Source organism: Myroides odoratimimus (assembly GCF_001485415.1).
Classification (GTDB): Bacteria; Bacteroidota; Bacteroidia; order Flavobacteriales; family Flavobacteriaceae; genus Flavobacterium; species Flavobacterium odoratimimum.
Genome location: NZ_BCMQ01000002.1, coordinates 173,015 through 230,685 on the forward strand (window position 1 = coordinate 173,015; position 57,671 = coordinate 230,685).

56 protein-coding genes (2 of these 56 running past the window's edge) are annotated in these 57,671 nt (G+C 35.0%); 41 read left to right on the forward strand and 15 right to left on the reverse strand.

Annotated elements, in window-relative coordinates; translation table 11 throughout:
- A protein-coding gene (locus MODO_RS02955; RefSeq protein WP_006257873.1) for a hypothetical protein crosses the window boundary here: on the forward strand, positions 1 to 1,271 show its 3' portion. 97 nt of this gene lie to the left of the window's left edge; the window shows 1,271 of its 1,368 coding nt (coding positions 98–1,368); its start codon lies beyond the left edge, outside the window; the stop codon is at positions 1,269 to 1,271.
- Between the two features lie 88 nt (positions 1,272 to 1,359).
- Here MODO_RS02955 and MODO_RS02960 read toward each other — a convergent pair whose 3' ends face one another.
- The 3 genes from MODO_RS02960 to MODO_RS02970 form a co-directional block, all read right to left on the reverse strand.
- Positions 1,360 to 2,148 (reverse strand): S1/P1 nuclease, encoded by a 789-nt coding sequence (locus tag MODO_RS02960; protein ID WP_006257872.1) that lies wholly within the window; start codon positions 2,146 to 2,148, stop codon positions 1,360 to 1,362.
- Positions 2,149 to 2,152: 4 nt separating this feature from the next.
- On the reverse strand, positions 2,153 to 2,665 hold the full coding sequence (locus tag MODO_RS02965; protein ID WP_006257871.1) for an acyl-CoA thioesterase: 513 nt from the start codon (positions 2,663 to 2,665) through the stop codon (positions 2,153 to 2,155).
- Between the two features lie 80 nt (positions 2,666 to 2,745).
- On the reverse strand, positions 2,746 to 3,687 hold the full coding sequence (locus tag MODO_RS02970) for an HU domain-containing protein (protein WP_006257870.1): 942 nt from the start codon (positions 3,685 to 3,687) through the stop codon (positions 2,746 to 2,748).
- Between the two features lie 197 nt (positions 3,688 to 3,884).
- Here MODO_RS02970 and dprA point away from each other — a divergent pair, with 197 nt between their 5' ends.
- Complete coding sequence (dprA, locus tag MODO_RS02975; RefSeq protein WP_455620523.1) at positions 3,885 to 4,994, forward strand: DNA-processing protein DprA; 1,110 nt, start codon at positions 3,885 to 3,887, stop codon at positions 4,992 to 4,994.
- Between the two features lie 69 nt (positions 4,995 to 5,063).
- Here the strand turns inward: dprA and trpS are convergent, their stop codons facing one another.
- Positions 5,064 to 6,044, reverse strand: a complete 981-nt coding sequence (gene trpS / locus MODO_RS02980; RefSeq protein WP_006257868.1) for a tryptophan--tRNA ligase — start codon at positions 6,042 to 6,044, stop codon at positions 5,064 to 5,066.
- Between the two features lie 137 nt (positions 6,045 to 6,181).
- Between trpS and MODO_RS02985 the strand changes: the two genes are divergently transcribed.
- Complete coding sequence (locus MODO_RS02985) at positions 6,182 to 6,943, forward strand: lysophospholipid acyltransferase family protein (protein ID WP_006257867.1); 762 nt, start codon at positions 6,182 to 6,184, stop codon at positions 6,941 to 6,943.
- A 63-nt stretch (positions 6,944 to 7,006) separates the two neighbouring features.
- On the opposite strand, the gene MODO_RS02990 is transcribed toward MODO_RS02985, so the two are convergent.
- The gene (locus MODO_RS02990; protein ID WP_006257866.1) at positions 7,007 to 7,888 is read right to left on the reverse strand and encodes a hypothetical protein; all 882 of its coding nucleotides are present in this window, start codon (positions 7,886 to 7,888) and stop codon (positions 7,007 to 7,009) included.
- A 414-nt stretch (positions 7,889 to 8,302) separates the two neighbouring features.
- Complete coding sequence (gene recA / locus MODO_RS03000; RefSeq protein ID WP_006257865.1) at positions 8,303 to 9,307, reverse strand: recombinase RecA; 1,005 nt, start codon at positions 9,305 to 9,307, stop codon at positions 8,303 to 8,305.
- A gap of 574 nt (positions 9,308 to 9,881) precedes the next feature.
- On the opposite strand from recA, the gene MODO_RS03005 reads away from it, so the two are divergent.
- The 6 genes from MODO_RS03005 (at position 9,882) to MODO_RS03030 (ending at position 13,729) form a co-directional block, all read left to right on the forward strand.
- Complete coding sequence (locus MODO_RS03005; protein WP_006257864.1) at positions 9,882 to 10,946, forward strand: WG repeat-containing protein; 1,065 nt, start codon at positions 9,882 to 9,884, stop codon at positions 10,944 to 10,946.
- A gap of 67 nt (positions 10,947 to 11,013) precedes the next feature.
- Positions 11,014 to 11,592, forward strand: a complete 579-nt coding sequence (gene def, locus MODO_RS03010) for a peptide deformylase (protein WP_006257863.1) — start codon at positions 11,014 to 11,016, stop codon at positions 11,590 to 11,592.
- A 281-nt stretch (positions 11,593 to 11,873) separates the two neighbouring features.
- Positions 11,874 to 12,299 (forward strand): lipocalin-like domain-containing protein, encoded by a 426-nt coding sequence (locus MODO_RS03015; RefSeq protein ID WP_006257862.1) that lies wholly within the window; start codon positions 11,874 to 11,876, stop codon positions 12,297 to 12,299.
- 25 nt (positions 12,300 to 12,324) lie between these two features.
- Positions 12,325 to 12,741, forward strand: coding sequence for a lipocalin family protein (locus tag MODO_RS03020; RefSeq protein ID WP_006257861.1), 417 nt, complete (start codon positions 12,325 to 12,327; stop codon positions 12,739 to 12,741).
- A gap of 82 nt (positions 12,742 to 12,823) precedes the next feature.
- Positions 12,824 to 13,201, forward strand: a complete 378-nt coding sequence (locus MODO_RS03025; RefSeq protein WP_006257860.1) for a VOC family protein — start codon at positions 12,824 to 12,826, stop codon at positions 13,199 to 13,201.
- 81 nt (positions 13,202 to 13,282) lie between these two features.
- The gene (locus MODO_RS03030; protein WP_006257859.1) at positions 13,283 to 13,729 is read left to right on the forward strand and encodes a DinB family protein; all 447 of its coding nucleotides are present in this window, start codon (positions 13,283 to 13,285) and stop codon (positions 13,727 to 13,729) included.
- A 63-nt stretch (positions 13,730 to 13,792) separates the two neighbouring features.
- Here MODO_RS03030 and MODO_RS03035 read toward each other — a convergent pair whose 3' ends face one another.
- On the reverse strand, positions 13,793 to 14,122 hold the full coding sequence (locus MODO_RS03035; protein WP_006257858.1) for a magnetosome magnetite crystal formation protein family: 330 nt from the start codon (positions 14,120 to 14,122) through the stop codon (positions 13,793 to 13,795).
- 360 nt (positions 14,123 to 14,482) lie between these two features.
- Between MODO_RS03035 and trhO the strand changes: the two genes are divergently transcribed.
- The 11 genes from trhO (at position 14,483) to MODO_RS03090 (ending at position 24,957) form a co-directional block, all read left to right on the forward strand.
- Positions 14,483 to 15,841, forward strand: coding sequence for an oxygen-dependent tRNA uridine(34) hydroxylase TrhO (gene trhO / locus MODO_RS03040; protein WP_006257857.1), 1,359 nt, complete (start codon positions 14,483 to 14,485; stop codon positions 15,839 to 15,841).
- A gap of 11 nt (positions 15,842 to 15,852) precedes the next feature.
- Entirely contained in the window at positions 15,853 to 17,094 is a 1,242-nt protein-coding gene (locus tag MODO_RS03045; protein ID WP_006257856.1) for a U32 family peptidase, read from the forward strand.
- Positions 17,094 to 17,324 carry a ferredoxin gene (locus tag MODO_RS03050; protein ID WP_006257855.1) on the forward strand — a complete coding sequence of 77 codons (231 nt, stop codon included), beginning with the start codon at positions 17,094 to 17,096 and terminating at the stop codon, positions 17,322 to 17,324. The genes MODO_RS03045 and MODO_RS03050 overlap by 1 nt, the downstream gene beginning before the upstream one ends.
- 1 nt (position 17,325) lies before the next feature.
- On the forward strand, positions 17,326 to 17,682 hold the full coding sequence (locus MODO_RS03055; RefSeq protein ID WP_006257854.1) for an arsenate reductase family protein: 357 nt from the start codon (positions 17,326 to 17,328) through the stop codon (positions 17,680 to 17,682).
- A 164-nt stretch (positions 17,683 to 17,846) separates the two neighbouring features.
- Positions 17,847 to 18,374 carry a dihydrofolate reductase family protein gene (locus tag MODO_RS03060; protein WP_006257853.1) on the forward strand — a complete coding sequence of 176 codons (528 nt, stop codon included), beginning with the start codon at positions 17,847 to 17,849 and terminating at the stop codon, positions 18,372 to 18,374.
- 797 nt (positions 18,375 to 19,171) lie between these two features.
- Complete coding sequence (locus MODO_RS03065) at positions 19,172 to 20,020, forward strand: YicC/YloC family endoribonuclease (RefSeq protein WP_006257852.1); 849 nt, start codon at positions 19,172 to 19,174, stop codon at positions 20,018 to 20,020.
- A 30-nt stretch (positions 20,021 to 20,050) separates the two neighbouring features.
- The gene (gene gmk / locus MODO_RS03070) at positions 20,051 to 20,620 is read left to right on the forward strand and encodes a guanylate kinase (RefSeq protein ID WP_006257851.1); all 570 of its coding nucleotides are present in this window, start codon (positions 20,051 to 20,053) and stop codon (positions 20,618 to 20,620) included.
- Between the two features lie 10 nt (positions 20,621 to 20,630).
- Positions 20,631 to 21,218: a nicotinate (nicotinamide) nucleotide adenylyltransferase gene (gene nadD, locus MODO_RS03075; RefSeq protein ID WP_006257850.1), complete on the forward strand. Its 588-nt coding sequence runs from the start codon at positions 20,631 to 20,633 to the stop codon at positions 21,216 to 21,218.
- Between the two features lie 77 nt (positions 21,219 to 21,295).
- Positions 21,296 to 22,453, forward strand: a complete 1,158-nt coding sequence (locus MODO_RS03080; protein ID WP_006257849.1) for an iron-containing alcohol dehydrogenase — start codon at positions 21,296 to 21,298, stop codon at positions 22,451 to 22,453.
- A 329-nt stretch (positions 22,454 to 22,782) separates the two neighbouring features.
- Positions 22,783 to 23,778, forward strand: coding sequence for an NAD(P)H-dependent glycerol-3-phosphate dehydrogenase (locus tag MODO_RS03085; protein WP_006257848.1), 996 nt, complete (start codon positions 22,783 to 22,785; stop codon positions 23,776 to 23,778).
- 198 nt (positions 23,779 to 23,976) lie between these two features.
- Positions 23,977 to 24,957 carry a TerC family protein gene (locus MODO_RS03090; protein WP_006257847.1) on the forward strand — a complete coding sequence of 327 codons (981 nt, stop codon included), beginning with the start codon at positions 23,977 to 23,979 and terminating at the stop codon, positions 24,955 to 24,957.
- A gap of 75 nt (positions 24,958 to 25,032) precedes the next feature.
- On the opposite strand, the gene MODO_RS03095 is transcribed toward MODO_RS03090, so the two are convergent.
- Both MODO_RS03095 and MODO_RS03100 read right to left on the reverse strand, forming a co-directional pair.
- Positions 25,033 to 25,458: a c-type cytochrome gene (locus MODO_RS03095; RefSeq protein ID WP_006257846.1), complete on the reverse strand. Its 426-nt coding sequence runs from the start codon at positions 25,456 to 25,458 to the stop codon at positions 25,033 to 25,035.
- A 92-nt stretch (positions 25,459 to 25,550) separates the two neighbouring features.
- Complete coding sequence (locus MODO_RS03100; protein WP_006257845.1) at positions 25,551 to 25,958, reverse strand: hypothetical protein; 408 nt, start codon at positions 25,956 to 25,958, stop codon at positions 25,551 to 25,553.
- A 252-nt stretch (positions 25,959 to 26,210) separates the two neighbouring features.
- Between MODO_RS03100 and MODO_RS03105 the strand changes: the two genes are divergently transcribed.
- The 12 genes from MODO_RS03105 (at position 26,211) to atpG (ending at position 38,022) form a co-directional block, all read left to right on the forward strand.
- Entirely contained in the window at positions 26,211 to 27,686 is a 1,476-nt protein-coding gene (locus MODO_RS03105; protein WP_006257844.1) for a DUF5687 family protein, read from the forward strand.
- 1 nt (position 27,687) lies between these two features.
- Positions 27,688 to 28,383, forward strand: a complete 696-nt coding sequence (locus MODO_RS03110) for an ABC transporter ATP-binding protein (protein ID WP_006257843.1) — start codon at positions 27,688 to 27,690, stop codon at positions 28,381 to 28,383.
- Between the two features lie 720 nt (positions 28,384 to 29,103).
- Positions 29,104 to 31,761, forward strand: a complete 2,658-nt coding sequence (gene porW / locus MODO_RS03115) for a type IX secretion system periplasmic lipoprotein PorW/SprE (protein WP_059050634.1) — start codon at positions 29,104 to 29,106, stop codon at positions 31,759 to 31,761.
- 24 nt (positions 31,762 to 31,785) lie between these two features.
- On the forward strand, positions 31,786 to 32,181 hold the full coding sequence (locus MODO_RS03120; RefSeq protein WP_006257841.1) for a bactofilin family protein: 396 nt from the start codon (positions 31,786 to 31,788) through the stop codon (positions 32,179 to 32,181).
- A gap of 6 nt (positions 32,182 to 32,187) precedes the next feature.
- Positions 32,188 to 32,403, forward strand: a complete 216-nt coding sequence (locus MODO_RS03125; protein ID WP_006257840.1) for an AtpZ/AtpI family protein — start codon at positions 32,188 to 32,190, stop codon at positions 32,401 to 32,403.
- The gene (locus MODO_RS03130) at positions 32,403 to 32,801 is read left to right on the forward strand and encodes a hypothetical protein (protein ID WP_006257839.1); all 399 of its coding nucleotides are present in this window, start codon (positions 32,403 to 32,405) and stop codon (positions 32,799 to 32,801) included. The genes MODO_RS03125 and MODO_RS03130 overlap by 1 nt, the downstream gene beginning before the upstream one ends.
- Before the next feature lie 105 nt (positions 32,802 to 32,906).
- Complete coding sequence (atpB, locus tag MODO_RS03135; protein WP_006257838.1) at positions 32,907 to 34,085, forward strand: F0F1 ATP synthase subunit A; 1,179 nt, start codon at positions 32,907 to 32,909, stop codon at positions 34,083 to 34,085.
- Positions 34,086 to 34,140: 55 nt separating this feature from the next.
- Complete coding sequence (gene atpE / locus MODO_RS03140; RefSeq protein ID WP_006257837.1) at positions 34,141 to 34,335, forward strand: ATP synthase F0 subunit C; 195 nt, start codon at positions 34,141 to 34,143, stop codon at positions 34,333 to 34,335.
- Between the two features lie 94 nt (positions 34,336 to 34,429).
- The gene (locus tag MODO_RS03145; RefSeq protein WP_006257836.1) at positions 34,430 to 34,930 is read left to right on the forward strand and encodes a F0F1 ATP synthase subunit B; all 501 of its coding nucleotides are present in this window, start codon (positions 34,430 to 34,432) and stop codon (positions 34,928 to 34,930) included.
- Positions 34,931 to 34,943: 13 nt separating this feature from the next.
- Positions 34,944 to 35,480 carry an ATP synthase F1 subunit delta gene (atpH, locus tag MODO_RS03150; protein ID WP_006257835.1) on the forward strand — a complete coding sequence of 179 codons (537 nt, stop codon included), beginning with the start codon at positions 34,944 to 34,946 and terminating at the stop codon, positions 35,478 to 35,480.
- Between the two features lie 41 nt (positions 35,481 to 35,521).
- Positions 35,522 to 37,096, forward strand: a complete 1,575-nt coding sequence (gene atpA / locus MODO_RS03155; protein WP_006257834.1) for a F0F1 ATP synthase subunit alpha — start codon at positions 35,522 to 35,524, stop codon at positions 37,094 to 37,096.
- 65 nt (positions 37,097 to 37,161) lie between these two features.
- A complete protein-coding gene (atpG, locus tag MODO_RS03160) occupies positions 37,162 to 38,022 on the forward strand; it encodes an ATP synthase F1 subunit gamma (RefSeq protein WP_006257833.1) in 861 nt (286 codons plus the stop codon).
- Between the two features lie 295 nt (positions 38,023 to 38,317).
- Here atpG and MODO_RS03165 read toward each other — a convergent pair whose 3' ends face one another.
- Positions 38,318 to 39,382 carry an endonuclease/exonuclease/phosphatase family protein gene (locus MODO_RS03165; protein WP_006257831.1) on the reverse strand — a complete coding sequence of 355 codons (1,065 nt, stop codon included), beginning with the start codon at positions 39,380 to 39,382 and terminating at the stop codon, positions 38,318 to 38,320.
- Positions 39,383 to 39,516: 134 nt separating this feature from the next.
- Between MODO_RS03165 and MODO_RS03170 the strand changes: the two genes are divergently transcribed.
- Complete coding sequence (locus tag MODO_RS03170; protein ID WP_006257830.1) at positions 39,517 to 42,327, forward strand: TonB-dependent receptor; 2,811 nt, start codon at positions 39,517 to 39,519, stop codon at positions 42,325 to 42,327.
- An 11-nt stretch (positions 42,328 to 42,338) separates the two neighbouring features.
- On the forward strand, positions 42,339 to 44,360 hold the full coding sequence (locus MODO_RS03175; protein WP_006257829.1) for a DUF5689 domain-containing protein: 2,022 nt from the start codon (positions 42,339 to 42,341) through the stop codon (positions 44,358 to 44,360).
- 98 nt (positions 44,361 to 44,458) lie between these two features.
- On the opposite strand, the gene MODO_RS03180 is transcribed toward MODO_RS03175, so the two are convergent.
- Positions 44,459 to 45,217 carry a 5'-methylthioadenosine/adenosylhomocysteine nucleosidase gene (locus MODO_RS03180; RefSeq protein ID WP_006257828.1) on the reverse strand — a complete coding sequence of 253 codons (759 nt, stop codon included), beginning with the start codon at positions 45,215 to 45,217 and terminating at the stop codon, positions 44,459 to 44,461.
- Between the two features lie 502 nt (positions 45,218 to 45,719).
- Between MODO_RS03180 and MODO_RS03185 the strand changes: the two genes are divergently transcribed.
- From MODO_RS03185 to MODO_RS03210, 6 genes are all read left to right on the forward strand, one after another.
- Positions 45,720 to 47,321, forward strand: coding sequence for a PSP1 domain-containing protein (locus MODO_RS03185; protein ID WP_006257827.1), 1,602 nt, complete (start codon positions 45,720 to 45,722; stop codon positions 47,319 to 47,321).
- Complete coding sequence (locus tag MODO_RS03190) at positions 47,308 to 47,802, forward strand: gliding motility lipoprotein GldH (protein ID WP_006257826.1); 495 nt, start codon at positions 47,308 to 47,310, stop codon at positions 47,800 to 47,802. The genes MODO_RS03185 and MODO_RS03190 overlap by 14 nt, the downstream gene beginning before the upstream one ends.
- A gap of 33 nt (positions 47,803 to 47,835) precedes the next feature.
- Positions 47,836 to 50,151, forward strand: coding sequence for a transglycosylase domain-containing protein (locus MODO_RS03195; RefSeq protein WP_006257825.1), 2,316 nt, complete (start codon positions 47,836 to 47,838; stop codon positions 50,149 to 50,151).
- Between the two features lie 69 nt (positions 50,152 to 50,220).
- Positions 50,221 to 50,922 carry a CoA transferase subunit A gene (locus MODO_RS03200; RefSeq protein ID WP_006257824.1) on the forward strand — a complete coding sequence of 234 codons (702 nt, stop codon included), beginning with the start codon at positions 50,221 to 50,223 and terminating at the stop codon, positions 50,920 to 50,922.
- Between the two features lie 20 nt (positions 50,923 to 50,942).
- Positions 50,943 to 51,596: a CoA transferase subunit B gene (locus MODO_RS03205; RefSeq protein WP_006257823.1), complete on the forward strand. Its 654-nt coding sequence runs from the start codon at positions 50,943 to 50,945 to the stop codon at positions 51,594 to 51,596.
- Between the two features lie 111 nt (positions 51,597 to 51,707).
- Complete coding sequence (locus MODO_RS03210; protein ID WP_006257822.1) at positions 51,708 to 52,799, forward strand: AI-2E family transporter; 1,092 nt, start codon at positions 51,708 to 51,710, stop codon at positions 52,797 to 52,799.
- Between the two features lie 53 nt (positions 52,800 to 52,852).
- Here MODO_RS03210 and MODO_RS03215 read toward each other — a convergent pair whose 3' ends face one another.
- Together MODO_RS03215 and MODO_RS03220 are read right to left on the reverse strand one after the other, a co-directional pair.
- Complete coding sequence (locus tag MODO_RS03215; RefSeq protein ID WP_006257821.1) at positions 52,853 to 53,692, reverse strand: universal stress protein; 840 nt, start codon at positions 53,690 to 53,692, stop codon at positions 52,853 to 52,855.
- Positions 53,693 to 53,834: 142 nt separating this feature from the next.
- The gene (locus MODO_RS03220; RefSeq protein WP_006257820.1) at positions 53,835 to 54,626 is read right to left on the reverse strand and encodes an NAD-dependent epimerase/dehydratase family protein; all 792 of its coding nucleotides are present in this window, start codon (positions 54,624 to 54,626) and stop codon (positions 53,835 to 53,837) included.
- Positions 54,627 to 54,724: 98 nt separating this feature from the next.
- Between MODO_RS03220 and MODO_RS03225 the strand changes: the two genes are divergently transcribed.
- A complete protein-coding gene (locus MODO_RS03225; protein WP_006257819.1) occupies positions 54,725 to 55,996 on the forward strand; it encodes an alkaline phosphatase family protein in 1,272 nt (423 codons plus the stop codon).
- An 84-nt stretch (positions 55,997 to 56,080) separates the two neighbouring features.
- On the opposite strand, the gene MODO_RS03230 is transcribed toward MODO_RS03225, so the two are convergent.
- Positions 56,081 to 56,875 carry a porin family protein gene (locus MODO_RS03230; RefSeq protein ID WP_006257818.1) on the reverse strand — a complete coding sequence of 265 codons (795 nt, stop codon included), beginning with the start codon at positions 56,873 to 56,875 and terminating at the stop codon, positions 56,081 to 56,083.
- 28 nt (positions 56,876 to 56,903) lie between these two features.
- Positions 56,904 to 57,671, reverse strand: the 3' portion of a protein-coding gene (locus MODO_RS03235) for a PCMD domain-containing protein (RefSeq protein ID WP_006257817.1). Its footprint extends 372 nt past the window's final position; the window shows 768 of its 1,140 coding nt (coding positions 373–1,140); its start codon lies beyond the right edge, outside the window; the stop codon is at positions 56,904 to 56,906.

Here is a 57,671-nt window from a genome sequence, read left to right on the forward strand (position 1 = left end):
TTAGCGATAATCTAGACCTTCAGGCTGTAGCTTCTATATTTGGAGAGTCTAAGGATTTAGCTGACTTTGAATTTAGATTGAATGACCCTAACTTGAGAATCAATAACCTCGATTTGAATAGAGATGGTTATGTAGATTATCTACGAGTTGTGGAATTAGTGGAAGGAAGAACACACCTTATTGTCATTCAGGCAGTATTAGGCAAGGATCTTTTCCAAGATGTTGCAACTATTGAAGTAGAAAAAGATACTAGAGAAAATGTAGTATTAATGCAAGTAGTAGGGAACTCTTATCTGTATGGACCTAACTATATTTATGAGCCTGTTTATTTAAGTAGACCTCCCATGTTTACTTTATTCTGGACGAATAATTATAGAGCTTATCACTCATCGTGGGGTTGGGGATATTATCCTGACTATTACTACCATTATTCTCCTTATAGTACAGACAGATATATGAGTCATGTACACATTCAGATTAATCATTATAATAATTATTATTATTCTAGTAATAGATATAGTACACGTGCACAAAGAATGTATTATGATGTAGCTCAGAACTCTTATGAAAGCCAGAATCCAAATCAATCCTTTAGAACTAGATATGGAGAAGATAGTTTCTACAATAGAAAAGATCTAACAGATACAAGAGGTAGTTCTAACTCACGTAGTGAATACTCAGTGGACAGTAACCAAAATCCAAATTATAGAAGATCTGCTTATACGGATAATAGTAGCACATCTAGTAATGGAAGTGGTAACTCTCGTTCTAGTTACAGCAGAGGAGGTAGTTCTACAGATACTAATGGTTCTGGTTCATATAGCAGAGGAGAGGCGATAGCGAATAGTGGAAGCAGCAACTCTCGTTCTAGCTACAGCAGAGGTAGTAGTTCTACAGATAATACTAGTTCAGGTTCTTATAATAGAGGAGAGGCGATATCGAATACAGGAAGTAGCAATTCTCGTTCTAGCTACAGTAGAGGTAACTCTTCTAATAATACGAACTCATCGTCTAATAATTCATCTTATTCTAGATCTAGCTATAGTAGAGGAAGTTCATCTTATCCAAGTAACTCATCTTCAAGATCTAGTTATAGTAGAGGCAGCTCTTCTTATCCGAGTAGTTCTAGTAACAGTAGCTACAGTCGCTCGTCTAGTAGCTCTTACCCTAGTAGTAGCTATAGCCGTTCATCTTCTGGAAGTAGCTCATCAGGCTACAGTAGAGGAGGAAGCAGTAGTTCATCATCGTCTAGATCTAGTTATAGTCGATAATTAAAAGAGTAAATAAGCTAATTTTAGCAATAAATAAGAAAAGGCGAAGTATCATTACTTCGCCTTTTTTATATGCTTTAGAATTGTCTTATTTAAAGATGTCATTTAAGATTTTAGCTAATCTTAATCCCCCTTTTAGTAATTGACTTTCTACGTTGTCTTTGTGATCAAAGTGGTATCTGTAGCTTAGAGATTCTTCAGGCTCTACACTAGCGTATAGTTTATTAGCCATCGTATACGAATCATAAATCCAATCTTCTAATGTACCAGAAGTGATTTTTTGATTGTAGTTAGCACCGTGTACATCTAGTACGGTAGCATACTCTGTGTAGCTGTATTTATCGAAGTCAACTAGAGCAGAGTCCCATAGACTGTGTAAGTTAGTTGCTTTTCTAAACCATTCTATTTTTACTCTATTTCCTCCTAGATCCTCTGGTCTACCGATGTGTAGTGGTTGATGAGCATCACCGATGATATGGATTAAAAAGTACAGATTCTCTTGTTTTTTAGCTAACGGAAGATTCTTGTCTTTTAACTCTTCGATAAGGATAAGAGCTCTTTTGTATAAGTTCTCATCTGTAGAGTTAGCTAGTTCTTTATCGAATGCTTGTCTATCTAGATCACCTGGCATATTGATATAGTGCCAGCTATCTGCGAACTTCCAAGAAGGATCCGACTTTAAGAAGTCTGGCCAGTTAGCCCAATACGCTAATTGTTGGTTACCAATGATTTCTTTTAATTGTTTTTTAGCTTTTTTGCTTAAGTTTCTTTCTGCTAATTCAGCTACTACTCTGTGACCAGTAGTACCCCAAGCAAATACATTAGCTGTCTGTAATGCAAAGAATGCAACTACAAATAGGGATAATAATTTCTTCATAATATTATTCGTTAAATAGAGCTATAAGTTCTGTAGCGTCACTCGGTTTCATCTTTCCTGCGATAACTAGACTTAACTGCTTACGTCTTAAGGCTCCGATGTATCTTTCTTTCTCTAAATCTGTTTCAGGGATTAGCTCAGGGATAGCTACAGGATGACCTGTATCATCTACAGCTACGAATGTATAGATAGCTTCATTTGCTTTTTTCTTTATTCCTGATTCTCTGTCTTCGATCCATACATCTAAGTATACTTCCATAGACGAGTTAAATGAGCGTGATATTTTAGCCTCCACAGTTACTACACTTCCTAGAGGAATAGGTCTGTTAAAAGCGACGTGGTTCACTGATGCAGTAACGCATACTCTGCGCGAGTGTCTTCTAGCAGCGATACCAGCAGCTCTATCCATACGAGCTAATAATTCTCCACCGAACATATTATTAAGTGGGTTAGTCTCTCCTGGTAGAACTAAGTCTGTCATTAAAGTAGCTGATTCAGATACTAATTTTGCTTCCATTGTTATTATTTTCGACAAATATAGGCACATTAAATAAAAATCCCGAACCTTTTCAGATTCGGGATATATGTTTTAACTATTTATTGTACTAAAATCCAAGCATCAATATTGATAGTATTATGTATTTTTCTCATTTCTCGTTGAGCCTCTTGTTGGGTCGTATAGCTACCATAAGAGACAGGATACACTCCATACTTCGTACGAGATAGTGCTTTTGCGCCTTCATACCCTTTTTTCTGTAGTTTCTTAGCCTCGGATAGCGAAGTTTGTTCTGATCTAAAAGCACATGCGATAACGTGATAAGGGGTACTTACAGTCTCTTCTAAGACTACCTCTTCTTCTTTTACAGGAATAGAGATAGTAGTAGCAGTAGGCTCTATGATGAATGTAGCTTGTTGAATTTTATTCTCCACTCTACTTTGAACATTTTTACTTACAGTGTACGCTTCGTCATTTAAATACGCTTCATATCCTTTGTTTACAAAAACTCCAGCTGTACTTATAAATAAAGCTACTACAGCCGCATATTTAAAGAATGTGTACTTCTTATTCGTTTTAACAGTAGGCACAGTTACAGTTTCTGCAAGTGGGATGATAGGAGATCGCTCTATCGTCTTTGCTATTACTGTAGATAGACCAAAAGAGGTCATTAAGTAATTACTATTAGAAGCAGGTTCGAATACTAGATTGCCTTCAGAATTAGTTTGGAACATACCCACATTCAGTAATTCTAAACTACCGATATTGCGCAACTCTACTTCCCATCCTTTAATACTCTGATTGATTAAAAGAACAGCTTCATCATAAGAGATATTCTCTTCTACAGCGATATGATTAGCTAATAACCCATCGTTATGCTTAATATTCGCATTAAAAGAAAGACTCTTCTGAGGAGGGAAGAAACATTGTTTCTCCTCACTGTAGTATGATGACTTGATTTCTGTCAATAGAGCTCCAAAACCAGGAATGATTACACACTGGTATCGATAAAGCAAAGCTGATATGTATTTTTCGATCTTCATAAAGACAAAATTACATTAAACAATAACTAATCAAAAAAATATTCACTATTATTTTTAACCACTGATAACTTTTTTATATCTAGTAAGTTATATTACTAAAACAAATGAAAGAATATCGCGGGTTGACATGATGTTGGATAGGTTTTTGAGGCTGTGATGTGAAGATACAAATACTATAATTGATTACCAATTTATCTATGGAAGAAGAAAGGTTATTTTATATGTTGGCATTACAATCTACTGTGGGCGTAGGGCCGATAACAGCTAAGCGATTATTAGATTACTTTGGTTCTCCTAAAGAAGTCTTTTTAGCAAAAGAGAAGGATGTAATTGCTGTACATCGCATTGGTAATATGCTATGGCGCAATCTTCAAGATAGCAATGTCTTAAAAAGAGCAGAACAAGAGTTAAGAAATATCCAAAGGTATCACCTGTCTTGTTTTGATTATACAGATAGTTGTTACCCTTCCTTGTTGAAAGAGTGTGAGGATAGTCCCTTACTGTTGTTTAGTACAAGACCCAGTATCAGTTTAGACAATAGAAAGGTCATTAGCTTCATAGGTACTCGTAATCCAAGCAAAAGAGGTGTGGATATCTGTATGGAATTAATAAGTGATCTGAAGCCGTATAATCCTATTATTGTGAGTGGTCTAGCCTACGGAGTAGATATTACTGCACATGTTGCTGCTTTAGACAATGGTTTAGATACTTATGCTGTTCTTGGACATGGGTTGAATAGAGTTTATCCAGATGCTCATACAGCTGTAGCTAGGCGTATTGAAGAACAGGGTGGAGCTTGTCTATCTGAGTTTTGGGTAAGTAGTAAGGTAGATAGAGAGAACTTTATTCAGCGCAACCGCATTGTAGCTGGGATGTCTCAAGCGACTATCGTTGTAGAAAGTGCTATTAAGGGGGGCTCTATGTCTACGGTGAATTTTGCTAATGATTATAACAGAGACGTATTTGCAGTTCCTGGGAGAGTTGGTGATATTATGAGTGCAGGTTGCAATCATCTGATTCAAAAGAATAAAGCTCAATTATTAACTTCTGCTAAGGAGATTGTAGAAACTTTAAACTGGGATGCTCAAGCTAAAGCGCCTAAAGTTATTCAACCCCAATTGTTTCTTGATCTCAATCCTGAAGAACAATTGATTGTAGATTTTTTGAGTAAACACGAACGTGAGTTACTAGATATTATAGCACTCAGTTGTTCCCTTCCGATTTATAAGGTAAGTAGTATCCTGCTTAATTTAGAAATGCTTGGTGTAGTAAGACCATTGCCAGGTAAGTATTTTGAACTCCTATAGTGATGATAAATAAATAAGCCTTACACTGAGGTAAGGCTTATAAGATATCTAAAGAAAGGTTATAGAAGACTATTTAGCACTTCCGTAACCTAGTTTCTCTCTTACTTTATTTAAAGTTCCTGTAGCGATTACAGACGCTTTTTCTGCACCAATACCTAGTAGACGATCTACTTCTTCTAAGTTATTGATATAGTACTCGTATTTCTCACGAATATCTTTAAACTTCTCAACGATAAGTTCGAAAAGCTCTTGTTTTGCATGTCCATAACCATAGTTACCTCCTAAGTATTTAGCTCTCATCGCTTCTACTTGTTCTGGAGTAGCTAATAGTTTATAGATCGTGAATACATTACAAGTATCAGGATTCTTAGGATCTTCTAGAGGAGTACTATCTGTCTCGATGCCCATTACTTCTTTTCTCAATACCTTATCTGTTTGGAATATATTGATGGTATTGTGTCTAGACTTAGACATTTTGTTTCCATCTGTACCAGGCACTACCATTACTTCCTCTTGTATTTTCACCTCTGGTAATACAAAAGTTTCTCCCATCTGATGATTGAAACGAGATGCTACATCACGTGTGATCTCTAAGTGTTGCATTTGGTCTTTTCCTACAGGTACGAATTCTGCATCGTATAGTAAGATATCCGCAGCCATCAGCATTGGGTAAGTAAATAACCCTGCATTAACATCAGATAAAACATCTGCCTTATCTTTAAACGAATGAGCTAATGTTAGACGTTGGTATGGAAAGAAGCAACTTAAGTACCAAGTAAGCTCAGTTGTTTGCGGTACATCTGACTGGCGGTAAAAAGTTACATGATTAACGTCTACACCACAAGCAAGCCAAGTAGCCGCAACACTATAGGTATTTTCTTGTAAAGTTTTAGCGTCTTTAATTTGCGTTGCAGAGTGCAAGTTCGCAATAAAAATAAAAGACTCATTCTCTTTTTTGTTTGCCATTTCTACTGCTGGTAGAATAGCTCCTAAAAGATTCCCTAAGTGTGGAGTTCCTGTACTTTGAACTCCTGTTAGAATTTTAGCCATTGCGTGATATTAATTATTTAAAAAGCAAAGATAAGTGAATTGAAGTTTATTTGCCTTGTTTTTACTAGCTAATGTGGTTATATGGCGATAGAATTGTTTATTTTTGAAGTTAGTAAAAGATAGAATTTGTAATACAAATGATGAAAAGTATAGGTGCGTTTTTCAGTTCACTTTGGCGACTGTGGTTTTATATCTGGATGGTAATTGTTATTTTACTATTATCTCCTTTTTTATTGATAACGATTGGATCAGAGAAGACATATCCTCAGTTTTTTAAAGTAGCTCGTATCTGGGCTATTCTCGTATTCTACGGAATAGGGATGAGGTATAAGATAGAAGAGGAGACTCCGTTAGAGAAAGGGAAGAGCTATATGTTTATTGCTAATCATACTTCGATGTTAGACATTATGATGATGCTTATCCTTGTAAAGGACAATCCTTTTGTCTTTGTAGGTAAGAAAGAATTATCGAGTATTCCAGTGTTTGGGTTCTTTTATAAACGTGCTTGTATTCTAGTAGATAGAAAGGATGCAAGAAGTAAGAAGCAGGTATTCGACAGCGCACAAGAGCGTTTAAGTAGAGGGCTGAGCATCTGCATTTTTCCAGAAGGAGGCGTGACAGATGATAGAACGATCATACTAGACAGCTTTAAGGATGGGGCTTTTCGGCTTGCTATAGATCATCAGATACCGATAGCTCCTTTAGCGTTTGGTAGGTTGAGACATTATTTCCCTTTTGTATGGGGGATAGGGCACCCAGGAGTGGTACCAGTCAAGATATTCCCTTGTATAGAAACGAAAGGGCTGACCTTAGAGAATAAAAAAGAAGTAAGAGATATGGCTTTTAATCTATTATATGATCCTGTGCTAGAATGGGAGAAGGAATATAAAGCGAAATAATGCAAAAAGCGGTGAGACAACGAAGATCTCACCGCTTTTTTAGTTATAGTGTGGTTTATGGATTCACAGTTGTATAATACCTGCTCCTGAAATTCTACCACTAGCATGAACGAAGTCATTCATAGATTGGTTTTGTTCAGTAGACAGTTTACTGTAATTAATATCAAGTTTAGAACGGCTCATTGATAAATCAAATAGTTCTTTTTGAATCTCTTTTTGACGGCCTGCATCAGTTGAAGTTTTAAACTCTTCTACTAGTGCCATCTCTTGTTTATAAGAAGCAATCACATCTTCTTGCGGCACGTCTGGTAGCTTTAGTTCTAATGCATTAGGCTCTGTAATCGTACACGCTCCTCCCGCAACCATGTTCTGTTGGTGAAAACCTTTGCTCTCTGCAGGTAAATCTTCATCGTAGAAAGCTATGAACTCTGCTTTAGTAAAGAATTTATTGTAGAAGTTACCTACAGCATTCTTATTATGCGTAATCTGTTCTTCAGGATATTCTTCACCTAAGAAGTAAGTACACCTATATAAGTTATTATCTATAAATAGAGCGTTAGTCGATTTGATATTATCTTCATAAAGTACATCATCAATAACAACTTCTCTCGCAGTAGAACCAAATTTGTCAAAGTTTCCTTCTGTAGCATATACCATAGAGAAGATATAGTGTGGTTCTAAAGTTGGGTTGATGATACCACCAGAGTTTTGTTTGAATACATTGAACTTGTTTTTTTGTCCATTGTAGTCTAATTCGTGCACACCATTATCTAGTTTTAATACCTCAAAGGTATTTGGGGCTAGGGTATATTTTTGATTATCTAGTGATACTGTAATCTCTTTATCAGTTGGGTTAGATAGATAAAAATCATGTCTTTTAAACGGATCGTCGCAGCTAATAAAGGTCATAATTGTTAGCAATAGTGCTAATAATCGTAATTTCATATTATTGATTTGTGTTTTATTGAACTACAAAATTAAGTGATTCTCCTTTTAGTGCCTAGTGTTAATGGATTATTATATAAAAGGCGTTGGTATTGTTGAGATACTTTTTTTGTACTATTTAACGTTATTATGTATTGATTAATAGATGTATGGCTTTAGATAGACAGCATAAGAAAATTGTGTTGAGAGGAATATTTAGTAGTTTACCTATGCTATTAGGCCTTTCTGTTTTGTTTATCATTGCAGAAGGTAAAGGAGTTTTTCTAATTCCTTGTAAAACTCTATGTTATTGGTTTTATGTATATAGCAGTATTGACGTTATGATATGCTGCACTAGCAGGATTTATAGGTTGATATATAAAAAAATCCCTCACAATACTATTGTAAGGGATTCATATTTAAGGATAGAAACAATTAAGCTTCTTTATTTTTGATTTCGTCCTTGATTAATTGTTCAAGTTCTTCCATTAGTTCAGGGTTGTCTTTAATCACTGATTTCACAGCATCACGACCTTGTCCTAATTTAGTATCACCGTAGCTAAACCAAGATCCGCTTTTCTTCACGATTTCATAGTCTACAGCCATATCCAGTACTTCACCTACTTTAGAGATACCTTCACCATACATGATATCAAACTCAGCTGTACGGAAAGGAGGTGCTACTTTATTCTTCACGATTTTTACTTTCGTTCTGTTACCGATCACATTCTCACCATCTTTAATCTGAGTAGACTTACGAATATCTAGACGTACAGAAGCGTAGAACTTCAATGCGTTACCTCCTGTAGTAGTCTCAGGGTTACCGAACATTACACCGATTTTATCACGCAACTGGTTAATGAAGAATACAGTACAGTTAGTCTTGCTAATAGTAGAAGTTAACTTTCTCAATGCTTGAGACATTAAACGAGCGTGTAATCCCATTTTAGAATCTCCCATCTCTCCTTCGATTTCACTCTTAGGAGTTAAGGCAGCAACAGAGTCAATTACTACTAAGTCAATAGCTCCAGAACGAATTAAGTTCTCAGCGATCTCTAATGCTTGCTCACCATTGTCTGGTTGAGATATAATTAAGTTGTCGATGTCTACACCTAGTTTTTGTGCATAGAAACGGTCAAAAGCATGCTCCGCATCAATGAATGCTGCGATACCACCTGCTTTTTGTGCTTCTGCGATAGCGTGTAAAGTTAAAGTCGTCTTACCTGATGATTCTGGACCGTATATCTCTATAATTCTTCCTCTAGGGAACCCTCCTACACCTAATGCAAGGTCAATACCTAGTGATCCTGAAGAAATAACTTCTACCTCTTCTACAGCAGTATCTCCCAACTTCATTACTGTTCCTTTACCATAAGTTTTGTCTAACTTATCAAGTGTAAGTTGTAACGCTTTTAATTTTGCTTCTTTATCTGCACTCATTTTTTATAAAAATTAGATTCTTACTGATGTAAAAGTAATATAAATTAATTACAGTCCAAGAGAGTAGTATCATTATGCTATGAATTATAGCAGGTGAGCACGATCTCTTTGCTATGATATAATTTATAGCAATGTGTTGTTTTTAACCTCGTCCTTGTGATAGTATGATGTAGGAGAAATAATCCTAAAAATAAGGGTTTGAATTTTAGGAGAATGTACCCTAAGATAAGGTTTAGACAATGGGTGATGAGATTTAGACGTTGTTTTAAGTGATAAGGGAATGATCAGTATTTGATAGGCTAGTGATAGGCTATTTTATGCACTTTTAAGCCGACCAAATGCCCATCACTAGCCGACCATAAGCCGACCACCTCAATTGTGATTGGAAAAATAAGACATGATGGCTTCGTTCTTTTAGGAGATAGTATGTGAGTTTAAGTGTGTGGTGTTGCATTTGTAGTAGGGCTTATTTATAGAACGGTTTTGATTTTAGCGTATGGAGAAGTGATGGGGTCTATACTATTTTAGAATTATGTATTTTTAGCACTTAATTTTAGCGTTATTAGGATAATATATGTATCAGGTAAAAAAGTGTTTTAAAGTATTGCTGTTCAATCTGGTAGTGTTGTTTTCATGCTCTAGTTGTGATGGTTTATTCGGAGATAGATTAGTAATAAGTAATGTAATAGAAGGTACAGAAGACGTTATATTGATTCCTTCTCAAGATAAGGATGGAAAGTGGGGATATGTAGATGAGGATAAGAATTGGGTGATAGAACCTCAGTATGCCGACGCTTGGATGTTTAGTAGAGGTATGGCTGTAGCGAGTGTAAGTGATGGTGAGTATGGTATTATAAACACAGTAGGAGAGTGGATGGTAGAACCAAAGTATCTAATCATCACCACTCATGTAGATAGACGGGGGGCGAAATATTTTATGACACAAAAAGACCATAAGACTACGATATATGATGAGGGAGGCCATAAGATTACTTCTACTCTGGAGATGATTATCGAGTCTGATACTATTTTTGAGAATGACCGTTATCGATTAGTTGGTAGTAATAATCACTATGGGTTTATTAACCCAAAAGGAGAGTGGGTTATAGAGCCTCAGTATTCTTTTGGGACACAATTTTCTGAGGGATTAGCTAGTATGAGTCTAGACGATAACAGACGTGTTATTATCAATGATAAAGGAGATGTTCTCAAGCATTTCTCTGAAGAAATTGGTTATGTCGGAATCTTTAGAAATGGTTTAGCCCCTATACGTAATAGAGATGCTTATGGTTATGTAAATAAGACAGGAGAGGTAGTTATCGACTATAAATATGTAGATGCAAGTGATTTTAAAGATGGAATTGCTTTCGTACGAGAGGATGATTCTAATACTTTTCATTGTATTAATACTTCGGGAGAGACGTTGTTCAGTAAGGAGTGTGACTTTATACTATCAGTAGGTCATGTACTAGTGTATACCACTGTGATGGCAAAGACGGGAATCCTGAATAAAAAAGGTGATATCGTATTACCAATAGCCTACGATGTAATCTTCGAGATAGAACAAGAGCATTATGTAAAGGTGCGTCAAGATGATAAATACTTCTATATAGACTTACGTAATGGTAAGTGTTATTAAATTATTTAAGGTTAGTTTTTTGTGTAGGAAGTAACTTATCCCGACTTTTGTAACAAATAGAAACACAATGAAATTACCAATATTAGCATACGGAAATAAAACATTAAAGGTAGACTGTGATGCGATAGATAGCAGTTCTGAAGACCTAAATAAGCTGATCGATAATATGTGGGAGACTATGGAGAACGCTTATGGATGCGGGCTAGCAGCTCCTCAGATAGGAGAGACTAAACAGCTATTCGTAGTAGATAGTATCGTGATGTATGAGAATGCAGAAGAGGATGAGCGCAAAGCTAATTTCGCAGAGGGAGATACAGGGATGCGCGAGACATTTATCAATGCACGTATTATCGGTAAATCTGACGAGACATGGGATGAGGTAGAAGGATGTCTAAGTATTCCTGATATTTTTAAGCGAGTTACGCGTCCATGGTCTATCACGATAGAGTACCTAGATAGAGATTTTAAACCTCATACTAAGACGTTCCACGGTACTACAGCGCGTATTATACAACATGAGTATGATCATACGAGAGGGGTGTTATTTACAGATCGATTAAGCTCATTGACTAAAAAGTTGATAGGTACAAAGCTTAATAAAATTATGAATGGTAAGGTATTTACTGATTATAAAATGAAACCATAAGGAATACAAAAGTCGCTATAAAAGCGACTTTTTTGTTTTCGGTATATGGGGTTGGGATAGCGTGATTTAGAAGAAGTATATATCATGATGAATCTTTCTGAGTATGTGGACAGAATAGGTCTGTTCCATTTTTAACTAAAAAACGATTTTTATAAGAAAAGTTTATTTGTAATTAATTGTTTTACTTGTTGTTATGAGCTTGGTTAAATTATTCTTAATTTTATTTTTTCACACTTCTCTATCCTACTTTTGATCCAACAAAAACAAAGATTTATATCGCTATGAAATTAACAAAAATGACTTTAGCTATTGCATTAGTAGCTATTACTTTCGCTTCTTGTAAACAACAAACTGAAGCTCCTGTAACTGAAGAAACAACAACTACTGAAGTAGTAGAAGAGACTACAGCGCCTGAGGCTGTGGACACTACAGTATTAGTTGCGTCTTGGACTCAACCAAACCCTATTAATGATAAAGAAGTACAAGGATTCGAATTAAAAGAGGACGGAACAGCTACTTCTATTAATATGGCTACACTTAAAACAAATAAGTGGTGGGTAGAAGGAGATAAATTGTTCTTAGAACAAGAGAGTATCGGTAATGGTACATCTAGTGTAGATACTGTGTCATACCAATTTGAGGTGGTTGATGGTAAAACATTAAACCTAGTGAATGGTGAGTCAAAAGAATCATTCACTAAAAAGTAATCTAATTTAGATTTTTTAAGTACAAATGAAACAAACAGTTCTTGCTTTAGCTTTTGTAGCTATCGCTTTCGCTTCTTGTAAACAACAGACAGAAGCTCCAGTAGTGGAAGAAACTACACCAACAGAAACAGTAGCTGAGTCTACTCCTGTCATTCTTGATATGAAACACTTGGTAGGTGCATGGACACAGCCAAATGGAGCAGATGCAAGTCTACTACAAGGATTCGAACTAAAAGAGGACGGGACAATGTCTTCTATCAAGGACAAGGCTAACGAATTCACTAAATGGAAGATGGTAGATAATACTGTTATCTTCGAAACAGCGATGGTAGGTACTGATTCTACTTCTGTGAAGTCTGCTACCTTTACGTATGAGATGACAGATCAGAATACATTAAAGCTTACTGCTAATGGTGTGACGGAAGTGTTCACTAAACAATAAGAACTACTATTATTTATATAAACAGAAGCTACCTCAAAAGGGTAGCTTTCGTTATTTTTGTAAGTATAATATAAAGGTAATGATGGAACATAAAGAACTTAATTTGTCAGTAGTAGAGCTAAAGTCGTTTATCCCGTGTAAGGACTTTGAGGTGTCTAAAGCGTTCTATACTGCTATTGGATTTAAGATAGTATGGCAGAGTGAAGAACTGTGCTTGCTTGATTGTGGAACGGAGAAGTTCTTTTTACAGAATTTTTATAATCAAGAGGCTGCAGAGAATCTAATGTTTCATTTGCAAGTAGAGAATGCAGATGATTGGTACACACATCTGCAAAACCTAGATCTTCAGTCAAAATATGCTATCCGACTGACGGCTGTAGAAGACAGAGCGTGGATGATGAGAGACTTTTTATTAATAGATCCATCTGGAGTGCTGTGGCGTATAGCACATAATATCTAATGCTGTCCAATGGACTTAGTATAATTATTAGCTACCTGTTGGGTGGCTTTTTCTATTTTTACTAGTCAGAAAAAGATAGATATGACGACAACAGACTTGAGTAAGCTACAATATTATATAGATGTGTTACCTGCTAGATTAGAGCAGTTTACAGAAGAAGAATTTTCTTATAAAGAAACAGAGGGTAAGTGGAGTAAAAAAGAGATACTAGGACATCTTATCGATAGTGCGACTAATAATCATCACCGTTTTGTTAGAGGTCAGTTTGAGGACAATCCTGTTGTTTCTTATGCACAGAATGAATGGGTAGAAGTGAGTGCTTATCAGCAAATGCAACAAGACACTGTGATTAGAACATGGAAGATGTATAATGCATTTCTCTTAGAGATAGTTTGTAATATTTCTGTTGAGGTTTTGAATACTAAAATGGCTAATGGTCATACGCTTGCCTTTTTAGTAGAAGATTATGTAAGTCATTTAGAACACCATTTAGGTCAGATATTCGATGATTTTGATTTTAAGGCATAGGGATAAACAAGAAGAGGTTGACCTATACAGTCAACCTCTTCTTGTTTAGATAATACATGTGTATTACTTAATAAAGCTAAGTGTCTTATCTGACCATTCACCGATAAGAGGTAATGGTTTTTTCTTTTCTCCTGCTGCATTAAGTATTCCCATAATCATATATAAAAGAATAATTAAGTATAACACTAGTGCTATCATGCCTGCAATGATTGGGAATATACCTGCTATTACTCGTATAACAAGTGATAAAACGAAGCTTAAGATTAATACACCAAATGATTGTCTTAGGTGGTATTTTAGTAAATCATTTGCTTTTTCTTTTCCTACAAAGAATGCTACTAACCATCCAATTAATGTGATGTATGATACGATTGATAAAGTTTTATTGTCCATTTTATGAGTTTTATTGGAAACAAATATCTGTATAATTGTCTCATATATTATTGTTTAGACTTGTCTATTTCGCAAAAATGGCTGTTTATGGGGATATTTAAGTAGTGTATTATCGCGTTCAATTCATAACAAAAGATAAATCTATAAGGTCAAGTATTCTTACAGAATACCTTTTGTAGAGGAGATGCTTAAAATAGAAGCTGAGGTTCTAAAAAAAGGATTGAATAATTTGATAGTTAACTATTTATGTAAATTTTATAAGGTTCAATTCTCATTTTTAAATCTAAATACTATCTTTGCACCGAAATTCTTCCATTTAGGATTTCAAACATATATAATCTACACTTAAAAGTATATAGCATGCAACTGTATAACACATTAAGCGCAGAGGAAAGAGCTGAACTTATCGAGCAAGCGGGAGAGAACCGTTTGACTTTATCTTTCTATGCGTACGCCAAAATAGAAAACCCACAACAATTTAGAGACGATTTATTCCTAGCTTGGGATGCATTAGACGCTTTAGGACGTATTTATGTAGCTCATGAGGGGATCAATGCTCAGATGTCTGTACCTGCATCTAAGTTTGATGCATTCAGAGAGACGTTAGAGCAGTATGACTTCATGAAAGGAATTCGTCTGAATGTAGCTGTAGAGCAAGATGACTTATCATTCTTAAAATTAACAGTAAAGGTTAGACACAAGATCGTAGCTGATGGTCTAAACGATGATACATTTGATGTTACGAATAAGGGAATTCACTTAAAGGCAAAAGAATTCAACGAATTATTAGAAGACCCTAACACGGTCGTAGTGGACTTTAGAAACCACTATGAGAGTGAAGTAGGGCACTTCGTAGGAGCGATCACTCCAGACGTGGACACATTCCGTGAATCACTGCCAATCATTAAAGACCAATTAGAAGACATCAAAGAGGAGAAAAACTTATTGATGTACTGTACAGGAGGTATCCGCTGTGAGAAAGCATCAGCTTACTTTAAACACAACGGGTTTAAGAATGTATACCAATTAGAAGGAGGTATTATTGAATACACTCGTCAGGTAAAGGCAGAAGGATTAGAGAGTAAGTTCATCGGAAAGAACTTCGTGTTTGACCACCGTCTAGGAGAGCGTATTACAGACGATATTATCTCTAACTGCCACCAGTGTGGTAAACCATGTGATACTCACGTAAACTGTGCTAACGAGGCATGTCACTTACTGTTCATTCAGTGTGATGAGTGTGCTGAGAAGATGCATGGATGCTGTTCTGATGAGTGTTTAGATATCATTCAGTTACCAGAAGATGAACAAAAACGCTTACGTCAAGGAGTACAAAAAGGAAACTTAGTATTCAAGAAAGGACGCTCAGAAGCATTAAAGTTCCAAGGAGAACGCAGTGCTACTGATGAGATCAAAGCAGTGAAGGTAAGTGCAGTAACACAAATCCGCAAGAAACAAGCAGAGCGAAAAGTTCTAATCGGGACAGCTCAACACTACTTTACTAAAGCTAGTGTAGGGCAGTTTATTGTTGACAAGGAGTTAAATGTTGGAGATAAAGTAGCTATTGTAGGACCTACTACAGGTGATGAGAGACTAACTATAGAGAAGATGATGGTAAATGGAGTGGAAGTTAGTACAGCTAATAATGGAGATAAGATGACTATGGAATTAGGTTTTCGTATTCGTAAAAACGACCAATTGTATAAAATAATAGATTAAGCATAAAGAATATGACAGTTTCAGGAAGAGTAGAGCTTATGGCTCCTGCAGGTAACTTCGAGTCTTTACAGGCCGCATTAGATAACGGTGCAGACTCAGTATATTTCGGAGTAGACCAGTTAAATATGCGTGCGCGTTCTACGGTGAACTTTTCTATTGATGATTTAGAAGAGATTGCGAGAAGATGTAAAGAGAAGAATGTACGTACTTATTTGACGTTAAACACTATCGTTTATGACCACGACTTATCAGTGGTGAAAACTTTATTGAATAAGGCAAAAGAGGCAGGGCTTACAGCAGTAATCGCATCTGATCAGGCAGTTATTGCATCTGCAAGAGCGATCGGGTTAGAAGTACATATCTCTACTCAACTAAATGTAACGAACATTGAGACTGTTAAGTTCTATAGCTTATTCGCTGATACTATCGTATTATCTCGTGAGCTAAGCTTGCGACAAGTAAAAAAGATCACAGAAGCTATCGAAAGAGAACAGGTGAAAGGGCCTTCTGGTAATTTGGTAGAGATAGAGATCTTCGGTCATGGAGCATTGTGTATGGCAGTATCAGGGAAGTGCTACTTAAGCCTTCACTCACATAACTCTTCTGCAAACAGAGGAGCATGCAAACAAAACTGTCGTAAAAAATACACGGTAATAGATCAAGAGAGTGGTTTTGAGATCGAGATAGACAATGAGTATATGATGTCTCCTAAGGACTTATGTACCTTAGATTTCTTAGATCAAGTGATCGATGCTGGTACTAAGGTACTGAAGATAGAGGGTAGAGGTAGAGCTCCTGAGTATGTAGCAACTGTGATTCGTACTTACCGTGAGGCTATTGATGCTATCGCTGATGGTACTTACTCTCAAGAGAAAGTAGCAGAATGGATGAAAGCTTTAGAAACGGTGTATAACCGTGGATTCTGGAGTGGATATTACTTAGGACAGAAATTGGGAGAGTGGAGTGATAACCCTGGTAGTAATGCAACTCAGAAAAAAGTGTATGTAGGTAAAGCTGCTCACTACTTCCAGAAAGCATCTATCGGAGAGTTTAAAATAGAAGCTTATGATATCAAGGTAGGAGATAAGATTCTTATCACAGGACCTAGTACGGGAGCACAAGAGTTAATCGTAGAAGAATTATTCGTCAATGAGCAGAAGGTAGAGAAAGCGACTAAAGGAGATGACTGTACTATCAAGATTCCGTTTAGAATTCGCTTATCTGATAAGCTGTATAAAATAGTAGAGGCATAATGGTCATAGTCACGCTACAACGAGATAAGTGTATCGGATGTAATTATTGTGTTGAGGTTGCTCCTCAGCAGTTTCAGATGTCTAAGAAAGATGGAAAGACTGTTTTGTTGAAATCTGTGAATAATAAAGGATTTCATACGCTTAAGTCACCAGATTATACTATTTTAGAGGCATGTGAACAAGCAGAGAAAGTTTGTCCAGTACATATCATTACCGTAAAAGATGTATAATATGAGAAAGATATATTATTTAAGTACTTGTACAACATGTAAGCGTATCATGGCTGAGATGCCAGAATTAGATACGTTTGAACTACAAGAGATTAAGAAGAACCCTGTAACAGAGTCACAGTTAGAAGAGATGTATAAGCAAGTGGGTAGTTATGAAAAGCTATTTAATAAGCGAGCTCAACTGTACAAAAGTGAAGGGTTAAAAGACAAGAATCTTCAAGAAGATGATTTTAAAAAACTTATTCTAGAGCAATATACTTTTCTAAATCGCCCAGTAATGTTTATCGACGGTAACATTTATGTTGGGAATAGTAAGAAAGTAGTAGAGGCTGCTATCGAACAAGTAAAGAATAAATAGTAAGGAAAAAGAGTCAGCATGTGCTGGCTCTTTTTTGTTATAAGGAAAACATTAATGCAATGAATTATATAAACGGTTCAGATAAGTTTTTTACTTGCTGAGGTGATTTTTTGTTTATAGGAGGATAAAAGTTTGCAATTTTGTGTTTTTAAAATCAAAGAGATATGAGACAGGTAGTATTATATATTTCGAGTAGTTTGGATGGTTATATCGCTAAACCTGGGGATGACTTGAGTTTCTTGGATGCTGTACAGCGAGAAGGAGAAGATTATGGTTATACCGCTTTTGTAGAGACGATCGATACGGTTTTGATTGGTAAACGTACATATTACTGGGTAGTAAGTCAAGGACATGGGTTTCATCATGCAGATAAAGAAACGTATGTAATGACTAGACAAAGTCTACCTACAGAAGGTAATGTGACTTTCTATAATGGTGATCTAAAGGAATTAGTATCTAGACTGAAATCACAGGAGGGTAAAGATATATTCTGCGATGGTGGAGCACAGTTAGTCAACAGATTATTGAAGGATAGACTCATAGATAAGATCGTATTATCTGTTATCCCTGTATTATTAGGTGATGGTACTAGACTATTTGATATCGGGATACCAGAGTCTAAGTTAAAGTTAGAGAATACAAAGTCTTTTGAATCAGGATTAGTACAATTATGTTATAGCCTAATTAAGTAGTTTATAAACTGTTCTTTTGCTGATTGACTTCCATTAAAATAAGTTTGTTAGTATTTTTAAGTATGTTTTTTACACACGCAAACGTCTGTATATCTGTTTTTTAAATACTTTTTTAAAAAATATTCTTTTTTTGATGTGACCAAATGCGATGCTTGTTGTCTTAATATCGAAGACGAAAGGGAAGAATTGCTATTAATTCCTTTATAAAAAGAAAAGAAAAAGTTTTAAGTGTTTGGGGGTTAAATTAAAACAGAAGAGTTAAGGTTAGGTTGTTTTAGTAAAAAATTTAATTCACATAGTTTCATCGCGACTTTTACTATTGCTGACTTTGTAGATTGTGGTGGTCTAAATAAGGACTTAGAAGGCGTAGTTCATAGTTATGGTTGTTTTGGTTATCTCCTATTCTAGGCGATGGAACGAACAAATAATAGGAGTATAAAACACAAAAGAGAGCTATATAGCTCTCTTTTTTTATGTGTATCTGTTATTTCTTATTAGCCTGTTTAAGAGCTTTACATCACTTAAGTATAGGAATCAGAAGCATAGAAGCTATTACTAGTGTTTTATAGGTTCTATTTATTTATAATTTGTGTTTTATTCCTTTGGGTATGAATGTATTTACTAATAAAAGAGCTTTTATTTGAAGTTATAGAAGATAAACAGGTGTATTATCACAGATATATTGACTTAGAGTTAATCTGTAATCTTATTAAGCAGTATTTTGTGCTATTTATAAGTCAGTTAGTAATGATTTTGTTACCTTTGTAGCTATTATTTTTTAATATATGATACAATCGATGACAGGATTTGGTAAGTCATGTTTGCAATTACCAACAAAGAAAATCACAGTAGAAGTAAAATCGCTTAATAGCAAAAGCTTAGATCTAAATGTTAGATTGCCTTTGATGTATAGAGAGAAAGAACTACCTCTTCGTAACCTTGTTGCACAAGAATTAGAGCGTGGTAAAGTAGACTTCTCATTATATAGTGAGATTACAGCAGAAGAAACTTCTAATAAGATTAATGGCCCTATCGTGATGGCATATATTGATCAAATGAAGGAGATTATCCCTGATGCAGATGCTACAGAGCTTATGAAGATGGCTGTGCGTATGCCTGATGCATTAAAAGTAGAGCGTGCTGAGCTAGATGAGAATGAGTGGAAAGAGATAGAAAAGGTTATCACTGAGGCTATCGCTAATATGAAGGAATTCCGAGCTAGTGAAGGAGCTTCATTAGAACAAGACTTCAGACTGCGTATCGGTAACATCCGCAAGTATATGGATGAGGTATCGGTATTAGACAAAGAGCGTATCGTGACTGTAAAAGAAAGATTGCGTGCGAACTTAGTAGAACTTCAGTTAAATATCGATGAGAATAGATATGAGCAAGAGGTGATCTACTATCTAGAGAAGATGGACATCACAGAAGAAAAAGTACGTCTGAGCAAACACTTAGATTACTTTATCGAAACACTTGAAGGAGCTGAGGCTAATGGTCGTAAACTTGGGTTTATCGGTCAAGAGATGGGACGTGAGATTAATACTATGGGATCTAAATCTAACCACGCTGAGATGCAGAAGATAGTGGTAAAGATGAAAGATGAATTAGAGAAAATAAAAGAGCAAGTACTAAACGTACTTTAGGTTATATATACAACACGACAGAATATTATTATGCAAAGAGGTAAGTTAATCGTTTTCTCTGCTCCATCTGGTTCAGGTAAAACTACAATAGTAAGACATTTATTAGAGCAAGAAGATCTGAACCTAGCGTTCTCTATCTCTTGTACATCTCGTGAACCAAGAGGGGAAGAGGTGAATGGTAAAGATTACTATTTTATTTCTCTTGAAGAGTTTAAACAAAACATAAAAGGAGAGAAGTTCTTAGAATGGGAAGAGGTATATAGAGATAACTTCTATGGTACACTTAGTAGTGAAGTAGAGCGTCTGTGGGCAGAAGGTAAGAATGTAATATTCGATATCGATGTAGCAGGAGGTCTTCGTATTAAGCGTAAATTCCCAGATGAGACTTTAGCTGTATTTGTGAAACCACCTAGTATAGATGAATTGAAGATTCGTCTTAAAAAGCGTTCTACAGAGAGTGAAGATAAGATCAATATGCGTATTGCTAAAGCTTCAGTAGAGTTGGCTACGGCTCCTCAGTTTGATATGATTATTAAGAATTACGACTTAGATACAGCTAAGAATGAGGCTGTAGAGTTAGTAAAGAACTTTATAAAGTAAGAAGATAAGTATGAAGGTAGGGTTGTATTTTGGAACATTTAATCCTATTCATATCGGTCATATAGTTATTGCTAACCATATGGTGCAGTACACTGACCTAGATGAAGTATGGATGGTGGTAACTCCTCATAGTCCTTTAAAGAAAAAGAAGGGGTTGCTAGAGGATTTTCATAGGATACATATGGTTAATTTGGCTACGGCTGATTATGATTATATCAAGCCTTCTGACGTAGAGTTTAATTTGCCACAGCCTAATTATACCGTGAATACGATGGCACATTTACATGAGCGTTATCCTAAACACGAATTTAGTTTATTAATGGGACAAGACAATTTAGATAGTCTGCCTAAGTGGAAGAACTACGAGGTGCTATTAGAGCGTTATCCTATTTATGTATATCCTCGTATATTCAGTGGCAAAGAGGAGGCTAATCCTCTTCTAGCTCACCCTAATATACACCTAGTAGAGAATGCACCAATCATGGAGATATCTGCTACGTTTATTAGAGACTCCATTAAAGAGGGTAAGAATATTATGCCTCTACTTGATAAAGAAGTGTGGAAGTATATAGACCACAACTTGTTTTATAAGAAATAATTAAATAGAATTTAATACTATAAAAGGAATGCATATGCATTCCTTTTTTTAATTTTATAAGATAAAAGAAAGTAGTTATGTTGAATTTTGAATTATATAACCCTACTCGTTTATTGTACGGGAAAGGACAGATAGGTGAGATAGCTAATCTAATCGATAAAAAAAGTAAAGTACTAGTCGTATACGGTGGAGGTAGTATTAAGAAGAATGGTGTTTATGATCAAGTGATAAAGGCTTTAGAAGGGTATGAAGTAGTTGAGTTTTCGGGAGTAGAACCTAATCCTCGATATGAGACATTAGTGAAAGCTGTTGATTTGATTAAGAATGAAAAGGTTGACTTTATCTTAGGTGTAGGAGGAGGAAGTGTGATAGATGGGGTTAAGTTTATATCTGCAGCTGTGTACTATGAAGGAGATACTATAGATATTATTCAGAAAAAACTAAATGTAAACTGGAAGGCTATGCCTTATGGTGCGATACTGACATTACCTGCTACAGGTAGTGAGATGAACTGTGGTGCTGTGGTAACAATAGAGGCTACACAAGAGAAACTATCATTCTCAGGAGAGGTATTATATCCTGTGTTCTCTGTATGTGATCCTACTGTGATTGCTTCTTTGCCTGTGAAGCAGATTGCTAATGGTATAACAGATGCATTCGTCCATGTGTTAGAACAGTATATTACCTTTCCTCAAGGTGCACCTTTACAAGATAGGTTTGCGGAGAGTATCCTACAGACCTTAATAGAAATAGCCCCTAAGATACTAAAGGATCCTACTGATTATGATGCGGCGATGAACTATATGTGGTGCTGTACGATGGCTCTAAATGGGTTAATATCAAAAGGAGTAAAAGAAGATTGGGTGACACATGCTATTGGTCATGAATTAACTGTGTTATATGGTATAGATCACGGACGTACATTAGCTATTATTGGCCCTAATCTATATAGTGTGATGTTCGATACGAAGAAAGAGAAATTAGCGCAGTTCGGTAGACGAGTATTTACTCTAGAAGGGAGTGATGATGAGGTAGCTAGACTGGCTATAGAGCGTATGATAGCGTTCTTTCATTCTCTAGGAGTTGCTACTAAACTGAGTGATTATACTGAAGATGGTGAGAAGGCTGTAGAGTGGATTGCAGAACGATTTAATGAAAGAGGATGGCTAGCAATGGGAGAAAATAAAAATATAACAATTGACAAAGTAAGAGAAATAGTCAAACTAAGTTTATAATTCTATAGAGAAGCACATTTACTGTAATGGTGAATGTGCTTTTGTTTTTTTATGTTTAAAGGAGTTGATAATTAGCAGTATATCTTATATACTGTTAATTTAATCTAAAATCGGTCACGGAATGTGAAGGTATATGCTTTGTTTTTAATTAAACTAAAATGCGAATATGTAAATAAAAGTGTTTTTTATCGGCTTGTTTCTGAGTTAAACTTAGATTTATTTCAATATTTGTTGAATAAATGATGTGTTTTTTCAGCTTAAGCTATTGTTGTTCTAATTGTTTGCAATGTGTTTTTTACTTACTTTTGACCAACTAATAAATTTAGTGTATGAATGAATATCCGAAAATTGCAGTTATAGGTGGTGGGAGCTGGGCTACTGCTATAGTAAAAATGTTGAGCGAAAACCTAACTGAGATTGCTTGGTATATGCGTAACGAATCTGCATTAGAAGAGATAAAAGTTAATTATCACAATCCTAATTACCTAAGTTCTGTAGAATTTGATGTAGAACAATTAAGGTTGACGAATGATATTAACAAGGCAATCTCTTATGCGGATTATGTAATCTTCGCTATTCCGTCTGCGTTCTTGTCACAGGAGATGAGTAGACTACATGTTAGCCTAGAAGGGAAAGTTATTGTATCTGCGATTAAAGGGATTATCCCTGAGACGAGTCTTATCGTAGGAGAGCACTTCCATCAAACTTATAATGTACCATACGAGAACATTGCAGTAATCACTGGGCCATGTCATGCTGAAGAGGTGGCACTAGAACGTCTATCTTATTTAACGATTGCTTGTCAAACAGAAGAGTATGCTAAGACAATATCTAACTGTGTAAGCAGTCATTATATCAAAGCGAAAACAACGGATGATATTATCGGTACAGAGTATGCAGCAGTATTAAAGAATATCTATGCTGTAGCATGTGGTATCGCTCATGGTCTTGGCTATGGAGATAACTTCCAAGCTCTACTGATGAGTAATGCTATCCGTGAGATGAAGAAGTTCATTAAGAAAGTGCATAGAATGAAACGTAATATTAATAACTCTGCCTATTTAGGAGATTTATTAGTAACAGGATATTCTCTGTTCTCTCGTAACCGTATGTTTGGTAATATGATAGGTAAGGGATATACTGTAAAGTCAGCTCAAATGGAAATGAATATGATCGCAGAAGGGTACTATGCTTCTAAGAGTGCTTATGAACTAAATAAGCAATATGGTGCTAAGACTCCGATAATCAATGCAGTATATGATATTTTATACAATGGAAAGGATCCTAAAAAGGTATTCAGAAAACTTACTGAGAAATTAGATTAAAAAAAATATAGATTTAGCCGTGTTTAGGTTTTATTCTAAAAATGTAAAATAACTTATTGTTTTTCAATAAGTTATTTTTTTTAGCTGTAATTTTGAGATACAAAAGTTTGTTTGTAATTTGTTGATTTAATGTTAGTTAAGGAGTGTTCTCTTGGGGGAGATTATTCCATTTAGTTTTGTCAAGTAAAAAATTAAAAGATGGATCATTTAATCAATCACCCTGCTTTATTAGGGGTATTTGGAGTAGTCGTTGTTATTATGCTACTTTTAGACTTAGGAGTGTTTAATAAACACAGTCACACTGTATCAACAAAAGAAGCACTGATCTGGACAGCTGTGTGGATAGGCTTAGCAATGTGTTTTAGTGGAGTTATTTATTATTACCTCGACTTCGAAAACTTTGCAAGGTTTCAATCAGCTTATTGGATAGAGAAAGCATTATCAGTAGATAATCTATTTGTATTTATATTGGTGTTCACCTTTTTTAAGGTTCCAAAAGAGTTACACCACAGAGTGTTATTCTGGGGGATTTTAGGAGCTTTAGTCTTTAGAGCTATCTTCATTTTTGCGGGTGTAGAGATTATTAATCATACATATCTACCTGCGATGGAAGTATTTGGTAGAACAGTAGAGATTAATGTGGTATTGACCATATTTGGTATCTTCTTGTTGATTTCGGGTATTAAGTCTTGGTTTGCAAAAGAGGAACACGATGAGAATGAAGACTTATCTAAGAATTTTGCTGTACGTATGGTGCATAAGTTCTTTAAGGTAAGTGATGAGTATGATGGAGAGAAGTTCTTTACAGTTAAGAATGGAGTGCGTATGGTGACGCCATTATTCGTAGCATTAATGGTGATAGAGTTCACAGACGTGATCTTTGCAGTAGATAGTATACCTGCTATTTTTGCTATCGCACCAGATGATCCATTTATCTTATATACATCTAATATCTTTGCGATCTTAGGATTGAGATCATTATACTTCTTATTAGCTAACTTTATGGATAGATTCTCTAAGTTAAAATATGGTTTAGCTATTATCTTATCTTTTATTGGAATCAAGATGATAGTATCGCCATTCTACCATGTAGAATCATTAGTGTCATTAAGTATTATAGGAGGTGTATTAGTACTATCAGTGGTAGCATCATTTATGTTTCCTCCTAAAAAGGATTAATAAAAGTATATCAAATATATAATAAGAAAGCCCTTCTAACAGAAGGGCTTTCTTATATCTTATCAATAGTGACATCTATAGTTTTAAAGACTGTGAAGGTTTAGTAGTACCTCTATGACACATAGCACATGATACTACATCAATAGTCTCTGGTTTCGGGTGATTCTGCCAATTAAAGTTCTCAGCATTGATCTTTTGAGTCATTGTGATCATGTGTCGAGCGAACTCTTTTTCTTTTTTTGTATCTGCAGCGAAGTCTAGTTTATCTGTTCCTTCTACTGTAGTGTGACAGTATCCACATTTCACTCCTAATGCATCATTATAGCCTCTCATTAGTCCTTTAAGGCTGTCATTAGAAATATCTTTTGGCAATACCTTTAAGTTTTTCCATTCTGTGTCTCCTGCTTTACTTTCTGTTACAAGTGTTGACGAACTAAAAGCAAATAATGTTACTAATACACCTAAACTGCATAAAATGCTCAATACGTTTTTAATTTTCATAATCATCTATTTTTTAAGTTGTGCTTACCAAATTAAGCAAACTAACATTTGGATTGATTATAAATTAAGGTATTGATAGATAGGAGAATAAATTATTTTGCTAATATCCCTTTTTTAGTAGTAAATGGCAATGTCTGTAAATGTGCATCTCCTAGAGAGTCCTGAATGAAGGTATATGTCTTATCATATAATTTACCTCCTTGGAAGAAAGTAAGCATAAATGAATTACTCAGTTTAAAAACAGATTCATCTAACAATTCTATTTTTACACTTTCTTTTGGAGCAAGAGATTTGAATGCATGTCTAAATACTCCTGTACCTCTTACTTCACCATCTATCTCACCTATCGCTTGTGATACTACTAGGATAGCTTCCATTTCTTGATCTGAGTTATTGAATAGATATGCGTACCAAGAGTCTGCTAAGAATTCTTCGTTATATTCTTTTATGATTGCAATCTCTATATCTTTTACTACTGGAATCTCTATGTCTTTTTTCATTGTATTAATATTTTGGGCAAAGATAAATGATTTTGTCCTAAATATCGTAGTCATTGAAGTGAGGTAGAGTTGGTTTACTATTGTAGTATAAATAAGTGGTTAAGTGTTAATTTTTAGGATAATTATATGTTTTTTGCTTATGTGTTTCTGTGTTGATTTTAATAATAAAGTGGTTAATTTAAAATAATGCTGTTTTAGTTGTAACGAAATACCTAAATAGAGTACTAATTGTTATAATAAATATTTATAGCAATGCGTAAGTTGTTTGTTTTTTTAGAAAAGAAAAGATTGTCTCGAAGCAATGATAAGACCATGAATACGATATTGGTTGTCTTTAAGTGGATAGCGATAGTGTATTTTGGTTTACTGTTTTTGGTAATGGGGATGAGTGGCTTCTTTATTATCGAAGATATGAATCTAGGTATGGGATCACCTATACAGGTGATTAGTAGGTTTTGGATGTATTATATGGTGATGGAGATGTTTATGAGATTTACACTTCAGAAGTTGCCGACTGCTACTATAAAACCGTTGCTCGTACTGCCTTTCCCAAAGATTAAGATCGTGAACTTCTACATAGGAAGTTCATTCATCAGTGCGTTTAACTTTATTCAGTTACTATTTATTCTTCCATTTGCGATAGTTAGTATGGTACAGGGATATTCAGTTCTAGGAGTTATTGCTTGGATGATAGCTGTCTATTTATGTGTGTGTACGATGCACTTTGTCAATATACTGATAGAATCTTATAAATCTGTTTTTATAGCTGTTATAGTCGTATTCGGATTATTAGCCGCGATTCAGTATTACCAATTATTTGACAGTACTTTATACACACAGCACTTACTGTATAGTGTGTATGAATATCCTGCATTAGTATTAGTCTATGGTGGAGTGTTGTGGTTAGCTATTAAGATGACCGTGCGTTACTACGTTAAGAATATGTATATGGATGATCTATTAAAGGTTAAAGTAGAAGTAGCTACTACACGTGAGATGAAATGGTTAGATGGATTTGGGACGTATGCTTCTTTTCTTAAGAATGATTTGCGACTGATCACTCGAAATAAAAGAGCACGTACTACGGTGCTTATGAGCGTATTATTTATGTTCTACGGTTTCCTTATACTTCGTCCAACAGAAATGGGAGGGTATCCGACCTTTATGTTAATCTTCGTTGCCTTCTTTGTATCAGGTGGTTTCCTAATGATGTTTGGACAGTATGTGCCTAGTTGGGATTCTTCTTATTACTCTTTTATGATGACTCAGAATATCACGTATAAGAATTATTTAAAGTCTAAATGGTTAATTATTGCGTTGGGAACTGGCGTGTCTATGTTGGCGGCGGTATTGTATATCTGGACGAGTATGGATCTAGTGTATTTAATCATTGCGAATGGAGTGTTTAATATTGGTATCAATGGTTATATCGTATTATGGGGAGGTGCTTATCTAAAAAGCCCTGTCGACTTAACAGCGAATAAGAATGTATTTGCAGATAAGAATGCATTTAACCTTAGGGTGATGCTGATCTCGCTACCTAAGCTCTTTTTGCCTATTCTAATCTATTATATCGGGTTTTGGGTATATGGTTTTTGGGGAGGATTTACCTTGTTAACTGGAATAGGGATCATAGGAATGTTCTTCCAAAATCAAGTGTTTAAGTACATAGAGAAAATTTATAAACAAGAAAAATATAGCACAATAGAGGCTTTTAAATCTAAGTAATATGATAGTAGTAAATAATTTAGTAAAGTCTTATGGTCAACAGACTGTTTTAAATATACCTAGTTTAGAAATAACAAAAGGACAAAGTGTTGGATTGGTTGGGAATAATGGAGCTGGTAAAACGACCTTTTTTAGCCTTCTATTAGATCTAATCAAACCTACTCAAGGGAGCATTTCTAATAAAGGGAATGTAGTTAATGAAAATGAGGAATGGAAAAAGTATACAGGATCATTCTTCGATGATTCTTTCTTAATCGGGTACCTGACACCTGAGGAGTACTTTTATTTCGTAGGAGAACTAAGAGGGATGTCACGTACAGAGATAGAGAGTTTTCTAAATGAATATGTAAGTTTCTTCAATGGAGAAGTACTGAATCAACGTAAATATTTGCGTGATTTCTCTAAGGGTAATCAAAAGAAGGTAGGTATTATAGCTGCCTTTATGGGAAAACCAGAGTTAGTTATCTTAGACGAACCTTTTGCTAATCTGGATCCGACTACACAGCTGAGATTAAAAGAATTGGTAAAGCAAAAGATGAAAGATAGAGAGATCACGATTATTATATCGAGTCATGATCTTCAACATACTTATGAGGTGTCTGATCGAGTGATCGCCTTAGAAAAAGGACAAATCATGAAAGATGTCTTGACGCAGGATATCACATTTGATGCATTAGAAGAGTTCTTTCAGGTATGATAGAATGCATTTCTTTTTCATTTCAGTTTGATTACAATGGCTTTATGCATGATGGTATAATGAGATTGTTTTAGATTGAGGGGATTAGGTTAAAATAAAGATAGAAATATTAATAGATGAGCTTCGATTTCGTTATGGATGAATAAGAGGAGAGCGTTTCGCTTGCACTTCTTAGGGGATTGCTAGGAGTTTTCTAGGGGTTTTCTTGCCTAGAAGGTGCTTTTCTCGAAGAAAGGTGCAAGAAACCCTCAAGGAATCCCCTAGTAAATCAGTATCAAAATACCTTTGGTTTATAAATAGACAGTGATAAAGACTAGATTTAGTTTGAGTTTTTTTTGCTTATTGTGTGAATTCAAAAAACTCATTATTAATCGAACGAAAAAGGAGAATATTACTTAATTGGTTAGTTAGCGGGACTCTAGTGAATCTATTTTGCTAGAGTTTTGTGTTTATAGTTATTGCCTAAGATTCCCAAGAAGTAGAATAATAGAAAATATAGGATATTGTGAATGTTTTAGTGATATGTGGTTAGATTTCTATAGGATGCTATAAATTGACTGAGATATTGCGATAAGTAGTGTAAATTACTTTTATAGGTTTTGTTTCTGTAGAACTTTAAAAACTTTTAAAATACTGTAGAAGTATTACTAAAAGTAATGTATTTTTACGTTTTGTTATATACTAAAATAGTGAATTTGTAGTTTTTAAGTAAAGCTCATTGTGTTGAATACTCGTTTTAAATATCTGATTTTTTTAGTTTTACTTCTTTTGGGAGCGGCTTGTTCTGTAAAGAAAGATAAGTTATTGAATAGAGGGTATCATGCGATGACTACTCGGTATAATATTCTATATAACGGAGAGTTGGCTTATGATGAGGCTTTAATTTCTTTAAAAAAGGATTATTATGATGACTTTTGGGAGATACTTCCTGTAGAGCGTATCGACATTAAGATAGACTCTACACGTGAGTTCGAGAGAGGTAGGTCACTAGAGTCTAAAAAAGGATCTATTCTAGACAATGTGCAAGTAGATGGAGCCAATGTTACAGGTGAAGAAGAACAGGGAGAGGTAGGATTTAGACGAGCTGAAGATAAAGCAGCTAAGGCCATTCAGAAACACTCTATGTACATAAAAGGGCGTGAGCGCAACTTCCAGATTGATGATGCTTATCTGATGTTAGGACAGGCTAGGTACTATGACGGACGTTTTGTACCAGCACTAGAGGCTTTTAATTATATTCTGTATAAGTACCCAGACGGGAGCTTAATAAATGATGCAATCATCTGGCGTGAGAAATCTAATGTGCGCCTTACTTATGATGATATTGCAATTAAAAATTTAAATGAATTTCTTCGAGATAAAAAAGATAAACTAAGGAAGCAACAGGTGGCAGATGCGAATGCTACGCTTACTCAGGCATATATCAATATAGAGGAATATGCTTCTGCTATACCGCCTCTAAAGATAGCTATAGAACACACTAAGGATAAGGAGGAGTATGCACGTTATACTTTTATCCTTGGGCAGCTATATGCTAAGTTAGGCAAGGAGACGGAAGCGAATGAGGCATTCGGTATCGTAATCGATATGAATCGAAAGAGCCCTCGATCTTATGTGATACAGTCTCATGCGCAGCAGTTTGGTCTGAAGCCTACTCAAGCTAAAGATTCGGTAGCGTTCTTAAAGAAGTATAAAAGATTAATTAGAGATAGAGAGAACAGAGATTACTTAGACGTTCTACACCGTCAGGTGGGGTTGTTCTACGAGGGTAGTGGCAATACAAAAGAGGCATTAAAATCGCTAAAAAGAGCTGTTAAACTAAGTAAAGGGGATAAGCAACTAAAGTCTAAAAACTACTTGAGTATAGCCGAGATTTACTTTAATGAAGCTGGTTATGCGTTGGCTGGTCAGTATTATGACAGTGTATTATCTATCATGCCTGCTAAGGCTAAAGAGCGCTTTAGAATCACGAAGAGACGTGATGCATTAAGAGATGTGGTAAAATATGAGAGAGTTGCTCATGTGAATGATAGCGTACTTCGATTAGTAGCGATGAGTGAAGATCAGCGTATTGCTTATTTTCAGAAGTATGTAGATGACCTTAGAAAAGAAGACTTTAGAAAGCTACAGGCAACACTTAAAAAACAAAGAGGAGGCAATCAGAATTATTTTAATATGGCTACTTTCGGTGACGCTATAGATGTGGCTTTTGGTACAAATAATCAGCAGACAGGAGGTAGTTCTACATTCTACTTCTACTTCTACTCAACTCAAGCAGCTGCCTTTGGAAAGACAGAGTTTAGAAGAAAATGGGGGAATAGGCCTTCTGTAGATAACTGGAGATGGGCGGCTGATATACAAGAAGCGCAGAATAATGCTGTGGCAGAAGAACAAGCCACACAGAATGCAAATCAAAACAATAGTACTGAGCAGTTTAACGATACTAGATATGATATCAATAGTTATATTTCGAAAATCCCAAGTGATGAAAAAGAAATAGCGTCTATCAAGAAGGATAGAGACTTTGCTTATTTCCAACTGGGATCTATGTATGCAGATCGATTTAAGAAATATGATTTGGCTAGTCAGAGATTAGAGTCGTTATTGACCTTTGACCCTGCAGAGAGATTAGTCTTACCAAGTATGTATAAGCTTTACAAGATTTATCAAGAAATAGATATGGCAAAAGCAATAGCCATGAAGGATAGAATAATTAATCTATATCCTAATTCTAGATATGCCAAGTTATTACAGAATATGTCTATGGATAAGATTGATGACTTATCACCAGAGCAGATTTATGCACAGGCGTATAAGGTGTATGCTGATGGTACAGATTATAATAATGCATTGCGAACTATAGATAGTGCTTTAGAACGATTCGATGACGAAGGCTATGTAAGTAAACTAGAATTGTTAAAAGCACATGTGATTGGTCGATTAAAAGGTCTAGAAGCCTATAAAGAAGCATTGAATTTTGTAGCTCTGACATACAGTTCTTCTCGTGAAGGAAGAGAAGCAGAGGAGTTGTTAAAGACAACAATCCCAATGTTAGAAGCTAGGGAGTTCTCAAGTGGAGATTCAAAGAATTGGAAAGTAGTGTTGCTAGTACAAGACAAGGACTCAGGCGCTAATCAAATGGTTAGTCGTAGTTTTATACAGTTTGCAACAGCTAATAGCAGTAAAGGGATTAAGTACTCAGAGGATCCTTATATCGGTGTAGGAGAGTTCTTTGTATTACACGGATTTAAGAATAAAGAGGAAGCAGAGCAAGCTGCTAGAAGTGTAAACAGCAATGCTGTTACCATAACTGCAGATAATTATATTATCGTTCAGATTAAGAAGAATTGGGAGAAGTATATAGCTCCATCAGAATAAGGTTGAAAAAAAAGTAAAGAAATTATGTTCCAAAAAACGAAAAATGACGGGTCTATAGATCATTTAGGCAAGACAAATAGAATTATTGAGGCTACAATAATTAAAGGAGATATTGAAGCAGTGACGGATTTGCGTTTAGATGGTGTCTTGCACGGTAATTTAAAAGTAAAAGGTAGAGTGGTTGTAGGGCCTCAGGCTCAAATCATAGGAAATGTGGAGTGTGAAAATGCGGATATAGAAGGCTTAGTAGAAGGTGTCTTGAAGGTAAAAGATTTACTACATATTAAAGAGACTGCAGAGGTAAAAGGAGACCTATTAGTAGGCAGACTTTCGGTAGTACCAGGGGCTAAAATTCAAGTGAAATGCGATATGGCTATAGCAGGAAACGGAGAACAAGGTTCAGGTAAGAAAGGAAAATAAGTAGGAGTGAAAAAAAATTCAGGGCCAAACCGTTGGTTAAGTTTAATTAATATCCCTATTCAGATGGGGGTAACTATTTACTTGTTTCACTTGTTAGGTACTTGGTTAGATGATAAATATAATTTAGTTGACGGATTAGCAAATAAAATTTGTACGTTAATTGGAGTAGGATTAGCTTTGTACCAAGTTATAAAACAAGTAAATCAATTAAATAAAGATTAATGGATAAGGAAACAGTAAGTTTAAGTTTAAAACTTTTTGGGGTTTTAGCAGTTATATTTGCAATTCATTTTGCACTTTTCACATATACTGATTTTGGTCAGTCATTTGTAGAATTAGGTTATTCATTAGCGGGTTTTTATGGCTTTGAATTTATTTTTTCTATAGGAATGTTATTTGCTATGCAAGGAATAAAAACAAGTATGCCTAACAGTTTAGGATATGTGTTTTTAGGCTTTATTACAGTTCGATTATTGGCTAGTTACCTATTCGTAAGAGAAGGATTAGATAGCGAGAATGTAGATGAACTATTTAAGTATAATTTTCTGTTAGTTGTCTTGATTTATCTAGGCGGGGATGCATTTATTGCATATCGTATTTTAAATAAGAAGGTTAGTTAACAAAAAGATAATAAAAAAAAGTTTCGCAAGAAAGTATGAAAGTCTAAGATTTATTGTACTTTTGCACAAAATTTTAAGAACCATAAATATTCAAGAAGTTAAGGTATGGTGACTCTGAAGAAATCACTGAATTTATTAGCAGCTGTAATTTTTACAGCATCGTCGGTATTTTCGTACGCACAAAGTAATGCTCAGAAGCTTGAAGAATCTATTCAAGAAACAGGGCAGTCAATTGAAGAAACAATCGCTGCTGTAGAAGGTACAGAGCATGTAGAAGGAGAAAAAACACAAGCTGAAAAAGTGCAAGATCACATCACGCACCACTTAGCAGATGATTACTCTTTCATATTCTTCTCAGACGAGGCTACTGGTAAACACTACGGGTTTCCACTGCCAGTTATTTTAATAGACAATGGTCTTAAAGTATTTATGTCATCAGAATTTGACTACGGTAACAAAGTAGTTGAAAAAGATGGACAACACTACAAGTTATATCACAGTAAGATATACAAAACTGATGCAGCTGGTACTATCGAGTACGATGCTGAGCATCATCCTACAAATGAGAAGCCATTAGATTTTTCTATCACTAAAAATGTGGCATCATTATTATTTACTACAGTATTAATCTTCCTTATGTTCTTAAGCTTAGCTAAGACATACAAAAAAGGACCGAACAACTTGCCTAAAGGTTTTGCAAGAGCTTTAGAACCAATGGTGCTTTATGTTCGTGATGAGATGGCTATTCCAAATATCGGAAAGGACAAATACAAAAAGTTCATGCCATACTTACTGTCAGTATTCTTTTTAATTTTCTTATTGAACTTATTAGGATTGACTCCACTAGGATTCAACGTTACAGGAAGTATTTCGGTAACTGCGTGTTTGGCAATCTTTACATTCATAATTACACAGTTCTCTGCTAACAAAGATTATTGGAAGCACATGTTCTGGATGCCAGGTGTACCAGCACCAATGAAATTAATGTTAGCACCTATCGAAGTATTAGGAGCATTAATTAAGCCATTCTCATTGATGGTTCGTTTATTCGCTAACATTACAGCAGGTCACTCAGTAGTATTTGGACTTATCGCTATTATCTTCGTGATGAAAGAAGCTTTAGGTACTGCTGGAGCAGTAGGGATAGGATTCTTCTTATCAACGTTCTTAGTAGTATTAGAGATCTTAGTAGCTTTCTTACAAGCGTTCATCTTTACAATGTTATCTTCATTGTTTATCGGAATGGCTGTTGCAGAGCACGAACATGATGAGGCTCATCATTAATAGAATTAAATTAGAATAAAAATAAAATTTGTTTAATTAATATAAATCAATCACTATGACATTACCAAACATTATTGGTGCAGGTTTAATCGTAATCGGAGCTGGTTACGGATTAGGAAAAATCGGATCTTCTGCAATGGACGCTATTGCTCGTCAACCAGAAGCTGCTGGAAAAATCCAAACTGCAATGATCATTATTGGAGCTTTATTGGAAGGTTTAGCATTCGGTGCTTTAATCTTAGGTAAATAATCCAAGACAAGTAAAAGAGTTTATCTGTAACGGTTGGTTGCAGATAAACTTCTTAATTAAACAACATAGGTATTAAAAAGTATAATTTTAGATAATGGATAAATTAATTAACGATTTCGGTTTTGGATTATTTTTCTGGCAGTTCATCATTTTATTGGTGATTGTATTCATCCTAGGAAAATTTGCATGGAAACCAATTGTAAATGCTTTAGAGGCTCGTGAAGAGGGTATCGCTGATGCATTAGCAGCTGCTGAAAATGCTAAAAGAGAAATGGCTAATTTAAAAGCTGATAACGAGAAATTATTAGCAGAAGCTCGTGCTGAGCGTGATGCTTTAATTAAAGAAGCTCGTGAGATTAAAGAAAAAATGTTAGCTGACGCTAAAACTGAAGGTGAAGCTGTAGGAGCAAAAATGATTGCTCAAGCAAAAGCTGCTATCGAAAGTGAAAGAGCTACTGCTATCGTTGAGTTAAAAACTCAAGTTTCTTCTATTTCTATTGAAATTGCTGAGAAATTATTAAAAGAACAATTAGCTAACACTGAAGCTCAATCTAAATTGGTTGAGAAGATGTTAGACGAAGTTAAATTAAACTAATAAAAGGATCATTATGGTAAGCACTAGAGCAGCTGCAAGATATGCAAAAGCAATGCTAGAAGTTTCTGGTCAAAAAGGAAATGCTGAGGCTATTAATAGCGATATGATCTTGATCTCTGAATCAGTATCTCAAAGTGAAGACTTAAAAGTGTTTTTAACTAATCCTATCGTGAGTGGTGAGATTAAATTAAATGCTTTGTTAGAAGTATTCGCTAATGTTGATCAAAGTACTAAAGAATTGTTTAAAGTGCTTAAAGCGAACAATAGATTTGAAATCTTAGGTACAGTCGCTTTACAGTTTCAAGAGCAATACGAAGCTTTGAAAGGTATAGAGAGAGTTGTAGTTACTACGGCTGTTCCGATGGATGCCGCTTTAGAGAGTAAAGTTTTATCTAAAGTTCAAAGTTTAGCTCCTGGAAAACAAATTGTTGTTTCAAATATAGTAGATGCTTCTATCTTAGGAGGATTTATCTTGAAAATGGGAGATAAACAGTACAATGCTTCAATAGCGAATCAATTACAAGTTTTAAAAAGAGAATTAACTAATTAAAAAATCACCGCACGAATGTTCGTGTATAAACATAGATAAAAATGGCGGAAATTAAACCAGCTGAAATATCAGCGATTTTAAAGAAACAATTATCTGGATTTAGCTCAGAGGCTTCTTTAGAAGAAGTAGGAACAGTACTTGAAGTAGGAGATGGTGTTGCTCGTGTATACGGGTTAACAAACGCTGAATACGGAGAGCTAGTTGTATTCGAGAATGGACTAGAAGCAATGGTACAGAACCTTGAAGAGGATAATGTAGGTATTGTATTGTTAGGAGCTCCTACTGGTGTTAAAGAAGGATCTACAGTAAAAAGAACAGGTCGTATCGCTTCACTTAAAGTAGGTGAGAAAATGGTAGGACGTGTTGTTAATACATTAGGTCTTCCAATCGATGGTAAAGGTGCTATCGAAGGTGATTTATATGAGATGCCATTAGAGCGTAAAGCTCCTGGGGTAATCTACCGTCAACCAGTAACTGAGCCGTTACAAACAGGTATTAAATCTGTTGATGCCATGATTCCAATCGGACGTGGACAACGTGAGTTAGTAATTGGTGACCGTCAAACAGGAAAAACAACTGTTTGTATCGATACTATCTTAAATCAAAAAGAATTTTACGATGCTGGACAACCAGTATATTGTATATATGTAGCTATTGGACAAAAAGCTTCTACTGTAGCAGGAATTGCTAAAACTTTAGAAGATAAAGGTGCAATGGACTATACTATTATCGTAGCTGCAAATGCTTCGGATCCAGCTCCAATGCAAGTTTATGCTGCAATGGCTGGAGCTGCTATCGGAGAGTACTTCCGTGATACAGGACGTCCTGCATTAATTATCTATGATGATTTATCTAAACAAGCGGTAGCTTACCGTGAGATGTCATTAATCTTACGTCGTCCACCAGGTCGTGAGGCTTACCCTGGAGACGTTTTCTACCTTCACTCAAGATTATTAGAGCGTGCTGCTCGTATTATCGGTGATGATGAAATCGCTAAGAACATGAATGATTTACCAGAGTCTATCAGACCATTCGTTAAAGGTGGTGGTTCATTAACTGCTTTACCTATTATCGAAACTCAAGCTGGTGACGTTTCTGCTTATATCCCAACTAACGTAATTTCGATTACTGATGGACAGATATTCTTAGAGTCTGATTTATTTAACTCAGGTGTTCGTCCAGCTATTAACGTAGGTATTTCTGTATCTCGTGTTGGAGGTTCTGCGCAGATTAAATCAATGAAGAAAGTAGCTGGTACTTTAAAACTTGACCAAGCTCAATACCGTGAGTTAGAAGCTTTCGCTAAGTTTGGTTCTGATTTAGATGCTGCTACAATGAACGTTATCTCTAAAGGACAACGTAACGTTGAGATCTTAAAACAAGCTGTTAACGATCCATATACTGTAGAGGATCAGGTAGCTATTATCTATGCAGGTTCTAAAAACCTTCTTAGAAGCGTACCAGTATCTAAAGTAAAAGAGTTTGAAAAAGACTATTTAGATGCTTTAAACTCTCGTCATAGAGATGTATTAGATCAGTTAAAAGCTGGTAAATTCACAGACGAAATTACTGCTGTGCTTGAGAAAGTAGCTAAAGAAATTTCTGCAAAATATTAAGAAATAATGTTTGTCTACAAGTGTTGATTATCTTCATTTGTAGATAAATTTATATACAATTTACAATGGCAAACCTTAAAGAAATACGTAATAGGATTTCATCAATTGGATCAACAATGCAGATTACATCTGCTATGAAGATGGTATCTGCAGCTAAGCTTAAAAAAGCTACTGATACTATTATGGCTATGCGTCCATATTCAGAAAAGTTGACTGAATTGATTCAAAATGTTAGCGCAACTTTAGAGGGTGATAATTCAGGAGTATATTCTCAAACTAGAGAGGTTAAGAATGTTCTTCTTGTGGTTATTACTTCAAACAGAGGTTTGTGTGGTGGTTTTAATGCGAATATTATTAAACAAATTAATACACTTAAAGCTACTCAATATAAAGACGTTAATGTTGATTTATTGACAATTGGTAAAAAAGGTCACGATATATTACGTAAATCTTTTACTGTAATTGAGAATAGAAGTGATTTGTTTGATCATGTAGATTTTGCAAATTGTGCTGTTATAGCTGAACAAATGATGGAAGCTTTCGTTGAAGAGAAATATGATTCAATTCAGATCGTTTACAATCAGTTCAAAAATGCTGCTACACAAGATGTAGTAACAGAGCAGTTTTTACCATTGTTACCAGTGGAATCTAGTGAAAATGCTAGTTCTGACTATATTTATGAGCCTTCTAAAGAAGAGATTATTAATACATTAATTCCTCTTTCTTTAAAAACTCAATTATTAAAAGCTGTTGCAGACTCTGTAGCTTCTGAACATGGAGCTCGTATGACTGCAATGCACAAAGCAACTGATAACGCTAAAGACTTACGTGATGAATTAACGTTAAGTTACAACAAAGCTCGTCAAGCTGCTATTACAAATGAAATTCTAGAAATTGTTGGTGGTGCTGAGGCATTAAACAACTAATCTGAATATTATACTTTTAGAAAAGGGATACTCGTCTGAGTATCCCTTTTTTTGTGTTATTAATAGATTTAAGACGTTTTTTGACATGTGCTGTCTGTTTGTTTGTCGATTGACGGAAAAGAGCTTAGAAAGTTTTTAATGTAGTTAGTTAGTTAGTTAGTTAGTTAGTTAGTTAGTTAGTTAGTTAGTTAGTTAGTTAGTTAGTTAGTTAGTTAGTTAGTTAGTTAGTTAGTTAGAGTCAATAAAAAAGCCGTTTAAGATGTCTTAAACGGCTTTATACTTATATTAAGTAATGTTATTTTAATTCTCTAATTAGATAGATATAAACAGGGAAGTGGTCACTGTAACCTGGTTCTCCATTAGTATTTCTAAGAGGATAACCTTTATATTGTCCTGTTGGTTGAACCATAAATGGTTTTTTATAGATTTTCGCTTTCCAGTATGCCCATGATGAGTAATCATCTCTAACATAAGGCTCGCTAATTACCATTTGGTCAAAAACATCCCATGCATCACGGTAAGCTAATGTCCCTAATCCATCTTTTGACATTTTTTCCATTGGATTAAAAAGACCTTGTGGAGTAAGTTCAGATTTTTTACCAGCTGTTTTCAGTACTTTTTTCATACTGTTATTGTATGGACCGTCATTCATATCTCCCATAGTGATTACTTTCGCATTTGGGTTGATAGTGTATAATGAATCGATGATTTTTTTGTTTAATGCAGCAGCAGCTTCACGTAATGGGCTACTTCTTTTCTCTCCACCCACTCTAGAAGGCCAGTGATTTACGATGAAGTGTACTTCCTCTCCATCTAAAAGACCTGTTACTAACAGCTGATCACGTGTGTAGATACGAGTACCTTTTTCTCCTGTATGTTTGTCTACTTTATTCATATCGTAGATATAAAGAGGATGCGGAGTCGCATTAGTTACAGAGAAGTGTTTTTTCTGATATAACAATCCTACATCAATACCACGCTTGTCAGGAGAGTCAAAGTGCGCTATACCATAATCTCCAGGTGCAAGTTGTGGGTCGCGTACTAAGTCTTCTAGAACTGCTCTATTTTCAACTTCAGCAACGCCTATTACTGCAGGCATTTTAGTGTTTTCGTCCGTACCAATCTGAGACATAACTTTCGCAAGATTGTGGATTTTCTTTTGGTACTTTTTAGATGTCCAAGCTTGTGCTCCTGTAGGAGTCCACTCTTCATCATAAATTTTAGGGTCTCTAATTGTATCAAACAAGTTCTCGCAGTTGTAGAACGCAATTGTTTGAATCTCATACTTTTTCTCTTGTGCTTGTGCTCCCATTGTGATAAGAGCAAACAACAAAATGATTCTTTGAAGTTTGATGTGCATGACTAGGTTAATTTAAGTAAAGAATTGTCTTATTTCTTTGACAAAAATAGCTAATATTATTATAATAACATACCTTTGTATTAGAAATAACCTTACGGTGTTTCTTAACATAGCACTTTAATCATTTTTAATTTATGAAGAAACTTTTATTTAGTTTGTTCTTTGTGTTGCAGGTAGTTATATCTTATGCACAAGGAGTTCAGGAAATTAAAGGGAAAGTTGTGGATGGTACCACTCAGATGCCGATGAATGCGGTATCTGTAAGAGTACAAGCTACTACCACTTCCTCTTTAACAGACAATGAAGGAAGATTCACTTTAGAAAATGTTAAAACGGGTAACCATGATGTTGTAATCTCTTATGTGGGATATGTAACAAAGCGTTTACCTGTAGAGGTAGGTGATGGCATCATCGACCTTGGTACAATTTCTTTAGACGAGGATTTCGCTTCTATTGCAAATTTAGGGCTTATTACACTTACGGAGAATGACCTAAGTGATGATGACTCTAGTAACGACACTTCATCAGGTTTGTTACAAGCTACAAAAGACCCTTTCCAACAAGCAGCAGCTTATAACTGGGGGTCTGCATTCTACAGATTGCGTGGACTTGATAACGAATATGGTAAGACAATGATCAATGGGGTGGTGATGAACAAAGTTCATGATGGTCGCCCACAATGGGGGAACTGGGGAGGTCTAAATGACGCTACTCGTAACCAAGTTTTCTCTTCAGGATCTACTCCTTCAGATTTCTCTTTTGGTGGAATCTTAGGAACACAAAACATCACTACAAGAGCATCTCAAATCAGAAAAGGTGCTAAAGCTGGTTTCTCTGGTTCTAATACGAACTATACTTGGAGACCTTACGTTATTTACTCTTCTGGTTTAGATAAGAATGGATGGGCATTTGCTTTATCTGCATCTTATAGAGGAGCTAAAGAAGGTTATTTTGATGGAACGAATTATGATGCACTATCTTTATTCGCTGCCGTTGAAAAGAAATTTAATGATAATCACAGTTTAAACTTTACAGCTATTTATGCTCAAAATAAAAGAGGGAAAAACTCTCCTATTACAGATGAGCAAGCTGATTTAAAAGATTTTAAATACAATTCATACTGGGGATATCAAAATGGAGATAAAAGAAATTCTCGTTATAAAGATGTTTCTGAACCAATCTTCCAATTGACACACTATTGGAAAATAGATGAGTTAAATAACTTAACGACAACTGCTTCTTATCAATTTGGACATATTGCTAACAGTCGTTTAGGATACCAAGATAATTTAAATCCAGATCCTACATATTATCAAAGAATGCCAAGTTTCGCTTTAAACAAGACGGATCGAGATGATATCAGAAAATGGACTCCAGATAGAGATGGTGCAAGAGAAGCTGCTAATTATTTTATAGGGAATGGACAGTTAGATTGGGAATGGATTTATGGAGTAAACCAAAATTATGCTGATAGTCGTAGTAGAATTGTATTGTATGAAGACCGTCAAGATGATAAAACATTTTCTTTTAATACTAACTTAAAGTCTGTATTATCTGATCATGTTACTTTAGATGCAGGGTTTAATTATAGAAGAGTACATTCATCTTATTATAAAAAGTTAGTTGATTTATTAGGAGGAGATTACTATTTAGATATTGATACATATCAAAAAGGAGATAATGCACATAGTGATTTAAATAATCGTAATCGTAAAGTTGGTGAAGGTGATAAATTCGGATACAACTATACTGTAGATTCAAATATTATAGATGTATTTACACAGTTCAATTTTGATTATGATAAGTTTGATTTCTATATAGCACAGAAGATAGGATATACTTCTTATGAGAGAGATGGAAAATATAAAAATGGTGTTTATGCTAACAATTCTTATGGAAAAGGTGGTTTAGTAGATTTTAATAACTTCGGATTTAAAGGAGGAGCTACTTACCATATTACTGGGCGTCATGCTCTTAATATGAATGTTGCGTACTATAATCAAGCACCATCTATTAGAAATACTTTTGCTAATGGACGTGTAAATAATTTAGTTACTAAAGACTTAACGAATGAAGATATATTTAGTGTTGATGGTAGCTATATTGTTAGAACACCTAAGTTAAAAGCTCGTGTTTCTGGATACTTATCTGAGATTAAGAATAGTACTCAAGTTAATTTCTATTATGCTGATGGAGCAGGTGTTATGAATGCTGAAGGAGAGTTGTATAATGGAAATGGTTCAACATTCGTATCAGAGATATTAACAGGAGTGAATAAGCGTAATATAGGATTAGAGCTTGGAGCTGAATATCAGTTAACTCAAACATTAAAGGCAACAGCTGCAGCAGCTATAGGACAATCTTTTTACACAAATGATCCTACTCTTCGTTTAAATTCTGATAACGTAGCTAAGAGTTTCGACTATGGTAAATCTTATTTAAAAAATTATAAAGTAGCGAATGGACCTCAGACAGCACTGTCTTTAGGACTGGAATATAGAGATCCAGCTTATTGGTGGGTAGGAGCAAATGTTAACTATATGGATAATGCATATACGAATGTTTCTGCTTTAAGAAGAACAGATAACTTTGCTACTGAACCGTTGTATCCAGGTCAATCTTTTGCCGATATTAATCAAGCAGATGTGGATAGAATGCTTAAACAAGAGAAGTTAGCGGACTTTACTGTATTTAATATTACAGGAGGAAAATCTTGGAGATTACCTAATAGAAACCTAATTGGTTTCTTTGCTAGTATTAATAATGTATTCAATAGACATTATAAAACTGGTGGGTTTGAACAAGCAAGAAATGCTAATTATAAGCAAGAAATTATTAATAATGGGCAACTAGTAAACGAAGGTCATGGATATAATACTTTCGGAAACAAGTACTGGTACGCTTATGGACGTAATTTCTTTGTAAATGTTTATTACAACTTCTAATTCTTAGAACAATGAAAACAATTTTTAAATCAATTTTATATATATCATTTGCCAGCCTTCTTGCTGTAGGTTGTGCTAAAAATGATGATTTTACGACACCTGATGCTACACATTGTGATGAGCCTCAGATAAAAGCAAATAAAACGATAGAGGAAATTTTTAAACTTTCTTCTACTACTAAAAAAGCATATGAGTCTTCAACAGAAGATTTTATCTCTGGAGTAGTTGTTTCTAGTGATGAAGGAGGTAACTTCTATAAAGATTTATATATCGAAACAATAGATGGAGGTATTGCTGCTCGTGTAAAAATTAATAGAGGAGGAACATATGGACTTTATCCTGTAGGTAGAGTAATTCATATTCGATTGAATGGATTATTTACTCAGATAGATAATGGTGTACTAGCTATTGGTATTAATGATCCTGCAACTAATTATACTGGAGGAATAACTAATATACCTAAGCATATTTTTAGATCTTGTAAAACAATTACAGGAGATGACTTTAATAAGACATATAATCACGTTGTTAGTTTAAAAGAAGCGATTACTGATAATTATTTAGGTAAACTAGTTACAATTACGGATGTACAGTTCAAGGAAAAATTCTGGGACAAACCATTTTGGGATGAAAATAATTTAGTGTCTCCTACAAATAAAGCTACAAATGTAGAAATTGAATCTAAAGAAAGTGTTACTGCTAATGTTATTTTTAGAGTAGCTGAGCAGTCTAGTGGGTTTAAAAATCATAAGGTTCCTGCTAAGAGCGGTACTATGACTGGGGTAATGACTAAATTCTCTAAAGATTATCAATTTGTGCCTCGTACTATGGTTGACTTAGTAGGATTGGATAAAGACCCTTTCAAAGGGAATACTGGAGGTAGTGAAGAAGGAAGTTATGATGATCCTAATATGAAATTAGAGTTAGGAAAATATCTTGCTTTCCCTGGTGCTAACTTTGATAAATGGGAGGACTTTACATCTGTAGTGAATAGTTATGGATTGAAGCATGTTGCTTTAGCTGAAAAACAGGGATGGAATAATACTAATGGAATGAGCATTAAAGCTACTCCTAGTGGTAATGATTTCTTATTTACTTTAGAAAAAGTTAAGAATGTACCTACGGGAGCAACTAAATTATCTTTCTTAGTAAAAGGAACTGCTGGAGCTTCTTTAGTACCACTTATGTATAAAGCTGATGGAAAATCTTATGTAGCTTATAATGTAGGAAATCTATCTGTGCATAGAGTTGTTAAAGCAAATACTACACCTTTAGGGAATAATACTACTCCAGAATATAAAGGTAATATCGACACTAAAGGACAATGGGTAAAAGTTGTTCTTGACTTGACTTCTGCTCCAGAGGGTTCAGGATATAATACTTCAGGAGTTGGTAATTTCTTTGCTATTAAGGTTGGAAAAGAACAAGCATATGATTTAATCATTGATGAAATTCGTTTTGAGGATGGTACACCTGGAGATGGAGGTACAACTGAGCCAGAAGTTCCTGCTGGTGACTTACCAGAAGCAAAAGCACTTGTAGAAAATTTTGAAAAGAAATTTACTAAGGAAGATAGAGCTAGTAGTTATGATGCTAAGGAATTAGATTTTGAAATCGGAAAATGGTCTTTCTCTGATAGTGGTGTTTATTCGGACGCTAATGATTTAAAATCTTCAGGAGAACAATCAATAAGATTTCGTGGAAACGATAAAGCAGAAGCTTTTTTAGAATCAAAGTTTGTTGTTACAGGTTTGAAAAAAGTAGAGTTCCAATTTGGTGGGGCTACTTTTAAAGAAGATCCTGACGCAGACAAAGAGATTGCAGTAGAGTTCTTTTATTCAATAGATTCTGGTAAAACATGGAAGTTAGTTGGGAAAAAAGTTGGAAAAAGAGGTGAGTTAACTACTGCTTCTTTTGATATTGCAGCAAAAGCAACTGATAAAGTATCTATCAAAATACAAAATGCTTCTTTTGTAAGAAGTACAAAAAATAGACTTAGAGTTAATATTGATGATATTAAATTCATTAAGTAGTTAAATTCTGATTTATAAATAAAAAAGCTCGGCTATGCCGAGCTTTTTTTATGTTCTTTACTTAGAGTGTATTCTAGAATTATTGTTTTAGAATAGGACTAAAACATCTTATTGATGATCTCTTGACCATAAACCAGAGATACTTCTTCAACGAATGATTGAAAGCTAAAGCTTGCCTCTTCATTTGCGTTATCGGAGATTGTACGTATCACAATAAACGGTACTCCAAACTCAAAACAAACCTGAGCTACTGCAGCTCCTTCCATTTCTACACATAATACTTCTGGTAATTGTGACTGAAGATTGTTTTTTTGTTCAGATGTAGAGAAGAATTGATCCCCACTAGCTATTGTGCCATAATGAACAGTAGGTTTAGTAATATTAAATTTAGCTAACTCTGATGGTGTAATTAGTTGGTGTAGATTCTCTAGCCCAAACATATTCTCTATATGCTTACAAGTCTCTTTTGACCAATGTGTATCAGTATCAAAATATGTTTTGCCTAGCAGTGGTATTTCAAATTTTGGTCTTAGAGGAGAAGCATCCATATCATACTGTACCAAATCCTTTGCTACGACTACATCACCTACTTTTACATTAGGGTGAATACCGCCAGCTACACCAATAAAAGCAATACGATCTACTTTAAACTCTAATAAAAGTGTTGCCACAGTTGCAGCAGCTGCTACCTTACCAATGCGAGAGTAGACTATAACTACTTTTTGGTTATTAATATAACCTTCATAGTAAGTGCGATTACCTATTTTTCTTTCAGTTTTATCTCTTAGTTGAGTGATAATTCCATTTACTTCTTGTGGAATTGCCCCTAATATACCTATCGTATTTGTTGAGTGCATAAGTTTAGTACTATTTTGAGTAACCAAAATTACGAAAATTATATGCAACCTATTTTGATAGTTATTGAAGTAGTGTATTTCCTTGTCGAATACATGTAGAGTCCGTGCAATATTCTGGTTAATAGTAGGTTTTTTAGCAAGAATACAATTATAATTGCCATCGAATTATGCATTGAGATAGGTATGATAATTTTTATAAAGAGTTATTAAAAGAATGTTTTAATGATAAGATAACCATGTTAAGTTGTATTTCTTTTTATATCTTGTCATTTCTGATGTTTAAAAAGATATTTTTTTAGGACAAATCAAGGTCAAAATACAATGTAAAGTAAGGTCTAGATGTGCGCTGTAGTCTTTTTTAAATAAGATAATTAAGCGAAATAGGATGTGAAATAGTTGTATAATAAAAAATTATTTAAGAGAGATGTAAAAATAGTATCTTTACAGCGAGTAAATAAATGCAATAATTCCCGAAAGGGATTCAATATATAAAAATTATTAGATGGCTTGTACAAATTGTTCAACAGAAAAAGATAGTAGTGGGCTCCCGAAGGGATGCCAGAATAAGGGGACGTGCGGAACAGACGGCTGTAATAAATTAGCAGTTTTTGATTGGTTGTCAAATATGGTTTATCCTAATGGCACCGAAATATATGATATAGTAGAGGTTCGTTTTAAGAATGGTAGAAAAGATTTTTATCGATACCCAAAAGAGATTGCAATCTCTATGGGAGATATCGTAGCTACAGAATCTTCTCCTGGACATGATATTGGTATTGTTTCATTAGTAGGGGAGTTAGTGAAAGTGCAGATGAAAAAGAAAAAAGCTGATCCTAATGGAGAGGTTTTAAAAATCTACCGAAAAGCAACTCAAAAAGATATTGATATTTGGCAAGAGGCACGTAATAGAGAAGAGACCGTTAAAGTTAGAGCTCGTGAGATTGCTATAGCTTTAAAATTAGAGATGAAAATCTCTGATGTAGAGTTTCAAGGTGATGCTTCTAAGGCTACTTTTTATTATACAGCGAGTGAACGTGTAGATTTCCGACAGTTAATTAAAGACTTTGCCAGAGAGTTTAGCATTCGTATAGAGATGAAGCAGGTTGGGTTTAGACAAGAAGCTGCTCGACTAGGTGGAGTGGGGTCTTGTGGACGTGAATTATGTTGTTCTACTTGGTTAACTGACTTTAGAAGTGTAAATACCTCTGCAGCACGTTATCAACAGTTATCACTTAATCCGCAAAAGTTAGCAGGACAGTGTGGTAAATTGAAATGTTGTTTAAACTTTGAGCTAGATACGTATCTAGAAGCCTTAAAAGATATGCCTGATTCTGATACAAAACTAATGACTGTAAAAGGATTAGCAATATGTCAGAAGATAGATATATTCAAAGGACAAATGTGGTTTGCTTATATTAATAATTCTGCAAATTGGTATGTACTGTCTACTGAGATGGTGAAAGAGATTCTTGCTTTGAATAGAAAAGATCAGAAAGGACAAGAGCTAGAGAGTTATATGCTGGAAGTAGAGTGCGAGGAGATAGACTTTAACAATGCATCTGAACAAGATAGCGTTACTCGTTTTGATCAGCCTAAACGTAAGAAAAAGCCATCTAGAAATAATAAGAAGAAGGATGGGCAGGCTAGAGAGGGACAAGAAACTCAGGCTCCTAATACATCTCGCGAGAAAACATCTAATGGGGAGGCACGTAATAATAAGCAACCTAAACAAGGTGAAAGAGAGCCTAGAGATAAGCAACAATCTCGTAATAGAAACAAGAATAGAGCAGAGGGAAATAAAGAGAGAGAAGGTGTAAATCTTGAGAAACAGAATACGGGAGAACAAAAAAATACTCGTAAAGAGGTAAAAGGAGGTCCTAGAGAACAGAAAGGTCCTAGAGAACCTAGAAATGAAAATAAGGGGCCGCGAGAGGGCAAACCTCATTTTAAGGAAAAGAAGAAACCTGTAGAGGGATCTAATGAAGGAGGTACTGATGGTGAAGGGACTGCTAAGGCAAAACAACATCATAAAGGCAACCGCCCAAATAGAAATAAACGATTTAAAAAAGATAATAATAGTGACAATTCTAATGCAGAGAATTAGTAGTTATTTATTGGTGTTAAGTGCTGTGATGCTCTTTGTTGTATCTTGTCAGAGAGATACGAATATGGTCTTTGACCAATATCAGAAGACTTCAGGTGCTTGGGATAGAACAGATGTAAAAACATTTGTGTATGACGTGCATGATACAGTACAGCGTCATAATCTTTATTTGAATATAAGAGTGAATAAGAACTATCCTTATAGTAATTTATTTGTTATTTTTAAAATGCATCAACCTAATTTAGATGTCGTGATAGACACCCTACAGTTCCAAATGGCTAATCCAGATGGGACGTTATTAGGAAATGGTTTTTCTGATGTAAAGGAGAGCAAACTAGAATTGAAAGAAGACCTTGCTTTTCCTGTTAAGGGAAGCTATAAGTTTACTATAGAACAAGTTGTTCGTGAATTAGGAGAAGTAGAAGGAGTTAATTCTTTAGAAGGGGTTTCAGAAGTAGGCTTTCGTATAGAAAAACAATAATAGAATAATAGATTTATAAGTATTATAGACTTTATGAGTTCAAGTAAAAACAAAAGAGGGGATAAGAAGCAACCAAAGAGTTTGCGAGGTTATTTAAAAGCGTTTTGGATTCTATTCTTAGGAATGGTTGCCGCAGTTATTTTCTTTTTCTTATGCGCATCATGGGGAGTTTTTGGGCCGATGCCAACCTTCGATGAGTTAGAGAACCCTGCTAGCAATGTAGCGACTGAGATTATCTCTTCAGACGGTAAAACAATAGGTAAGTTTTATTTAGAAAATCGTGTGCCTGTTAAGTATGAAGATTTACCAGAGTATTTAGTTAATGCATTAATAGCCACAGAAGATGAGCGTTTTAAAGAGCATTCAGGTATAGATGCTCGTGGTACACTTAGAGCAATTACTTCTGTAGGGAGTAGTGGTGGAGCTAGTACCATTACACAACAGTTAGCTAAATTATTGTTTCATGGAGAAGGGTCTAGAAGTTTGCCTAAACGTATTACTCAGAAGGCAAAAGAATGGGTTATCGCTGTGAAACTAGAAAGACAGTATACAAAAGAAGAGATTCTTACGATGTATTTAAATAAAGCTGACTTTGTTAATAATGCAGTAGGTATCCGCTCTGCTACTCGTATCTATATGGGTAAAGAGCCTAAGGATCTTACTATAGATGAGGCTGCTATGTTCGTAGGAATGTTACAGAATCCAGCTTATTTTAACCCTGTTCGTAGACCTGAGTTAGTGCATAAAAGACGTAATGTAGTGTTGCACCAGATGGCTCGTAATGGCTTTATTTCAAAAGAAGAAAGTGTAAAACTACAAGAGTTACCATTGGCATTAAACTTCACTCCAGAAAGTCATAGAGAAGGTATCGCTACTTATTTCCGTGAGTATTTACGTGATTATATGCGCCGTTGGGTAAAAGAGAATCCTAAAAAAGACGGTACTACTTATGATATTTATCGCGATGGATTAAAGATATATGTATCTATAGACTCACGTATGCAGAAGTATGGTGAAGAAGCTGTAGAAGCACATATTGCTAACTTACAAGAAGAGTTCTTTATAGATCAGAAGAATAATAAGATGGCTCCATTTTATAAAATTAACCAACAAGAGGTTGATAATATTATGATGAGAGCAATGAAGACTTCAGAGCGTTGGAGACAAATGAAGGAGCAAGGTAAATCTGAGAGTGATATCATCAAATCATTTGATGTGAAAACAGAGATGAGAATCTTCTCTTGGAAAGGAGAGAGAGATACTGTGATGACTCCTAAAGACTCTATCCGTTATTATAAGCATTTCTTACAAGCGGGTATGATGGCAATGGAGCCTCAGACAGGACATATTAAAGCATGGGTAGGAGGTATAAATTACAAACACTTCCAGTATGACCACGTAGGACAAGGAGCGAGACAAGTAGGTTCTACATTTAAACCATTTGTATATGCTACTGCTATAGAGCAATTACATTATTCTCCATGTGACTCTATTATAGATTCACCATTCACTATGCCTAAAGGTAGATATGGTATTTCTAGAGATTGGAGTCCTCAGAACTCGAACCGTTCTTATAGAGGTATTATGACCTTAAAACAAGCTTTAGCTGGATCTGTAAATACTATAACAGCTAAGTTGATGGATAAAGTAGGGCCTAAGGCTGTTGTGAATATGTGTAGAGATTTAGGTATCTCAGGAGATATTCCACAAAGTCCAGCGATTGCATTAGGAGCTGTTGATATTACTGTTAGTGATATGGTGGCAGCTTATAGTACATTTGCGAATCAAGGTATCTATGTGAAGCCTATTTTTATTACACGCATAGCTGATAAGAATGGAGTTATTTTATTCAATGCTATACCTGAGACAAAGGATGTAGTGAGTAAGGATGTAGCTTATGCTATCATTAAGTTGTTAGAAGGGGTTACTGAGTCAGGATCAGGGGTAAGATTACGTACTACTTGGCAAGGTGCAGGTTATAAACGTGTAACAGGTCACCCTTATAAGTTTACTAACCCTATTGCAGGTAAAACAGGAACGAGTCAGAACAATAGTGATGGTTGGTTTATCGGTATGGTACCAAATTTAGCAACAGGAGTATGGGTTGGTAACGATGATAGAGCAGCTCACTTTAGAACGATGACTTATGGACAAGGAGCAACATTAGCATTACCTATTTGGGGTATATTCATGAATAAGTGTTATGCTGATAAGAGTTTAGAGGTAGCTAAGTCAGGCTTCCCTGTACCAGAACACCTATCTATACGAGTAGATTGTACGAAAATTGTTCAACCAGAAACGGATGATGTTTCTGAAGGAGCTTTAGATACAGAAGAATTTGATTTTTAATAATAGAAACGCCTTTTTTTAAAGGCGTTTTTTTTTGTATTTTAGGAACATATTACTAAACCAAATATTATGATCAATAAAAAGGTAGCTAATGTTCAAGAAGCTTTAGCAGATATACAGAATGACATGACTATCATGTTAGGAGGATTTGGCCTTTGTGGTATTCCTGAGAATAGCATAGCCGAATTGGTAAAGAAGAACGTAAGTGGTCTAACGTGCATTTCTAATAATGCAGGTGTAGATAATTTCGGCTTAGGATTATTATTACAGAAGCGTCAGATAAAGAAGATGATCTCTTCTTATGTAGGAGAGAATGCAGAGTTTGAACGCCAAATGTTATCTGGAGAGTTAGAAGTAGAGCTTACTCCACAGGGTACTTTAGCAGAGAAGTGCAGAGCTGCTCAGATGGGGATCCCTGGTTTTTATACTCCAGCAGGGTATGGTACTGAGGTAGCAGAGGGTAAAGAGGTAAGAGAGTTTAAAGGTAAACCACATATATTAGAATTAGCCTTTGACGCTGATTTTGCCATCGTAAAAGCATGGAAAGGTGATGAGGCAGGTAATTTAGTTTTTAAAGGAACAGCGCGTAATTTTAATGCTTGTATGGCTGGAGCTGCTAAGATAACTGTAGCAGAAGTGGAAGAATTAGTTCCTGCAGGACAATTAGATCCGAATGAAATACATGTACCTGGGATATTCGTTAAGCGTATTTTTCAAGGAGAACAGTATGAGAAGAGAATTGAGCAACGCACAGTTCGTTCAAAGAATTAATCACCTTTTAAACTTAAGTTATGTTAGATAAAGTAGGAATTGCAAAACGTATAGCAAAAGAAGTTAAAGATGGCTTCTATGTAAATTTAGGAATAGGTATACCAACATTAGTGGCAAACTATGTGCCTGAAGGTATGAATGTTGAGTTTCAGAGTGAGAACGGTATATTAGGTATGGGGCCTTTTCCATATGAAGGTGAGGAGGACCCGGATTTAATTAATGCAGGTAAACAAACGATTACGAGTTTACCAGGGGCGTCTTTTTTTGATTCGGCAACTAGCTTTGGGATGATACGTGGACAACATGTAGATTTAACTATTCTAGGAGCTATGGAAGTATCAGAGCAAGGAGACATTGCGAACTGGAAGATTCCTGGGAAGATGGTAAAAGGTATGGGAGGAGCTATGGATTTAGTAGCTTCTGCAGAGAATATCATTGTGGCGATGATGCATGTGAATAAGGCTGGAGAGTCTAAGATATTAAAAGAATGTACATTACCCTTAACAGGTGTGAAGTGTGTTAAAAAGATAGTTACAGAGTTAGCTGTTATGGAAGTAACAGATCAAGGTATTAAGCTATTAGAAAGAGCACCAGGAGTATCTGTAGAAGACATTATAAAGGCTACTGAGGTTACTTTAATCATTGAGGGAGATATTCCTGAAATGACAATATAAAAATTAAATAGAAGAGCTCTAAGAGCTCTTTTTTTATTTCAGCTTCTTTATTTCTGAATGTATATATGTTGATTAAGTCTGTAATTGTTTATTTTTATATAAAAAATGTACATGAATAAGTTTGTCCAATTCCCTTTGTATCTAAAGATAACCTGTGTTTTACTTAGCTTGGTTGTATTTAGTTATATCGCTATTTTACTTGAGAACATATTTGTACCTATGTTTTTAGGTGTATTGGTAGCTTCTTTATTAGTTCCTTTTAGTGAGTTTTTAGAGAAGAAATTTAGATTTTCTCGTGGTATTGCTTCTATAGTAGTTGTAGTCTTAGCTTTGCTTATTTTGAGTAGTGTTCTATTGCTGATAGGAATGCAATTAACACACTTACAAGATGATTGGCCAGCATTCCAACAGCAGTTGTTAGAAGGAGTCTCTAATATCCAAGAATGGGTGTATAGTAAGTTTGGTATTGCGAAGGAGAATCAAATGAATTACTTAGAATCAGCTGCATCTAATTCACTAAAGACAGGTACAGATATATTAGGAGCCGCTATGAGTTCTTTGTCTACTTTATTAATGTTTCTTGTATTCACGTTCTTATATTCAGTATTCCTATTGATCTATAGGGGACATTTGGTACGCTTTGTATTAATGTTATTTCACAGTGATCACAAGGATAAAGTGTTAGATACGATACATGCGATTCAGAATATGGTGAAGAAGTATTTAGTAGGGTTGATGTTACAGATGATGATCGTTACTACATTAGCATTTATAGCGTTTTTAATACTAGATATTAAGTATTCGTTTATGCTAGCATTGATTACGGGAGTATTGAATGTATTACCTTATATCGGTATTCTAATCGCTTTAGTTATTACTATTTTAGTGACATTTGCGTCAGCTTCTGGAGCCAAGGTGTTATTTGTGTTAATAGCCTTTGTTGTTATCCATGCTATTGATGGTAATATTGTGATGCCTAAAATAGTTGGTTCTAAAGTTAAAGTCAATTCTTTGGCCGTGATAGTAGGACTTATTTTAGGAGAGATGGCATGGGGAATATCAGGTATGTTATTAGCCATACCTACTTTAGCAATAATGAAGATTATATGTGATCGCGTAGATAGTTTAAGACCTTGGGGGTATTTATTAGGAGAAGAGACTTATCCCGAAAAGATAAACATAGAAGAAGAAAATAAAGAGTAAGTATAAAAGTAAAGAGGTTAGCCATTGGCTAACCTCTTTACTTTTAAAGCGATTTACTTCTTAGATTTATACACAAAGAAAGGAACTTTTAAGCGTTTAGCTAAGTGCTGTGTAACGCTCTTAGATAAGATATTCTCTATAAAAGTTTTGTTTCTTTTAATCGTTGCTACTAGATCTACAGGTTCATGTTCTATAAAGTCAAGTAGTGTCTTCTCTATATTTTCTGCATTGAATATATGGAAGCTGACAGGAGCATCTTTATACTTCTCTTTCCATTTATTATATATCTCTTCGCATGAGACACACCCTTTTGATTTAACATGAACTATTTTTAAATGTGCTTTATTGGCTTCAACACCTTTAATAAGGTCATCAAGCGTAGCTTCCTCTTCTTGTTCAAAGCGAGAAGTAAAGATGATATTATTTAGATCTCTAAAATGAGCTTCTTTAGGAATACTTAATACAGGTATATCTACCTTTGTAATTGTATTGATAGTATTAGATCCTAATAGTTTTTTGTGAAAACTAGCATTCGCTCCATCAGTACCCATTACTAGAAAGTCAATGTGATTTTCTTCAATAGCATTCAGTATTTCAGGGATTAGTAATCCCTCTTTTACTTTAAAGAATACAGGTACATGTTCTAAGTTTAGCTCACGTCTTGTTTCGATAAGTGCAGGGCTATTCGCATGTAATTGTTCCAGTTTCTCAAAATCGTTTTTCTTAATAACATTTTCCACTAGATGTGGACTGATACCACCCGATATAATAGGAGGATCATAGACATGTAATACATAGAGCTCAGCCTCTCTATAGTTAGCTAACTGCAGTGCATATTTAAAAGCATTGTTTGCAGTCTCTGAATAATCAGTTGGAAATAATATCTTTTTCATAATAGAAGACTTTCTTGTAGCATACAAGATACTAAAAAAAATGATGGTAAATTATTTTTATAACAATAGAATTAATGATACATTTCTATTGATTAACTAGAAAAATCTAGAACATATATTTGAATAATTGCTTTTTTTTTATCTAAAATTTATACGATAAATCAGTAGCCATAGCGATTTTATTTCCACTGATTTTCTTGTAAAAAGCGCTATTATTCTCTCCTATAGGAGGTAAAGTTAGACTGTGTTTAGTCGCCTCTTGTGTGTAATAATCTAACCTGTTTTTATATTTAGGTGATACGATATTGTAGATATGGTTACCTGTGAATCCCTTTTCTATAATGGCAGTAGATAGCGTGATAATATCATTAAGATGAATCATATTAATAGGCAACTCAGGGTTCTCTAATATATTTCTTCGAACGATGTAGTCTACTGGTTTTCTTTCTTCACTGAATAATCCACCTAAGCGTAAGATACAAGTGTTGATTCCATCTTCATTTAATAGTACATCTTCAGCTTCTCTAATCTGTACTGCTGTAGGTTCATTTGAGAATAGTTGATTGTCTTCTGTGATCTCTTCGTTTTGTGGAGCATATACAGATACAGAACTCATCATGATAACATTCTTGATATTGTGTTTACGAATATAAGGAAGTAACTTTTTAAAATTCTCAGCATACGTTGGTTGAGGCTCATCTCTAATAGGAGGGATAGTAATGATAAGAAGTTCAGCATTGCCAATGAATGAATCTAAAAACTGAACATTATCTTCATATAGATTAATATGATAAGGCTTGATCTGATGTTCCTCTAAGATATTCATTTTGGCTAGAGTAGTGGTCGAGCCCTTGACGTGATATCCTTTTTCTATTAAATTTTCGGCCAATGGTGTACCTAACCATCCACTACCGAGTATGCTTATATGTTTCATATTAAGTGGTGTAATTTTTAAAATAGTTATAAAAATAGGAATTTACTTTGTAAGGATAAATTTATCTACGGATATTTGGTCAAGAAAAACAAAACAACATGAAAAAAATACTATTTCCCCTATTAACTTTCGGGTTGTGTTTGACAATGTCTAGCACTGTTTCTGCTCAAGAAGTACAAAAACAAATCGTAGTAGAAAATCGAGTTAACGATAGTAAACAAGTAGATAAACCTTATGTTATCTTGATCTCTATTGATGGTTTCCGTTACGATTATATCGAGAAGTTTGGAACGAAGTTTTTAGAGAAGTTTGGAAAAGAAGGTGTGAGAGCAGAGTCTATGCAACCATCTTATCCATCAGTTACTTTCCCTAACCATTATACGATAGCGACAGGACTATATCCTTCACACCATGGTTTAGTTGGTAATAATATGTATGATCCAAAGATAGAGGAGAGATATTCTCTTAGAAATGCTAAAGCTGTACACGACCCTGCTTGGTATGGAGGTACACCATTATGGGTATTAGCAGAGCAACAAGGAATGTTGAGTGCATGTTACTATTGGCCTGGATCTGAAGCACCTATTAAAGGGACTTTACCATCATATTACTATGCTTACTCTGAGAAGTTTGATATGGATGGACGTATTAATGAAGTAGTGAATTGGTTGACATTACCAGAAGAGAAAAGACCTCACTTCATTACCTTCTATTTACCAGAAGTAGATCATGCAGGTCATGGATTCGGACCAGATGCAGAAGAGACAAAAGAAGCAGTTCACTATGCTGACCAATCTATAGAGAAACTTGTAGCAGCAGTAGATAAGTTAAACTTACCTGTGAACTATGTGATTGTCTCTGATCACGGAATGCTAGCACTTGACCAAGAAACGCTATTGAGCTTTCCTTTAAAGTTAAAAGGAGATGAGATGAAACTAGCGAGTAATGGTACTTATATAAGTGCTTTTATCAATGATAAGACTCAGATAGACAAGTACTATAAGAAGATTAAAAAAGCGAGTAACCCTAAACACATGAAAGTGTATAAAACAGAAGATCTACCTAAAGAGTTTCATTTTAGCAAAGAGCATGATCGCTTTGGTAGAATAGGGGATATCGTGGTAACAGCGGAAGCTCCATACTATTTCACTAACAGAAAATTAGCAGGAAGTCATGGTTTTGACCCAAACTCTGTTAAGGAGATGCATGCTATTTTCTTAGCTAAAGGTCCACAGTTTCAATCAGGGAAGACAATAGGAACATTTGAGAACATCGATGTATATCCTGTTATCGCTAAGATATTAGGTTTAGAGATTACAGAAGAAATAGACGGTACAGATAAAGTAGCTAAAGAAGTATTAGTAAAATAGTTAGAATAATCTATTCTATTGAAATAAGAAAAGGCTTGTAGAGTTTTCTACAAGCCTTTTTATTTGTGTTTTAAGACACTTCAATTAGAATTGGTACCCAAACCCTAAGTTTAAGTATATATTGTGCATAGAGAATGATATAGCGTCAAAATCGCTATTTAATACTCCATTAAATCCATAAGATAACTCTCCTAGTAAAAAGAAGTGATTATTCATCTTCCATTCAGCACCTACTTGAGTACCCCATTGGAATTTGCGTACTTCATCAGAGAAGTCATAAGGAGCACTACTATCATCCTCGAAAGTTAATTTAATACCATTAGGGTCAGTTTGTCTTAGATGACCATTCGATACATATCCATCAAATGTTTTGTCTATTAAAGCTGAGAAATATAGCCCTCCATAGATATTCCAGTTATCATTGATAGAATACACCACATTTACAGGTACGGTTAGATAAGTGTTTCTCACCTTCGTTTTTACATCTCCAGTGAAGTAACCTCTTACTTTAGAGTTGTCTTGTATAATCTCTGTTAAGTAACCTTTTACATTTGCCTTCGTTGTCATTCCTTTCCCTTCAAAGCGCAGACCTAAACGAACTCCCCACTGTTTATCATCAGTTAACCATTTCGTAGCATTAGCTTCTAATCCTAACTGTAATCCTGGGTTGTAACTATTGATTTTTCGTATTTCTCTTGGAAGACCTAGAGGAGAAGAACCACCGATACTAAAATGTGCTCTTATCTGGTAATCCATATTTTCTGTAAAGAACTTTTCAAAAGAATTTTTGTCTGATGCTTTTGATTCTTCTTGATTTTGTGCAGAAGTAGTAGTCAGTATTCCTAATGAGAATATTAACGTATATATTATTTTTTTCATTGTCTCTTAATTATGTATTGTACTAATATTACTTATCGAAGTCTAATTCAACTTCATCAATTTGTAGAGTACTACCAACAGCTCCATTGAAGATATCTCCTTCCACACTTGCAGAGAATACGATAGCAATCATATAGTTAGCCTTCGGATCAAAAGTTTTCCCCTCTACCATTTGGAATGGGATTTCAAATTTTGTCCATTCATCAGTTTCAACTCTGTTCTTATCGTCTAATCTTGCGATAGCAACCATCCTAGGATCTAAGAATTTGTGGTCACCTGCTAAGAATTCTTTTTTAGGATTGTCTCCTTTTTCAAAGATAATAGCATATGCATCCCATGCATCTTTAGTTAGTGCAGATCCTTCTTTGCTTGTGATTGTAAAGTCTTTTCCAGCTTTATATTTATAGTATCCTTTTAATGTTTTAGGCATATTAATTCCTGTACTATAAGGAATACCAAATCTTGTAGATTTAATAGCTGGGAATGTAAAATTAAAAGTACCTAAGTATAAGTTCCCTGCTGCGATAGGAGACCCCATCATACTACCAAGAGGTCCAGTACTTCTAGTTACCATTTTTACTCCTTTACCTTTGTATCCATCATTAATAGAGAAAGTCGGGTATACTGCTGGTGATAGCTCTTGATCGTCTTCTAGTAATGTTTCTGCCAGCATATTATAGCCTTGGTTACCACTAGCCCAGTCGTATTTTGTCATACCATCAGGAAGTACCTCGAAGAATTCGTGGTATTGTCCTTCTGGCCCTTCAGTCACTTCTGTGTGTACATTCTCAAAATC

What these genes read in the sequence shown, in the direction of transcription:
- MODO_RS03175 (WP_006257829.1), top strand. Translation starts at nt 42,339, where the DNA reads ATGAAAACAATTTTTAAATCAATTTTATATATATCATTTGCCAGCCTT.
- MODO_RS02970 (WP_006257870.1), bottom strand. Translation starts at nt 3,687, where the DNA reads ATGAAGATCGAAAAATACATATCAGCTTTGCTTTATCGATACCAGTGT.
- MODO_RS03095 (WP_006257846.1), bottom strand. Translation starts at nt 25,458, where the DNA reads ATGAAAATTAAAAACGTATTGAGCATTTTATGCAGTTTAGGTGTATTA.
- MODO_RS03215 (WP_006257821.1), bottom strand. Translation starts at nt 53,692, where the DNA reads ATGAAAAAGATATTATTTCCAACTGATTATTCAGAGACTGCAAACAAT.
- MODO_RS03200 (WP_006257824.1), top strand. Translation starts at nt 50,221, where the DNA reads ATGATCAATAAAAAGGTAGCTAATGTTCAAGAAGCTTTAGCAGATATA.
- MODO_RS03225 (WP_006257819.1), top strand. Translation starts at nt 54,725, where the DNA reads ATGAAAAAAATACTATTTCCCCTATTAACTTTCGGGTTGTGTTTGACA.
- MODO_RS03035 (WP_006257858.1), bottom strand. Translation starts at nt 14,122, where the DNA reads ATGGACAATAAAACTTTATCAATCGTATCATACATCACATTAATTGGA.
- MODO_RS03230 (WP_006257818.1), bottom strand. Translation starts at nt 56,875, where the DNA reads ATGAAAAAAATAATATATACGTTAATATTCTCATTAGGAATACTGACT.
- MODO_RS03165 (WP_006257831.1), bottom strand. Translation starts at nt 39,382, where the DNA reads ATGCACATCAAACTTCAAAGAATCATTTTGTTGTTTGCTCTTATCACA.
- MODO_RS03025 (WP_006257860.1), top strand. Translation starts at nt 12,824, where the DNA reads ATGGAACATAAAGAACTTAATTTGTCAGTAGTAGAGCTAAAGTCGTTT.
- MODO_RS03205 (WP_006257823.1), top strand. Translation starts at nt 50,943, where the DNA reads ATGTTAGATAAAGTAGGAATTGCAAAACGTATAGCAAAAGAAGTTAAA.
- MODO_RS03080 (WP_006257849.1), top strand. Translation starts at nt 21,296, where the DNA reads ATGTTGAATTTTGAATTATATAACCCTACTCGTTTATTGTACGGGAAA.
- MODO_RS03170 (WP_006257830.1), top strand. Translation starts at nt 39,517, where the DNA reads ATGAAGAAACTTTTATTTAGTTTGTTCTTTGTGTTGCAGGTAGTTATA.
- recA (WP_006257865.1), bottom strand. Translation starts at nt 9,307, where the DNA reads ATGAGTGCAGATAAAGAAGCAAAATTAAAAGCGTTACAACTTACACTT.
- MODO_RS03120 (WP_006257841.1), top strand. Translation starts at nt 31,786, where the DNA reads ATGTTCCAAAAAACGAAAAATGACGGGTCTATAGATCATTTAGGCAAG.
- MODO_RS03185 (WP_006257827.1), top strand. Translation starts at nt 45,720, where the DNA reads ATGGCTTGTACAAATTGTTCAACAGAAAAAGATAGTAGTGGGCTCCCG.
- MODO_RS03085 (WP_006257848.1), top strand. Translation starts at nt 22,783, where the DNA reads ATGAATGAATATCCGAAAATTGCAGTTATAGGTGGTGGGAGCTGGGCT.
- nadD (WP_006257850.1), top strand. Translation starts at nt 20,631, where the DNA reads ATGAAGGTAGGGTTGTATTTTGGAACATTTAATCCTATTCATATCGGT.
- MODO_RS03060 (WP_006257853.1), top strand. Translation starts at nt 17,847, where the DNA reads ATGAGACAGGTAGTATTATATATTTCGAGTAGTTTGGATGGTTATATC.
- atpG (WP_006257833.1), top strand. Translation starts at nt 37,162, where the DNA reads ATGGCAAACCTTAAAGAAATACGTAATAGGATTTCATCAATTGGATCA.
- MODO_RS03195 (WP_006257825.1), top strand. Translation starts at nt 47,836, where the DNA reads ATGAGTTCAAGTAAAAACAAAAGAGGGGATAAGAAGCAACCAAAGAGT.
- MODO_RS03015 (WP_006257862.1), top strand. Translation starts at nt 11,874, where the DNA reads ATGAAATTAACAAAAATGACTTTAGCTATTGCATTAGTAGCTATTACT.
- dprA (WP_455620523.1), top strand. Translation starts at nt 3,885, where the DNA reads ATGGAAGAAGAAAGGTTATTTTATATGTTGGCATTACAATCTACTGTG.
- MODO_RS03105 (WP_006257844.1), top strand. Translation starts at nt 26,211, where the DNA reads ATGCGTAAGTTGTTTGTTTTTTTAGAAAAGAAAAGATTGTCTCGAAGC.
- atpE (WP_006257837.1), top strand. Translation starts at nt 34,141, where the DNA reads ATGACATTACCAAACATTATTGGTGCAGGTTTAATCGTAATCGGAGCT.
- MODO_RS03045 (WP_006257856.1), top strand. Translation starts at nt 15,853, where the DNA reads ATGACAGTTTCAGGAAGAGTAGAGCTTATGGCTCCTGCAGGTAACTTC.
- MODO_RS02990 (WP_006257866.1), bottom strand. Translation starts at nt 7,888, where the DNA reads ATGAAATTACGATTATTAGCACTATTGCTAACAATTATGACCTTTATT.
- MODO_RS03055 (WP_006257854.1), top strand. Translation starts at nt 17,326, where the DNA reads ATGAGAAAGATATATTATTTAAGTACTTGTACAACATGTAAGCGTATC.
- MODO_RS03050 (WP_006257855.1), top strand. Translation starts at nt 17,094, where the DNA reads ATGGTCATAGTCACGCTACAACGAGATAAGTGTATCGGATGTAATTAT.
- MODO_RS02960 (WP_006257872.1), bottom strand. Translation starts at nt 2,148, where the DNA reads ATGAAGAAATTATTATCCCTATTTGTAGTTGCATTCTTTGCATTACAG.
- MODO_RS03020 (WP_006257861.1), top strand. Translation starts at nt 12,325, where the DNA reads ATGAAACAAACAGTTCTTGCTTTAGCTTTTGTAGCTATCGCTTTCGCT.
- def (WP_006257863.1), top strand. Translation starts at nt 11,014, where the DNA reads ATGAAATTACCAATATTAGCATACGGAAATAAAACATTAAAGGTAGAC.
- MODO_RS02985 (WP_006257867.1), top strand. Translation starts at nt 6,182, where the DNA reads ATGATGAAAAGTATAGGTGCGTTTTTCAGTTCACTTTGGCGACTGTGG.
- MODO_RS03220 (WP_006257820.1), bottom strand. Translation starts at nt 54,626, where the DNA reads ATGAAACATATAAGCATACTCGGTAGTGGATGGTTAGGTACACCATTG.
- MODO_RS03210 (WP_006257822.1), top strand. Translation starts at nt 51,708, where the DNA reads ATGAATAAGTTTGTCCAATTCCCTTTGTATCTAAAGATAACCTGTGTT.
- MODO_RS03005 (WP_006257864.1), top strand. Translation starts at nt 9,882, where the DNA reads ATGTATCAGGTAAAAAAGTGTTTTAAAGTATTGCTGTTCAATCTGGTA.
- trpS (WP_006257868.1), bottom strand. Translation starts at nt 6,044, where the DNA reads ATGGCTAAAATTCTAACAGGAGTTCAAAGTACAGGAACTCCACACTTA.
- MODO_RS03065 (WP_006257852.1), top strand. Translation starts at nt 19,172, where the DNA reads ATGACAGGATTTGGTAAGTCATGTTTGCAATTACCAACAAAGAAAATC.
- atpA (WP_006257834.1), top strand. Translation starts at nt 35,522, where the DNA reads ATGGCGGAAATTAAACCAGCTGAAATATCAGCGATTTTAAAGAAACAA.
- MODO_RS03090 (WP_006257847.1), top strand. Translation starts at nt 23,977, where the DNA reads ATGGATCATTTAATCAATCACCCTGCTTTATTAGGGGTATTTGGAGTA.
- MODO_RS02965 (WP_006257871.1), bottom strand. Translation starts at nt 2,665, where the DNA reads ATGGAAGCAAAATTAGTATCTGAATCAGCTACTTTAATGACAGACTTA.
- MODO_RS03145 (WP_006257836.1), top strand. Translation starts at nt 34,430, where the DNA reads ATGGATAAATTAATTAACGATTTCGGTTTTGGATTATTTTTCTGGCAG.
- atpB (WP_006257838.1), top strand. Translation starts at nt 32,907, where the DNA reads ATGGTGACTCTGAAGAAATCACTGAATTTATTAGCAGCTGTAATTTTT.
- MODO_RS03130 (WP_006257839.1), top strand. Translation starts at nt 32,403, where the DNA reads ATGGATAAGGAAACAGTAAGTTTAAGTTTAAAACTTTTTGGGGTTTTA.
- MODO_RS03180 (WP_006257828.1), bottom strand. Translation starts at nt 45,217, where the DNA reads ATGCACTCAACAAATACGATAGGTATATTAGGGGCAATTCCACAAGAA.
- MODO_RS03100 (WP_006257845.1), bottom strand. Translation starts at nt 25,958, where the DNA reads ATGAAAAAAGACATAGAGATTCCAGTAGTAAAAGATATAGAGATTGCA.
- trhO (WP_006257857.1), top strand. Translation starts at nt 14,483, where the DNA reads ATGCAACTGTATAACACATTAAGCGCAGAGGAAAGAGCTGAACTTATC.
- atpH (WP_006257835.1), top strand. Translation starts at nt 34,944, where the DNA reads ATGGTAAGCACTAGAGCAGCTGCAAGATATGCAAAAGCAATGCTAGAA.
- gmk (WP_006257851.1), top strand. Translation starts at nt 20,051, where the DNA reads ATGCAAAGAGGTAAGTTAATCGTTTTCTCTGCTCCATCTGGTTCAGGT.
- MODO_RS03110 (WP_006257843.1), top strand. Translation starts at nt 27,688, where the DNA reads ATGATAGTAGTAAATAATTTAGTAAAGTCTTATGGTCAACAGACTGTT.
- MODO_RS03190 (WP_006257826.1), top strand. Translation starts at nt 47,308, where the DNA reads ATGCAGAGAATTAGTAGTTATTTATTGGTGTTAAGTGCTGTGATGCTC.
- MODO_RS03030 (WP_006257859.1), top strand. Translation starts at nt 13,283, where the DNA reads ATGACGACAACAGACTTGAGTAAGCTACAATATTATATAGATGTGTTA.